This window comes from Gordonia rubripertincta (genome assembly GCF_038024875.1).
GTDB classification, from domain to species: domain Bacteria; phylum Actinomycetota; class Actinomycetes; order Mycobacteriales; family Mycobacteriaceae; genus Gordonia; species Gordonia rubripertincta.
Genome location: NZ_CP136136.1, coordinates 3,794,852 through 3,850,477, shown reverse-complemented (window position 1 = coordinate 3,850,477; position 55,626 = coordinate 3,794,852). Strand labels below are relative to the sequence as shown.

55 protein-coding genes and 2 pseudogenes (2 of these 57 only partly in view) are annotated in these 55,626 nt (G+C 65.0%); 33 read left to right on the top strand and 24 right to left on the bottom strand.

The genetic code is table 11. The annotated features are described in order from the left end of the window. On the top strand, positions 1-486 hold the 3' portion of the coding sequence (locus RVF83_RS17445; protein ID WP_005199513.1) for an SDR family NAD(P)-dependent oxidoreductase. 261 nt of this gene lie to the left of the window's left edge; only the last 486 of its 747 coding nucleotides appear in the window; its start codon lies off the left edge, out of view; its stop codon occupies positions 484-486. A 29-nt stretch (positions 487-515) separates the two neighbouring features. Here the strand turns inward: RVF83_RS17445 and RVF83_RS17440 are convergent, their stop codons facing one another. Next, positions 516-1,001 carry a TetR/AcrR family transcriptional regulator gene (locus RVF83_RS17440; RefSeq protein WP_247602469.1) on the bottom strand — a complete coding sequence of 162 codons (486 nt, stop codon included), beginning with the start codon at positions 999-1,001 and terminating at the stop codon, positions 516-518. 244 nt (positions 1,002-1,245) lie between these two features. Here RVF83_RS17440 and RVF83_RS17435 point away from each other — a divergent pair, with 244 nt between their 5' ends. Together RVF83_RS17435 and RVF83_RS17430 are read left to right on the top strand one after the other, a co-directional pair. Then, positions 1,246-2,742, top strand: coding sequence for an aldehyde dehydrogenase family protein (locus tag RVF83_RS17435; protein WP_039880729.1), 1,497 nt, complete (start codon positions 1,246-1,248; stop codon positions 2,740-2,742). 38 nt (positions 2,743-2,780) lie between these two features. Beyond that, positions 2,781-3,650 (top strand): mycofactocin-coupled SDR family oxidoreductase, encoded by an 870-nt coding sequence (locus tag RVF83_RS17430; RefSeq protein WP_005199510.1) that lies wholly within the window; start codon positions 2,781-2,783, stop codon positions 3,648-3,650. Positions 3,651-3,762: 112 nt separating this feature from the next. Here RVF83_RS17430 and RVF83_RS17425 read toward each other — a convergent pair whose 3' ends face one another. Further along, on the bottom strand, positions 3,763-4,539 hold the full coding sequence (locus RVF83_RS17425; protein WP_005199509.1) for an enoyl-CoA hydratase: 777 nt from the start codon (positions 4,537-4,539) through the stop codon (positions 3,763-3,765). A 236-nt stretch (positions 4,540-4,775) separates the two neighbouring features. On the opposite strand from RVF83_RS17425, the gene RVF83_RS17420 reads away from it, so the two are divergent. From RVF83_RS17420 to RVF83_RS17395, 7 genes and pseudogenes are all read left to right on the top strand, one after another. Next, positions 4,776-5,177: an acyl-CoA thioesterase gene (locus RVF83_RS17420; protein ID WP_039880727.1), complete on the top strand. Its 402-nt coding sequence runs from the start codon at positions 4,776-4,778 to the stop codon at positions 5,175-5,177. Positions 5,178-5,186: 9 nt separating this feature from the next. Continuing rightward, positions 5,187-6,089: an alpha/beta fold hydrolase gene (locus tag RVF83_RS17415; protein ID WP_005199507.1), complete on the top strand. Its 903-nt coding sequence runs from the start codon at positions 5,187-5,189 to the stop codon at positions 6,087-6,089. A gap of 98 nt (positions 6,090-6,187) precedes the next feature. Further along, on the top strand, positions 6,188-6,952 hold the full coding sequence (locus tag RVF83_RS17410) for an SDR family NAD(P)-dependent oxidoreductase (protein WP_005199506.1): 765 nt from the start codon (positions 6,188-6,190) through the stop codon (positions 6,950-6,952). Beyond that, positions 6,949-7,512, top strand: a complete 564-nt coding sequence (locus RVF83_RS17405) for a TetR/AcrR family transcriptional regulator (protein ID WP_005199505.1) — start codon at positions 6,949-6,951, stop codon at positions 7,510-7,512. Before RVF83_RS17410 ends, RVF83_RS17405 begins: the two co-directional genes overlap by 4 nt. Next, positions 7,509-7,748: pseudogene (locus tag RVF83_RS23755) on the top strand (acyl-CoA thioesterase domain-containing protein); the annotation flags it as partial. The gene RVF83_RS17405 and the pseudogene RVF83_RS23755, both read left to right, overlap by 4 nt. A gap of 30 nt (positions 7,749-7,778) precedes the next feature. Beyond that, complete coding sequence (locus RVF83_RS17400; RefSeq protein WP_051989315.1) at positions 7,779-8,369, top strand: acyl-CoA thioesterase domain-containing protein; 591 nt, start codon at positions 7,779-7,781, stop codon at positions 8,367-8,369. 64 nt (positions 8,370-8,433) lie between these two features. Further along, complete coding sequence (locus RVF83_RS17395; RefSeq protein WP_247602471.1) at positions 8,434-9,270, top strand: LLM class flavin-dependent oxidoreductase; 837 nt, start codon at positions 8,434-8,436, stop codon at positions 9,268-9,270. A gap of 21 nt (positions 9,271-9,291) precedes the next feature. On the opposite strand, the gene RVF83_RS17390 is transcribed toward RVF83_RS17395, so the two are convergent. Both RVF83_RS17390 and RVF83_RS17385 read right to left on the bottom strand, forming a co-directional pair. Continuing rightward, on the bottom strand, positions 9,292-10,095 hold the full coding sequence (locus RVF83_RS17390; protein WP_005199502.1) for an SDR family NAD(P)-dependent oxidoreductase: 804 nt from the start codon (positions 10,093-10,095) through the stop codon (positions 9,292-9,294). 172 nt (positions 10,096-10,267) lie between these two features. Continuing rightward, entirely contained in the window at positions 10,268-10,996 is a 729-nt protein-coding gene (locus tag RVF83_RS17385) for an enoyl-CoA hydratase-related protein (protein WP_005199501.1), read from the bottom strand. Between the two features lie 257 nt (positions 10,997-11,253). On the opposite strand from RVF83_RS17385, the gene RVF83_RS17380 reads away from it, so the two are divergent. The 3 genes from RVF83_RS17380 to RVF83_RS17370 all read left to right on the top strand — a co-directional run bounded on the left by RVF83_RS17380 (position 11,254) and on the right by RVF83_RS17370 (position 14,458). Next, positions 11,254-12,234, top strand: a complete 981-nt coding sequence (locus RVF83_RS17380) for an aldo/keto reductase (protein ID WP_005199500.1) — start codon at positions 11,254-11,256, stop codon at positions 12,232-12,234. Positions 12,235-12,302: 68 nt separating this feature from the next. Next, positions 12,303-13,142, top strand: coding sequence for an SDR family oxidoreductase (locus RVF83_RS17375; RefSeq protein WP_005199499.1), 840 nt, complete (start codon positions 12,303-12,305; stop codon positions 13,140-13,142). A gap of 134 nt (positions 13,143-13,276) precedes the next feature. Further along, a complete protein-coding gene (locus tag RVF83_RS17370; protein ID WP_005199498.1) occupies positions 13,277-14,458 on the top strand; it encodes a thiolase family protein in 1,182 nt (393 codons plus the stop codon). A gap of 70 nt (positions 14,459-14,528) precedes the next feature. Here the strand turns inward: RVF83_RS17370 and RVF83_RS17365 are convergent, their stop codons facing one another. Further along, positions 14,529-15,293 (bottom strand): FadR/GntR family transcriptional regulator, encoded by a 765-nt coding sequence (locus tag RVF83_RS17365; protein WP_255220728.1) that lies wholly within the window; start codon positions 15,291-15,293, stop codon positions 14,529-14,531. A gap of 210 nt (positions 15,294-15,503) precedes the next feature. Between RVF83_RS17365 and RVF83_RS17360 the strand changes: the two genes are divergently transcribed. Further along, on the top strand, positions 15,504-16,535 hold the full coding sequence (locus RVF83_RS17360; RefSeq protein ID WP_157226853.1) for a DUF2889 domain-containing protein: 1,032 nt from the start codon (positions 15,504-15,506) through the stop codon (positions 16,533-16,535). A gap of 1 nt (position 16,536) precedes the next feature. Here RVF83_RS17360 and RVF83_RS17355 read toward each other — a convergent pair whose 3' ends face one another. Then, positions 16,537-17,181: a TetR/AcrR family transcriptional regulator gene (locus tag RVF83_RS17355; RefSeq protein ID WP_005199495.1), complete on the bottom strand. Its 645-nt coding sequence runs from the start codon at positions 17,179-17,181 to the stop codon at positions 16,537-16,539. A gap of 185 nt (positions 17,182-17,366) precedes the next feature. On the opposite strand from RVF83_RS17355, the gene RVF83_RS17350 reads away from it, so the two are divergent. From RVF83_RS17350 to RVF83_RS17330, 5 genes are read left to right on the top strand one after another with little or no spacing between them, the layout of a single operon-like run. Next, positions 17,367-18,503, top strand: coding sequence for an amidohydrolase family protein (locus tag RVF83_RS17350; protein WP_005199494.1), 1,137 nt, complete (start codon positions 17,367-17,369; stop codon positions 18,501-18,503). Positions 18,504-18,508: 5 nt separating this feature from the next. Beyond that, entirely contained in the window at positions 18,509-19,723 is a 1,215-nt protein-coding gene (locus RVF83_RS17345; protein WP_005199493.1) for a thiolase C-terminal domain-containing protein, read from the top strand. Next, positions 19,723-20,154, top strand: coding sequence for a Zn-ribbon domain-containing OB-fold protein (locus RVF83_RS17340; RefSeq protein ID WP_005199492.1), 432 nt, complete (start codon positions 19,723-19,725; stop codon positions 20,152-20,154). Before RVF83_RS17345 ends, RVF83_RS17340 begins: the two co-directional genes overlap by 1 nt. Positions 20,155-20,165: 11 nt before the next feature. Continuing rightward, positions 20,166-20,390 (top strand): hypothetical protein, encoded by a 225-nt coding sequence (locus RVF83_RS17335; protein ID WP_005199491.1) that lies wholly within the window; start codon positions 20,166-20,168, stop codon positions 20,388-20,390. Next, positions 20,387-21,034 carry a PaaI family thioesterase gene (locus RVF83_RS17330; RefSeq protein ID WP_247602472.1) on the top strand — a complete coding sequence of 216 codons (648 nt, stop codon included), beginning with the start codon at positions 20,387-20,389 and terminating at the stop codon, positions 21,032-21,034. The genes RVF83_RS17335 and RVF83_RS17330 overlap by 4 nt, the downstream gene beginning before the upstream one ends. Before the next feature lie 286 nt (positions 21,035-21,320). On the opposite strand, the gene RVF83_RS17325 is transcribed toward RVF83_RS17330, so the two are convergent. The 8 genes from RVF83_RS17325 to RVF83_RS17290 form a co-directional block, all read right to left on the bottom strand. Next, a complete protein-coding gene (locus RVF83_RS17325) occupies positions 21,321-22,202 on the bottom strand; it encodes an alpha/beta fold hydrolase (RefSeq protein ID WP_005199488.1) in 882 nt (293 codons plus the stop codon). A 92-nt stretch (positions 22,203-22,294) separates the two neighbouring features. Beyond that, positions 22,295-23,995, bottom strand: a complete 1,701-nt coding sequence (locus RVF83_RS17320) for a thiolase C-terminal domain-containing protein (protein ID WP_005199487.1) — start codon at positions 23,993-23,995, stop codon at positions 22,295-22,297. Between the two features lie 13 nt (positions 23,996-24,008). Continuing rightward, the gene (locus tag RVF83_RS17315; RefSeq protein WP_005199486.1) at positions 24,009-24,431 is read right to left on the bottom strand and encodes a Zn-ribbon domain-containing OB-fold protein; all 423 of its coding nucleotides are present in this window, start codon (positions 24,429-24,431) and stop codon (positions 24,009-24,011) included. Then, positions 24,428-25,606, bottom strand: a complete 1,179-nt coding sequence (locus RVF83_RS17310; RefSeq protein WP_005199485.1) for a thiolase domain-containing protein — start codon at positions 25,604-25,606, stop codon at positions 24,428-24,430. Before RVF83_RS17310 ends, RVF83_RS17315 begins: the two co-directional genes overlap by 4 nt. Next, positions 25,603-26,826 carry a CaiB/BaiF CoA transferase family protein gene (locus tag RVF83_RS17305; protein WP_005199484.1) on the bottom strand — a complete coding sequence of 408 codons (1,224 nt, stop codon included), beginning with the start codon at positions 26,824-26,826 and terminating at the stop codon, positions 25,603-25,605. Before RVF83_RS17305 ends, RVF83_RS17310 begins: the two co-directional genes overlap by 4 nt. A 9-nt stretch (positions 26,827-26,835) precedes the next feature. Next, on the bottom strand, positions 26,836-27,759 hold the full coding sequence (locus RVF83_RS17300) for an SDR family NAD(P)-dependent oxidoreductase (protein ID WP_005199483.1): 924 nt from the start codon (positions 27,757-27,759) through the stop codon (positions 26,836-26,838). Then, on the bottom strand, positions 27,759-28,457 hold the full coding sequence (locus RVF83_RS17295) for an SDR family NAD(P)-dependent oxidoreductase (protein WP_005199482.1): 699 nt from the start codon (positions 28,455-28,457) through the stop codon (positions 27,759-27,761). Before RVF83_RS17295 ends, RVF83_RS17300 begins: the two co-directional genes overlap by 1 nt. Positions 28,458-28,538: 81 nt before the next feature. Continuing rightward, positions 28,539-29,291, bottom strand: coding sequence for an enoyl-CoA hydratase-related protein (locus tag RVF83_RS17290; RefSeq protein ID WP_005199481.1), 753 nt, complete (start codon positions 29,289-29,291; stop codon positions 28,539-28,541). A 265-nt stretch (positions 29,292-29,556) separates the two neighbouring features. Between RVF83_RS17290 and RVF83_RS17285 the strand changes: the two genes are divergently transcribed. The 5 genes from RVF83_RS17285 to RVF83_RS17265 all read left to right on the top strand — a co-directional run bounded on the left by RVF83_RS17285 (position 29,557) and on the right by RVF83_RS17265 (position 34,434). Beyond that, complete coding sequence (locus RVF83_RS17285) at positions 29,557-30,471, top strand: VOC family protein (RefSeq protein WP_005199480.1); 915 nt, start codon at positions 29,557-29,559, stop codon at positions 30,469-30,471. 38 nt (positions 30,472-30,509) lie between these two features. Next, a complete protein-coding gene (locus RVF83_RS17280) occupies positions 30,510-30,971 on the top strand; it encodes a Zn-ribbon domain-containing OB-fold protein (protein ID WP_005199479.1) in 462 nt (153 codons plus the stop codon). Beyond that, positions 30,968-32,119 carry a thiolase family protein gene (locus RVF83_RS17275; protein WP_005199478.1) on the top strand — a complete coding sequence of 384 codons (1,152 nt, stop codon included), beginning with the start codon at positions 30,968-30,970 and terminating at the stop codon, positions 32,117-32,119. The genes RVF83_RS17280 and RVF83_RS17275 overlap by 4 nt, the downstream gene beginning before the upstream one ends. Before the next feature lie 105 nt (positions 32,120-32,224). After that, entirely contained in the window at positions 32,225-33,379 is a 1,155-nt protein-coding gene (locus tag RVF83_RS17270) for an acyl-CoA dehydrogenase family protein (protein ID WP_005199477.1), read from the top strand. Next, complete coding sequence (locus RVF83_RS17265; RefSeq protein WP_005199476.1) at positions 33,379-34,434, top strand: acyl-CoA dehydrogenase family protein; 1,056 nt, start codon at positions 33,379-33,381, stop codon at positions 34,432-34,434. Before RVF83_RS17270 ends, RVF83_RS17265 begins: the two co-directional genes overlap by 1 nt. A gap of 46 nt (positions 34,435-34,480) precedes the next feature. On the opposite strand, the gene RVF83_RS17260 is transcribed toward RVF83_RS17265, so the two are convergent. Then, complete coding sequence (locus RVF83_RS17260) at positions 34,481-35,704, bottom strand: acyl-CoA dehydrogenase family protein (protein ID WP_005199475.1); 1,224 nt, start codon at positions 35,702-35,704, stop codon at positions 34,481-34,483. Between the two features lie 99 nt (positions 35,705-35,803). Between RVF83_RS17260 and RVF83_RS17255 the strand changes: the two genes are divergently transcribed. Next, the gene (locus RVF83_RS17255) at positions 35,804-36,937 is read left to right on the top strand and encodes an acyl-CoA dehydrogenase family protein (RefSeq protein ID WP_005199474.1); all 1,134 of its coding nucleotides are present in this window, start codon (positions 35,804-35,806) and stop codon (positions 36,935-36,937) included. Between the two features lie 413 nt (positions 36,938-37,350). On the opposite strand, the gene RVF83_RS17250 is transcribed toward RVF83_RS17255, so the two are convergent. The 5 genes from RVF83_RS17250 to RVF83_RS17230 are packed head-to-tail and all read right to left on the bottom strand — an operon-like array spanning position 37,351 to position 42,638. Continuing rightward, positions 37,351-38,475: an acyl-CoA dehydrogenase family protein gene (locus RVF83_RS17250; RefSeq protein WP_005199473.1), complete on the bottom strand. Its 1,125-nt coding sequence runs from the start codon at positions 38,473-38,475 to the stop codon at positions 37,351-37,353. Beyond that, the gene (locus RVF83_RS17245; RefSeq protein WP_005199472.1) at positions 38,472-39,719 is read right to left on the bottom strand and encodes an acyl-CoA dehydrogenase family protein; all 1,248 of its coding nucleotides are present in this window, start codon (positions 39,717-39,719) and stop codon (positions 38,472-38,474) included. Before RVF83_RS17245 ends, RVF83_RS17250 begins: the two co-directional genes overlap by 4 nt. Before the next feature lie 20 nt (positions 39,720-39,739). Continuing rightward, entirely contained in the window at positions 39,740-40,657 is a 918-nt protein-coding gene (locus RVF83_RS17240) for an acyl-CoA dehydrogenase family protein (RefSeq protein ID WP_005199471.1), read from the bottom strand. Then, entirely contained in the window at positions 40,654-41,844 is a 1,191-nt protein-coding gene (locus RVF83_RS17235) for an acyl-CoA dehydrogenase family protein (protein ID WP_005199470.1), read from the bottom strand. The genes RVF83_RS17240 and RVF83_RS17235 overlap by 4 nt, the downstream gene beginning before the upstream one ends. Beyond that, the gene (locus RVF83_RS17230; RefSeq protein WP_005199469.1) at positions 41,841-42,638 is read right to left on the bottom strand and encodes an enoyl-CoA hydratase/isomerase family protein; all 798 of its coding nucleotides are present in this window, start codon (positions 42,636-42,638) and stop codon (positions 41,841-41,843) included. The genes RVF83_RS17235 and RVF83_RS17230 overlap by 4 nt, the downstream gene beginning before the upstream one ends. 183 nt (positions 42,639-42,821) lie before the next feature. Between RVF83_RS17230 and RVF83_RS17225 the strand changes: the two genes are divergently transcribed. Together RVF83_RS17225 and RVF83_RS17220 are read left to right on the top strand one after the other, a co-directional pair. Next, a complete protein-coding gene (locus RVF83_RS17225) occupies positions 42,822-43,328 on the top strand; it encodes a MaoC family dehydratase (protein ID WP_005199468.1) in 507 nt (168 codons plus the stop codon). Further along, on the top strand, positions 43,325-44,881 hold the full coding sequence (locus tag RVF83_RS17220) for a class I adenylate-forming enzyme family protein (RefSeq protein WP_157226852.1): 1,557 nt from the start codon (positions 43,325-43,327) through the stop codon (positions 44,879-44,881). Before RVF83_RS17225 ends, RVF83_RS17220 begins: the two co-directional genes overlap by 4 nt. On the opposite strand, the gene RVF83_RS17215 is transcribed toward RVF83_RS17220, so the two are convergent. Then, on the bottom strand, positions 44,857-45,519 hold the full coding sequence (locus tag RVF83_RS17215) for a TetR/AcrR family transcriptional regulator (protein ID WP_005199466.1): 663 nt from the start codon (positions 45,517-45,519) through the stop codon (positions 44,857-44,859). The genes RVF83_RS17220 and RVF83_RS17215 overlap by 25 nt on opposite strands. A gap of 245 nt (positions 45,520-45,764) precedes the next feature. Between RVF83_RS17215 and RVF83_RS17210 the strand changes: the two are divergent. Both RVF83_RS17210 and RVF83_RS17205 read left to right on the top strand, forming a co-directional pair. Then, positions 45,765-46,977 (top strand): annotated as a pseudogene (locus tag RVF83_RS17210) (amidohydrolase family protein). Between the two features lie 35 nt (positions 46,978-47,012). Next, positions 47,013-47,162 (top strand): hypothetical protein, encoded by a 150-nt coding sequence (locus RVF83_RS17205; RefSeq protein ID WP_157226851.1) that lies wholly within the window; start codon positions 47,013-47,015, stop codon positions 47,160-47,162. Between the two features lie 8 nt (positions 47,163-47,170). Here the strand turns inward: RVF83_RS17205 and RVF83_RS17200 are convergent, their stop codons facing one another. After that, a complete protein-coding gene (locus RVF83_RS17200) occupies positions 47,171-48,247 on the bottom strand; it encodes a Rieske 2Fe-2S domain-containing protein (protein ID WP_005199464.1) in 1,077 nt (358 codons plus the stop codon). Between the two features lie 173 nt (positions 48,248-48,420). Between RVF83_RS17200 and RVF83_RS17195 the strand changes: the two genes are divergently transcribed. Both RVF83_RS17195 and RVF83_RS17190 read left to right on the top strand, forming a co-directional pair. Next, positions 48,421-49,389: a PDR/VanB family oxidoreductase gene (locus RVF83_RS17195; protein ID WP_039880717.1), complete on the top strand. Its 969-nt coding sequence runs from the start codon at positions 48,421-48,423 to the stop codon at positions 49,387-49,389. A 141-nt stretch (positions 49,390-49,530) separates the two neighbouring features. After that, positions 49,531-50,115, top strand: coding sequence for a TetR/AcrR family transcriptional regulator (locus RVF83_RS17190; RefSeq protein ID WP_005199462.1), 585 nt, complete (start codon positions 49,531-49,533; stop codon positions 50,113-50,115). 50 nt (positions 50,116-50,165) lie between these two features. Here the strand turns inward: RVF83_RS17190 and RVF83_RS17185 are convergent, their stop codons facing one another. Both RVF83_RS17185 and RVF83_RS17180 read right to left on the bottom strand, forming a co-directional pair. Next, positions 50,166-52,394 (bottom strand): CoA transferase, encoded by a 2,229-nt coding sequence (locus tag RVF83_RS17185; RefSeq protein ID WP_083877551.1) that lies wholly within the window; start codon positions 52,392-52,394, stop codon positions 50,166-50,168. 46 nt (positions 52,395-52,440) lie between these two features. Next, positions 52,441-53,664 carry a CaiB/BaiF CoA transferase family protein gene (locus tag RVF83_RS17180; protein ID WP_039880741.1) on the bottom strand — a complete coding sequence of 408 codons (1,224 nt, stop codon included), beginning with the start codon at positions 53,662-53,664 and terminating at the stop codon, positions 52,441-52,443. A gap of 253 nt (positions 53,665-53,917) precedes the next feature. Between RVF83_RS17180 and RVF83_RS17175 the strand changes: the two genes are divergently transcribed. Beyond that, on the top strand, positions 53,918-55,021 hold the full coding sequence (locus RVF83_RS17175; RefSeq protein ID WP_341261961.1) for an acyl-CoA dehydrogenase family protein: 1,104 nt from the start codon (positions 53,918-53,920) through the stop codon (positions 55,019-55,021). 4 nt (positions 55,022-55,025) lie between these two features. Beyond that, positions 55,026-55,626 carry the 5' portion of an acyl-CoA dehydrogenase family protein gene (locus RVF83_RS17170; protein WP_005199136.1) on the top strand. 479 nt of this gene lie beyond the right edge of the window, so the window shows 601 of its 1,080 coding nt (coding positions 1-601); it begins with the start codon at positions 55,026-55,028; the stop codon falls past the right edge of the window.

The window sequence follows — 55,626 nt, the reverse complement described above, 5'->3', positions numbered from 1 at the left end:
AACAACGCGGGAATCGCCCATACCCCCGGAGACCTCCATCAGCTGTCGATCGCCGAGTGGGATGCGGTGATGGGTGTGGATCTGCGCGGTACGTTCCTCTGTATGCGTGGAGAACTGGCCCACATGGTCCAGGCCGGACACGGCAAGATCGTGAACATGGCGTCGAATGCCGGAACCAAGAACGCGCCCGGCATGGCCGCCTACACCGCCGCCAAGCACGGTGTCGTGGGACTGACGAAGAATGCCGCGCTACAGTACGCGCGGCGAAACATACAGATCAACGCGGTCGGTCCCGGCACGATTCTGACCGAGGGAATCATCGCGTTCGGCGCCGACCAACAGGAGCAGTGGGCAGATCTGATCCCGGTGGGTCGGATGGGTCGGCCGGAGGAGGTTGCGGCGGCCGTCGCGTACCTGCTCTCCGACGAGGCGGGTTTCGTCACCGGACACACCCTGCTCATCGATGGTGGTCTGATGTGGGACTGAGCGCGACGATCTCGCGTTCGTCGCTCACATCAGGTGCTGGTGAAACCGCCGCGCACCAAGCCGAATGCCTCCTGCAGCAGCCGGTCCGGCCGCTGCTCATCGGATTCGGCCCAGACCGTGAGTGCCGTCCAGCCGGCATTGAAGAGGCTTTGCGTCAAGAGCTGTGTGAACAGATCGCCAGGCCGGTGATCGGTGCGGGACGTGATGAAGAGGGTCACCACGGATTCCCAGGAGCTGAACCTGGTCGACCCGAGGGGCCAACCGTTCGACGACTCCGCAATGATTCGCACTTGCGTACGCAGCAGATCCAATTCGGAATCGAGGTAGCCGAGCATCGCCGGCAGCTCCACGCACAGCACCCCAACCGGATCCGCGGACGTCGGCGCTGCCCGTAGCTTCTCGGCCAGCGCCGCCACTTCGTCGGCCGAGCGATCCCAGAGGATGTCGGCCTTCGCGGCGAAGTACCGCAGGAGGGTGCTGCGACCGATGCCGCATGCGTCGGCGATGTCTGCCATGGTGACCGAGTCGAAGCCGCGTTCGGCGAACAGTCGCAAACCGACCGCCGCGATGGCGGTCTTGTCCGTGACACGGGGCCGCCCCCCGCGATTCGTCTCCGTCTTGTGAAGCTCGGCCATATGCCCTCCCTCTGCACGAAACCCTACTACGTCAATGGGTTGTGGTTCTGAGGCCCAAAAGGTAGCGTCTGTGACACGGAACACAGCTTGCCCGCACACGCAGGTGCGGGATCGGAGGACGCAAATGTCAGCACCACAATCGGTTTCGGTCACACACGAGGAGCGGATTCTCCTCGATGGAGTTCTGCGACACGCGGGCGCAGGGGGGACATTCGACGTCGTGAATCCCGCGACCGGTGAGAAGGTGGGTGTTGCCGCCGATTCCACCGCCGCCGATATGGACGCGGCTATTGCGGCCGCCCGGAGCGCCTTTGACAACACGTCCTGGGCCACGGACCTCGAGTTCCGGCAACGCTGCCTCCATCAACTGCATGAGGCGATCAGTGCCGAGGCAGAGGACTTTCGACTGGAGTTGGTCATCGAAGCAGGTGCGCCACTGATGACAACCTATATGGCACAGCTTGATTGGCCATTGTCAGACGGTCTCCTCTGGCCGGCCGAAGCGGTCGCGGGCCTGCCGTGGCACCGCCGCCTTTCCGACAGCTCGTTGCTCGGTATCACCAACATGCGGCATGTGTTCAAGGAACCTGTCGGAGTCGTCGCCGGCATAATCCCGTGGAACTTTCCCTTTGAGATCTTGATCAACAAGCTCGGTCCGATTCTCGCGACCGGAAACACCGTGGTCATCAAGGCGGCATCGGAGACGCCGTGGAATGCGACCCGGGTCGGGCGACTGATCGCGGAGAAGACCGAGATCCCGGCCGGCGTCGTCAACATCATCACCACCAGTGACATCGCCGTCGCCGAGCGACTGGTGACGGACCCGCGCGTCGACATGATCTCGTTCACCGGGTCGACCAGGACGGGTCGGCTGATCACCGAGAAGTCGGCCCCCACGTTCAAGAAACTACTCCTCGAACTGGGCGGCAAGAGCGCTGGAATCGTGTTGGACGATGCGGATCTCGCATCGGCGCTACCCGCCGCGATGTCGGCGTGCATGCACGCAGGACAGGGCTGCGCGTTGCCGACCCGGCTGCTCGTCCATCGGTCAAAGTACGACCAAGCGGTAGCCGCGCTGGAAGAGATCTACGCGGCAATCCCTTATGGCGATCCGGCCGATCCCGGCGTCTTCTGTGGGCCGGTGATCACGGAGAAGCAGCGAACCAACATTCTTGAGCTGATCAGACGTGGCGAGGCCGAGGGTGGCCGATTGATCGTCGGTGGCAGGATTCCCGAGGACAGGCCCCAGGGCTACTTCGTGCAACCGACCCTCTTTGCCGACGTGGACAATGCGGCTGCGATCTCGCAGGCCGAGATCTTTGGGCCGGTGCTGTCGGTCACGCCGTTCGATGACGATGCGGACGCGATCAGGATCGCCAACGACAGCATCTATGGATTGTCGGGCAACGTCTTCACCACATCCCCGGAACGAGCACTGACGATTGCCCGTGGCGTCCGCACGGGTTCCTTCATGATCAACGGTGGCATGTTCTACGGGTCTGACTCGCCCTACGGCGGGTACAAGCACAGCGGCGTGGGCAGGCAAGGCGGCATCGAGGGACTCGAGACCTACCTCGAGACCAAGGCAGTCGCCACAACGTTGCCGCTCGATATCGCCTGACAACCATCCACACCGAACACAAACGAGGAGAATCAATCATGGCCGGAAGAGTCGAAGGCAAAGTCGCATTCATCACCGGTGCGGCACGCGGGCAGGGGAGAAGCCACGCGGTACGGCTTGCCGAAGAGGGTGCGGACATCATCGCGGTCGACATCTGCGAGCAGATCGAGTCGAACCCATATCCGCTTGCCACCGAGGAGGATCTGGCCGAGACCGCCAAGCTCGTCGAGAAGTTCGATCGTCGGATCGTCACGGTCAAGGCCGACGTGCGTGACCGGCAGCAGCTGAAGTCGGCGCTCGACGAGGGACTGGCAGCGCTTGGCCGTCTCGACGTCGTCGTGGCGAACGCCGGCATCCTGCCGATGGCCATGGGCGACCCGCACGCATCGGACTTCGTCGATGCGGTGGACGTCGATCTCGTCGGTGTGATGAACGCGGTCGCTGTGGCGATGCCGCACCTGGGTAAGCATGCTTCGGTGGTGATCACCGGATCGACGGCAGCGATGCTGCCGAACACGACGGACAATCCGGCGATGGGTCCCGGTTCTGCCGGATACGGCTGGGCGAAGAAGACGGTGATGGGTTACGCCGAGCAGCTCGCCTTGCATCTGGCACCAGAGTTCATCAGGGTCAATGTGATCCATCCGACCAACGTCAATACGCACCTCCTCCACAACGACGGCCTCTACTCGATGTTCCGTCCCGACCTGGAGAATCCCACGCGCGAAGACGTGGAGCCGGCCTTCACTATGTTCCAGGCGATGCCCATCCCGTATGTGGAACCCGTGGACATCTCGAATGCGGTGCTGTTCTTCGCCTCAGACGATTCCCGCTACGTCACCGGTCAACAACTGCGGGTCGATGCGGGATCGCTGCTCAAGATGCCGGGTGGTCCGGCGGGCTCTTAGTTCACCAGTGCGACAACTGTGGCGAGCTCCGCCCGGTGCCGAGACCGACGACGGGTCACGGCGCCGGGCGAGTGACAATCGGGTGGTATGACGGACACCTGGCGTGGCGGCCTCATCGACGGTCGGCGTTCTGAGCCCGGCCGTGATCCAGAACAGCTGCGGTGGATTCGGCCAACGAGCTCACGTGTGCGGTCCAGGTCCGGTTGATCTCGGTCTCACGGGCGAGGGGAACGGTGAGCCGATCCTCGGACTGCGAGTCGTACAGAGCCCACACCTGGTTCAGGGTGGCCGGATCGGCGGCGCAGAATGATTCGGCGATGGCCAGGCCGCGGTCGCGCAACTGTTCCGGCTCGACTACTTCGTTCACCAATCCCCAGTGCAGGGCGGTGGCTGCATCGACGTACTGCCCGGTGGCGCTGAGCTGCCGGGCCCGGCGAATCCCTACCGCCTCCGCCAATCGTGCGGTGAGCCCACCGCCCGGGACGATACCTACCCGAGAGTGGGTGTCGGCGAACCGAGCCGTCGCAGATGCGATGAGGAAATCGCACGCCAGCGCAAGCTCGAAGCCGCCGGTCACGGCCGGCCCGTCCACGAGTCCGACAACTGGTGTCGTGCAGGCGGCGACGCGATCGATGCAGTTCTCGGTCTTCTCGCTTCCGGTGAACCCCCTCTGCGCGAGTTCCTTCAAATCCACTCCGGAACAGAAAGACCCACCGGCACCGGTCAACAGGATGACCGCCACGGCCGGGTCTGCGTCCACGTCGTCAACGGCGGCCACGAGTTCATGGTTCAGCGCCTGCGACAGTGCATTGCGGGCCTCCGGGCGATTGAGGGTGATGGTGCACGTGGGCCCTGAATGCTCGACGATCACCAGTTCTGATTGGTTCATCTCTCTCCTGACATGGTCGGGCGGGCCGCGTCGGCTCGCGCGTGGACCAACTGTCCCGACTGCTCAATCCGACTCTTTCGACCTCTCGAGGAGCCCTGCACTCACGATCTCATGAGCTGGGCCGGTTCGGCCAGGCCTCGACTCGCACCGGTGCATTCCTTTGTCACGCATGGATATTTGAGTTGTGTTGTGCGAACAGCGCAGACATCGACCGGATATCGGGACATACTCAGACGGTGAAGTCGTATGCGGCCCCCATCTCACATCGCCCGGAGCGTGACGGCACGGTACCCGCGAGCGCCCATGTCCCGTTCTATCTTGCGATGGAGTACTCGTCCGACGCCTGGAACTCATTGCTCGTCGATACGTGTGGCGCTCCGTTGCCCGCCCGCGACCTGGGTGTCGTCGACGTGACCGCGCAGTTCAACCGGGAATTGTTCGTCGGCGATGTCTGCGCGGAAACCGGTCTGATCCGGCTCGGTGTGAGCAGCTTGGGTTTCCGGGTGGTGCTATACCAAGAAGATGTGGTCTGTGCGGTCATCACGATCGTGCTGGCCCGACTGGCTCCCGACCGCAAGCGGTCGACCCCGCTGACCGCGGAGCAGCGAACCGCGCTGGAGACGATTCTGGAAACCTGAAGGGCGCTCATGGCAACCGATGACACCTCACATGCCCGCGTCGCCCTTCCGGGCGCCGGACTCGAGCTGGCAGCCGACCGTTGGACGGGCCTGGCGACCGGCGGAATCGTGGTCCTGCTCCACGGTGGAGGTCAGACACGGCATTCCTGGCGCACGACCGGCGAGCGACTGGCGGCACTTGGCTGGATCACCTACGCGGTGGATCTGCGTGGGCACGGTGACAGCGGATGGGCACAGGATGCCGATTACGGGCTGTCCGGACACCTCGATGACCTACTGGCACTGATCGCCGAGGTCCGGCGTCGTGATCCTGGACTACCGCTGGCGCTGGTCGGGGCCTCTCTCGGCGGCATCATCTCGCTCTTGGCCGCCGGCGAGAACGAGGGACTCGCGCAGGCCGTGGTTCTGGTCGATGTCGCGGCCAGAATCGAAGAGTCCGGTAGCTCGCGGGTACGCGATTTCATGCGGAGTGCGCCCAATGGATTCGAGAGTCTCGAGCAGGCCTCCGAGGCGATCGCGGCCTACAACCCGCACCGACGTCGGACCGGCGGGCTGGAGGGCTTGAAGAAGAATCTCCGGCTGCGAGACGAGCGGTGGCACTGGCACTGGGATCCGCGCAGTCTCGACCTCGATGACGCGTCGGACAGTCCGGAGCATCCGAACAGTGCAGCGGCATACCAACGATCCCTCGCGGCCGCTCGCAGTGTCGGTTGTCCGTTCCTGCTCATACGAGGTCTGCGCTCAGACGTCGTCTCCGACGAGGGAGTCGCCGAGATGCGGGAGCTCATCCCGCAGATCGAGGTGGTCGATGTGCGCGCGGCCGGGCACATGGTCGCGGGAGACGACAACGACGTCTTCACCACTGGTCTCGCTGATTTCCTCACGCGTGCGCTGGTGAACGCCCATCCCTGAAGAGGGCAGCACCCTTGCGTGGCGTTGTGCCTGAGCTCTATGGTAAGAGATCAAACAGGAGTCAATAGCTCCGTTTAAGTGACGCGAAAGGCAACCGGATGGGCGCACAAGATCTCAACGGCCGTCGCGTCATCGTCACCGGTGGTGCCAGCGGCATGGGGGAGGGCCTCGTGCGTGCGTTTCCCGAACTCGGAGCGCGGGTGGTGTCGCTGGACCTCGTCGAGAGCGTAGGACGCACTGTCGCAGACGAGGTGGGCGCAACGTTCCAGCAGGTTGATGTCTCGGATCAGGCCTCGGTGGATCGAGCCATCGATGCGGCAGTGGAAACCCTTGGCGGACTGGATGTCTTGATCCATGCGGCGGGTATTGCGCCTTTTGCCCCGTCGGAATCGACCCCGCTGGACTTGTGGAACACGGTGATGGCGATCAACGCCACCGGCACGATGCTGACCAATCAAGCCGCATTCCGGCATCTGCGAGATCACGGCGGAGCTATCCTCAACTTTGCTTCCGCCGCAGGTCTCGACGGGTTGCCGCGCAAGGCGGCCTATTCGGCGAGTAAGGGCGCAGTCCTCGCCTGGACGCGCACCGTCGCCGCCGAATGGGGGCAATACGGCATCACGGTCAACGCGATCGCGCCGGCGATTTGGACACCGATGTACGACAAGACCCGGTCGGAGATGACCGAGGATCAATTGACTCAGCACGACGCGATCATGGCTCAACGCATCCCGATCGGTGGCCGACTAGGAGACATCGTCAACGACTTCGTGCCCGTGATGGCGTTCTATGCTTCCGAAGGTGCCGGATTCGTCACCGGGCAGACGATATCGATCGACGGCGGCACACTGAAGGTGCGATGAGCCGCCCACATGCGCCGGCGCGACGGCCCCGCACCGACGGACTTCGCAATCGCGAGAGGTTGCTGGAGATCGGTCGGGAGCAACTCTGGGACAGGGGGTTCGACTTGTCCGCCGCCGCGGTCGCCACAGCTGCCGGTGTGGGGATCGGGACGCTGTACCGACACTTTGCCACCCGCGACGATCTGATAGAGGCCGTGTTGGCAGATCTCCTGACCGAGGTCGAGAGCGAACTGGACGAGGTCGAGTCCATGAGTTCTGCGTTTGATGCCGTCCAACGATACTCATCGACATTGACGCTACTGGGGGGTCGTGGGCTGGTCGATGTGGTTCTGGGCAGTCCGGAGGACACGCCAGGTTTGGCGCAGCGCCGTAGCGAGATTCGACGACGTGGCCAGGGCCTCATCGACCGGGCGCACGAGGAGGGTTCGCTTCCTGCCGACTTTGCACTGGAGGACCTGCACGTCTTCCTGTGCGCTACGGCGCACTTGTGTGCCGATGATCGCGTCGACGCCGAATTGGTCGACCGATTCGTGCGTGACCACCTGAACGGGCTCGCATGACGACAGACAATCTGGCTGACATCTTGAACCCGGCACAGCTGGGTGACATGGTTTTTCGGGGCGCGCCACGTCTCGGGCTCCCTGGGAATGTCTTCGGCGGTCAGCTTCTCGGTCAATCGGTGACGGCCGCCGGCCGCACGGTCCCCCCGGGGTATCTCCCGCATTCACTACACGCGTATTTTGAGCGCCCAGGTGACTGGGCGCGTCCGATCGACTACCGAGTAGACGCCACGCGTGATGGGCGGTCCAGTGCTAGGCGACGCGTTGTGGCTGTCCAGGGGGCCGATCTGCTGGCAACCGTGGAACTCTCGCTACGTCCCGTCAGTGACGCGCATCCCGAAGCCGACCATCCGGCCGTCGATGCGGGTCAGGCGTCATGGACACCTGAGCCCGCCGATGACGACCACGCTCGCCAGTTGCGGTCGTGGCTGGCGGCGTTGACGAGCATGCTTCGACTCGACGTCCGATTCTTCGAAGAGCCGGCGCGCTCGCGTGTGCTGCGGACCGGCTCGGCGCCGCCGCGGCAGCGGTTTCTGGTGCGGCCGGCTGACCCACTGCCGAAGGAGCCGTTGCTGCACGCGGCGGCGGTTGCCTACCTCTCCGACATGTTCTTGCTCAGCGCGTCACTTGGGCCACTGGGTGTGGTCATGGGTGATCGACGCCTGCGTGCAGTCAGTCTCGACCATTCCCTGTGGTTTTCGCCCCGACCCGATGCGCAGACGTGGCTGCTGCACGAGACGACCACGGTCCGATCGTGGACAGACCGCGCACTGTGCCGGGGCCAGATCTACGATCTGGCCGGGAGAGCCGTCGCCGATTCGACTCAAGAAGGGTTGGTTCGACTGACACATGACTGAACATCGTCGCCCTGGGCTCCGGTTCGGTCTGTTCCTACCGCAACTGGGAATCGACGCTGCAGCAATGATCGCCGCTGCGCGCAGTGCGGAAGCTGCCGGATTCGACTCCTTCTGGGTCATGGACCACCTCTATGCCCCCGGTGCACCGCAGTTCGATGCCCTGGAGAGCTGGACGCTGTTGTCTGCGATCGCCTCGTCGACAACGACGATCCGCTTGGGGCACCTGGTGGGATGCAATCCCTTTCGCCACCCGTCACTGATTGCCAAGATGGCAGCCACGCTGGATCAGATCTCCGGCGGCCGACTCGAATTGGGCCTCGGGTGGGGTTCGGTGGATGACGAGTTCGCGATGTTCGGCTTCGACGTCGGCACCCGGCAGGAACGGGCCGAGCAACTCGGTGAGACGATCGACATACTTCGGCTGATGTTCTCCGGTGAACCGTTCGACTACCCCGGGAAGCACTTCCAGCTGTCTGGCGCCTACGGCCGGCCGACTCCGCTACAGGAGACGATTCCCATCCATATCGGTGGAGGTGGAAAACGACTGACGATGCCACTGGTCGCCAAGCATGCGGACTGGTGGAATTGTGTCGCATCCGCGCGGCCGAGATTCAACGAACTCGCACCGCTGAGCGGAGCTGCGAAGATCTCGGTGCAGTATCCCGTCGGCGTTGTGACCGACGAAGCGACTCGGGCGAAGGTCGCGGAACGATCGGCTCGCAGAATGCCTGAATCAGGTTGGGGTCCTGCGCTGATCGGCACGACTGACGAGCTGACGGCACGGTTCGCGTCCGAGGCGGATCGAGGTGTGGAGCTCGCGATCGTCCGATTCCATGACCGCGCCGATCCCGATACGATCGACCTGTTCGGGCGGGATGTCATCTCTGCCCTGCGCGAATGACAGCCGACGCACGACCTCAGGTCACGGACGTTGGGTCAGATCACGAAGAACCGAGTCGAGCCGTGTTCGCGCACCCACCGCCGCACCCGCGCCGGCGACGATGTGCACCGTGCCCGCCTCGATAGCGGCGATGGTCAGCTCCGCAAGCTCGGCCGGATCGAGGACTGATTCTGCGGAATCCTGCGGATTGCCGATTGCCGCGACACCCGCCGCCGGTTGGAGAGCTTCTGAGTTGGTGCCGAGCCCGGTCGCGACGCGGCCCGGGCACAACACCGAAGCACCGACACCAGCTGCAGCCCCGCGTAATTCGATGTTCAAGGTTTCGGTGAGACCGACCACGGCGTGCATCGTCGCGTTATAGGGTGTCATCGTGGGCAGTGGCATCAAACCGCCGGCGGACGCCGTGTTGAGGATGTGGCCGGTGCCCTGCTCGAGTAGGAGCGGCGCGAACGTCGTGACCCCATGCACCACACCCATCAGCTTGATGTTGATGAGCCACTGCCACGTCTGACGTTGCTGCTCCCACATCGGTGCCTGTGCGCCAACGACTCCGGCGTTGTTGCAGACGATGTCCACCCGGCCGAAGTGCCGGATCGTGGCATCGGCGAGCTGCTGGACCGAGTCGGGATCGCTGACATCGTTCACAACGGCGAGGACGTCGATCCCCCGGTCCGTCAGGCTTGTTTTCGCCTGGGCCAGTCCGGGTTCGCGGATGTCGGCGAGCACGATCTTGACTCCGCGGGATCCGAGCCCGGCCGCGAGTCCGTACCCGATTCCACTGGCCCCTCCGGTGACGACAGCAACCTGGCCAGGTTCAACCCTCACGATGATCCTCCCGGAGTTCGGTCGACGTGAATCGTCAACCGGCTGACGGTTCTTGGGGTGAATGTACCGCAGTGCGCAGTGGTGGGAACGGTGGCCTTGCACCGGAATGATCGCGACACCCCTCTCCTCACGATCGCGACCTCGACCCGACGGTCGAGCGCTCAGCAGGACGTCACTTTCCAGTCCATTCCGGTGCCCGGCGTTCGAAGAAGGCGCGAACCCCCTCCTGCATGTCCTCTGATGCCGTGACCACGTCGATCGCCCGACCGGTGGCGGCCCAACCTATCTTGTCGGCGTCCTCGTCCTGCTCGGCCATCGCGGCCAGGGTTTGGCGTACCGCGATCGGAGAGGACTGGCAGATGTCCTCCGCGAGCGCGCGTGCTTCGGTGAGGGCCTTGCCGGGCGCGGCGAGGGTATTGATCACACCGAAGTGGTGGGCCCGCTCAGCGGACAGGCCGGCGCCGGTGATGAGGAGTTGCTTGGCGATCGCCGGCGGCAGGGCACGGGTCGCCCGGAACAGGGCGCCGGAGCTCGCGATGACGCCACGGCGCGTCTCGGGCAGCGCGAACCGTGCAGAGGTGGATGCGACGATGAGATCGCACGCGAGCGTGATCTCGAATCCTCCGCCCAAAGCCGGCCCCTCGACGGCCGCGATCAGCGGTTTTGTGCGTCGACGTCGGATCAGACCGTACTCGCCACCACGATCGGTTTTCGCATCCCGGCCGGCGGCCAGGTCGGTGCCTGCCGAGAACACGGTGTCGGTGCCGGTGATGACGCCGACCCACAGCTGGTCGTCGTCGTCGAGTCGGTCGAGGGCGGCACCTGATGCTCTGCGCCATCTGGCGGTCGATCGCGTTGCGTTTGGCTGGGCGGTCCATGTGCACGACCAGGGTTCGGGCATGGACGGATTCGTAGACGCTCATCGTCTCGGCTCTTCGTCGTGGTGGGTGGGCCACCGGTCGGGTTGGCCTTGATTGTCGGCCACCATCGACTATTGTACAACTAAATGCACTGTTTTTGCGCCATATCGGTCGCCTCAGCGGGCGACGACCGCCACCATGGGCGCCGCGGCAGCGGGGCACGAAGGAATCGAAATCATGCAGATGCGCCACCTGGGTCAGACCTGGTATCCAGGTATCCAAACTGTGTTTGGGTGCGATGTCGTTCGGTGCAGTCGGTGACACAGACGCCGAGCAATGCCGGACGATCATCGATGCCGCGTTGGACGGCGGCATCAATTTCGTGGACACGGCCGACGTGTATTCGGCGGGGCAGTCCGAGGAGATCGTCGGTACGGCGCTGCAGGGGCGGCGCGACAAGATCATCCTCGCGACCAAGTTCTTCAACCCGATGAGCCGCGATCGCAATCATCGTGGCGCGTCGCGGCGGTGGATAGTCCAAGCCTGCGAGGACAGCCTCCGTCGGCTCAAGACGGATTACATCGACCTGTATCAGGTCCATCGTCAGGATGAGTACACCGATCTCGACGAAACGCTGGGCGCCCTGTCCGACCTCGTTCGGGACGGCAAAGTGCGGATGGTCGGCACCTCTACCTTCGCCGCGGAGGCGATCGTCGAGGCGCAGTGGACGGCCGAGCGTCGCGGTCACGTCCGGTTTCGGTGCGAGCAGCCGCCGTACTCGATCTTCGTACGCGGTGCCGAGCGCGACGTCTTTCCCACCTGCCTGCGCTACGGCATGGGTGCGATCGTCTGGAGTCCGCTCAACGGTGGATGGCTGACCGGCAAATACCGCGCCGACACCGCGATGGCATCGGATTCACGGTTCGCACGCGTGGGACGCGGCACGTGGACTGCCGACGGTCCGGGTGCCGACACGAAGCATGAACTGCTCACCCGCCTCGACTCAGTCGCCGCAGATGCGGGACTGGACCTGATCACGCTGTCGCTCGCATTCACTCTCGCTCATCCCGCCGTGACATCGACGATCATCGGTCCACGCACGTTGGCACAACTCGAGAGCCAACTGCCGTCGGCACAGGTCCACCTCGACGACGATATCCTGGACCGGATCGACGAGATCGTGGCTCCGGGCGAGACGATCAGTCGCGCGGATGTGGCGTTCGAGCCCCAGGCCATCCGACGAAAAGACCTGCGCCGCCTTCCCATCGGCGCGCGGTGACAGCGGCCTCGGATCCCACCGTCGCGGTCGAGGACCGCCGGGACATTTTCACAACGAAGGAGTACATAGTGCCGTCACTGGCCGGAAAAACCATCATCATGTCGGGCGGTAGCCGTGGGATCGGTGAAGCCATCGCCGTTCGCGCAGCGCGAGACGGCGCCAACATCGCACTGCTCGCCAAGACCGCCGAACCCCACCCGAAGCTACCCGGCACCATCTATACGGCCGCCAAGGCCATCGAGGAGGCCGGTGGGCACGCGCTGCCCATCGTCGGTGACGTACGTGACGACGACAACGTCGACGCCGCCGTGGCGGCCGCCGCCGAACAGTTCGGGGGCATCGACATCGTCGTGAACAACGCCAGTGCGCTGAATCTGGCTCCCACCGAGCAGATGAGCATGAAGGCTTACGACCTCATGCAGGACATCAATGCCCGTGGTGCCTTCTCGTTGTCGCGAAGCGCGATCCCGTATCTGAAGAAGTCGGACAATGCACACATCCTGACCTTGTCGCCGCCGATCTCTCTGGACCCCAAATGGATCGACCAGGTTCATCTCGCCTATACGATCTCGAAGTTCTCGATGTCACTGGTCACCATCGGGTTGGCCCGCGAGTTGGCGGACTACGGGATCGCGGCCAACTCTCTCTGGCCGCGTACGACGATCGACACGGCAGCCGTTCGCAATGTCCTTGGCGCGGAACTCGTCTCGCGCAGCCGCACCACCGACATCGTGCGCGATGCCGCTTACGTCATTCTCACCACGCCGAGTGGTGAGAGAACCGGGCAATGTCTCATCGACGACGAGGTCCTTGCCGAAGCCGGTGTCACTGATATGTCGGTCTACCGGTCATGCGCCAGAGAGGAAGAACTCGAACTCGACTTCTGGATGGAACGGGCAGGCTCGTGAGCTGACGGCGAAACCGGTTGTTTCCGCAGACGTGGGCCCCCGCATCGCCGGTGCCGTGTTCGGCTCGCACGTTGCCCCAAACATGGCACTAATGGTTAAATAAATAAACTGTAATGCAAGCGTGAGGAACAATCATGACCGAAGCAGTCATCGTCGACATCGTCCGGACCGGGTCCGGCAAGGGCAAGCCCGGCGGCGCGCTGTCCGACGTACATCCCGTCGTCCTGCTCTCACAGACACTGCGCGCGCTGGTCGAGCGCAATGACCTCGATCCGGCACTCGTCGACGACGTGATCGCCGGCTGCGTGGGCCAAGCCGGCGATCAGGCGCTCAACATCGCCCGGACCGCATTGCTGCACGCCGGTTTCCCGGAAGCGGTGCCGGGTACGAGCATCGACCGGCAGTGCGGGTCGAGCCAGCAGGCCGCACACTTTGCCGCGCAGGCCGTCCTGTCCGGTGCTCAGGACATCGTCATCGCCTGTGGCGTGGAGTCGATGAGCCGTGTTCCGATGGGCGCAGCGGCGCTGCCGGGAACCAATCCTTATGGGCCGCTGGCCGAGCGGTATCCTGCCGGCCTCGCGCACCAGGGCATCGGCGCAGAGCTGATCGCGGCGCGGTGGAAGCTGGATCGCGAAGAGCTGGACGCCTTCTCGGCGAGGTCACACGCGCGTGCCGCGGAGTTCGCCGCGAATGGCGGATTCGCCAACGAGATGATCCCGGTCGCACTGCCGGACGGATCGACCCATGTCGCCGACGAAACGGTCCGTTCCACCACCACCGCCGAAGGACTCGCGCAATTGAAGTCGGCCTTCGCCGACGAGAAGTTCGCACAGCGCTTCCCGGAGATCAACTGGGTGATCACGCCGGGCAACTCGTCACCGCTCACCGATGGCGCATCCGCAGCGTTGATCATGAGCGCCGAGAAGGCCGATGAACTCGGTCTCAAGCCCCGCGCCCGTTTCCACACCTTCGCCGTCACGGGTTCGGACCCGCTGGTGATGCTCGACGGTGTCATCCCCGCGACGCACAAGGCGTTGGCCAAGTCGGGGCTTTCGATCGACGAGATCGATGCCTACGAGGTGAACGAAGCGTTCGCGCCGGTGCCGCTGGCATGGGCGCGCGAGTTCAATGCCGATCAGGACAAGCTCAATCCGCGGGGCGGCGCGATCGCGCTCGGCCATCCGCTCGGCGGCTCGGGAACCCGTATCTTGGGCACCCTGCTCAACCACCTGGAATCCACCGGCGGACGATACGGTCTGCAGACGATGTGTGAGGGTGGCGGCATGGCCAACGCGACGATTATCGAGCGGATCTGATTCTGCGGCAATCACTCTGAACACGCGCAGGGCCCGCGATCAACGTCGATCGCGGGCCCTGCGCAGCTCATCACTTGACGATGTCGACCAATGGGAGATTGCTGGGGTCGAACCGAAATATGTAACCGGCGGCGATCTCCATATGCGACCGCCAGTGCAGCTCGGCGCCTGCACCGTCGTGCGTTTCGAGTAACCGGATCATCTTTCGGTACGAACGGAGCGTCTTCTCGAAGCGGGCAGGCTGTAGATTCTCCTCTTCCAGCATGCCTTGGGAGATCGCCTGCACCAAATGGGTCTCCACGATATCTGCCAACACCGCGCCCTGGATGGCCAGCGTCGTGTTGCCGCATCGCTGCAGGATCAACTCGTGAAAACGGTAGGTGTTGTGGCTCCATTGGGACATGTCGGGCGCTGCGCTGGGTCCCGACTCGACCAGCGCGCTGAGGTCGGCAACCACCAGGCGCAGGTCGTCGAGATCCTGATCGGTGCGGATCGCGGCGAGCATGCGTGCGCAGACCGGCTCGTTGACCATGCGGGCCTGGTACACGTCCTGGATCGTGGTCCCTTGCAGCTGTAGCAACAGGCCGACGTGTCGGGCTGCGACAATCGGATCGGGTTCGAGCACCTGAGCGCCTCCGCGTGCTCCACGGCGCACTCCGATCAGGCTCTCCGCCTCCAGAATCCGATACGCCTCGCGGAGCGTGGGTCGTGACACGCCGAACTGATCCATCAGCGTCATTTCCGGCGGTAGGGTCTCGCCGGGCTCCAACTCACCCTGCACGATCTGGCGGCGTAGGTGTCCGGCGATCAGTTCGGCCGTCTTCGGTGCGCGCATGACCGTGCCCACGCGAGCGGCGCCGGAATTCGATCGGGAGTGGGTGGTCATAACGCTCAAACTGCCTTTCCGCGGCGGCATGCCGAGGCACGTAGGGTGACGCTGGACTCCAGCGCCGCTAACATCCATAATAGTAAAATAATTGCACTGAAAATGGAATAACGCCATGCGCGTCTCCGACGACACCGAGGGGTGAGGAGCGAACAGCTGATGAGTCTGATCGACGTCGAGGGCATCGGGCCCGTGGACCCAGCAGATCCGCGCGCCAGAGTGCGGGGGCCGGCCGTATCGGCGCCTCCGCGCCGACCGGGTTCGGTGCGAAGGACCACCACGATCGATATGCGCTGGGCCGACGGGTGGGGAAGTCGGCTGACCCTCGACGGACGTGGGCGTGACCTGGTCACCACAGGACGCGACGGTGTCGCAATCGCCCGCAGTTCGATGCGTGTCACTGTGGCGACCGATCGTCGAGTCGAGGCGATCACGATTGCGACGGCGCCGGACCGGCCGGGCATCGGCGATCTGGTCGGGGAGCGTGCCGGCAGTGGATTCCGCCGCGCACTATCGGCGAAGGTAGGCGGAGTCACGGGGGCCGACCCGGTCGACCTGATGCTCGACGACATCCCGGGGGCCACGTTGATCTCGGGATTCGCGTTTGCTCAGTGGTACCCGAGCGAGAGTCTGCTCGCTCCGGGGGCGGCCGGGACCGCTCGGCAGCGCGACATGACCGGCATTTGTACCGGATTCATGCCGGGATCGAGTGGTCTCGCGCCCGACGGCACCTCCCGATGGACGCATCGGACCCGCCAGGTCGAGCCTCTCGAAGCCAACGACGACCCCCTTGCCTGGCACGACATCGAGCAGATCTCCGAGCTGTCGATGCGCCGCGCGAGGCGCATCGACGTCTGGCGGGATGGCCGTGACGTGTGGGTCGACTCGATGTTCCAGGACTCATCGACTCGACCGGTTGGGGGTCGGATCGCGGTGCACGAGTACGGACTGACCGCACGCATCGATGCCGAGTCGATGACCCTCGTGGAGGTCACTCCCGAACCGCACGTCCTGCCGTATGCCGAGTGTCCCCTCGCCGTGTTCGGGGTGGATGGATTGATCGGCTCGCCGATCGCGAACTTGCGCACGACAGTCCTCGAACGGTTGCAGGGCGTGGCCGGCTGCACTCACCTCAACGACGCACTGCGTGCCCTGGCCGACGTCGGGCACCTCGTGTCCCAGATCCGCTGACCTATCCCCCGGCGAGTAGGGCGCGGGTGTCCTCAGAGGCCGGCGCGGTGAGCATCCCGACCCAGGCGTCGACGTAGTTGTGCAACTGCACCTCACTGATGGGATGCGCGGCCCGGGCCTGCTCGCCCAGCAGGTTCAGCACGCTGTTGTAGAGCTGAAACGCCCGGCCCCGGCGTAACCGATCGGGCATGTCCGCGATCGCCCCGCCGACGAGCTTCTCCATGAGGTCGGTCGAACCGTCATCGATGTCGGCCGGCCAGTAGTCGAGCGTCGCCCGTGGATTCTCGCTGAGTCGAGCAAGGAACGGAACGAACATTTCACCGGCGGCGATCGACTCCGCCAGCGGGCGGACCACCAGCCACACAACGGACCTGGGGTCGTGTTCCCGGTCGGCTTCGCGCGCGTGATCGAGCAGCTCGGAACGTCGTCGGTCGAGCTCGGTGTGGCGCCATCGGATCAGGGCCTGGACCAAGCCGGTCTTGGACCCGAAATGGTAGGCGATGACCGACGCGTTTGATTGACCCGCGCGCTCCTGGATTTCCCGCATCGTCACGCCTTCGACGCCGCGCTCGGCGAAGAGTCGCTCCGCGGCGACCATCAGCGCGGTACGCGTCGCCTCGCCGGTGACATGTCGGCGTTTGGTCATGGGTTACCCCTTGTCTCGGGATTGCGTACAGCTCCGCTGAGGGCGTGGACAGTGTGCCACGAGAATATCTAATGATCTACTCTTAGAAAAGCTTGACAGCCTAATTGTTTAGATGAATACTCTGATTAGCCCTTGAGGATGTCGGTCCCGGCGTTCTCACAGACAATCGTTGGAGGCGATGATCGATGCCCAAGATGTGGACCAACTCCGGTGACTCCCACTTCCTCGAACCCGATGACGTGTGGGATGCCCGCCTGCCGAAGGCGCTGGCCGAACTGACCCCGAAGTCGCAGAAGGATCCCGACGGCGAGTGGGAGACGGTCTCGGTGGACGGCCAGACCTTCCGGCGCAAGCTGCCGACGTCGGCAGCGGTCCAGTTCATCGAGGAGAGCCACAAGCCGCAGGGCGTGCGTGACCCAGTGGCACGCCTGGCCGACCTCGACAAGGAGGGTGTCTGGGGCGAGGTGATCTTCCCGAGTCTGGGCATGTGGGCATCGACGTTCCGTACGCCGGAGCTTCTCAAGGCCTGCATGCGGGCGAGCAACGAATATGCGCGCGACGAACTGGCACCGGTGTCGAAGCGCTACGTGGTCACCGGACAGGTCTCCACCCTCGACGTCGACGACGCCGTTTCGGAGATCGAGTGGCTGGCCGAGAACGGCTTCAAGTCGGTGTTCCTGCCGACCACCCCCCATCCGTCGGCGCCGGATTGGCACCGCAAGGAGTGGGAGCCCTTCTGGGAGATCTGCGAGAAGTCGGGCATCGTCCCGGCCTTCCACATCGGTACCGACCCGGTCGACATGACCTCCGGCGGGGCCGGGCAGGTGTTTCGCGGACCGGGCGGCGCGGTCATGAACTACACCGAGACGACCTTCTCCGGTCAGCGTGCAGCGATGAAATTGGTCGCGTCGGGCGCGCTGGATCGTCACCCCGACCTCAAGATCCTCATCTCCGAGGGTGGAGCCACATGGATTCCGTTCCTCGGCGACCGCCTGCTCGAGGGATACCGCCAGCACCACATGGCCGTGCGACCCAAGCTCGCCCGGGATCCGAAGGAGATCCTGATGTCGCAGGTCTACGCGTCCTTCCAGCACGATGAGACCGCCGTCGCGGCCAACGAGGCGATGGGCTACAAGAACGTCATGTTCGGCTCGGACTATCCACACATGGAGGGGACGTTCGGACACACCCAGAAGACCCTCGAGGGGTTGTTCGCTCACGCCAAGCCGGAAACGGTCGAGCGGATCACCCAGGGTGTCTTCTATGAGCTGTTCCCCGACGTTCCGCCGGTGCCGGAGAGCACCGACGCGATCCAGGGATGAGCGCGATGGCGGACGCCAACGGATTGCGCGACGTCGCGATCGTCGGAGTCGGGGCCACGCCCTACTACCGACGCGGCGAGTCGTGGCCGCAGACCACCACCCAGCTGGCCTGCGAGGCCATCCTGGCCGCCTGCGAGGACGCGGCCTTGTCGGTCAAGGACATCGACGGATTCGCCTACTACTCCGGCGCAGGAGCCGGTTACGGCGACAAGATGGACACGGCTGACTTCATGGAGACGCTCGGGATCCCCGAGGTGACCTTCACCGCCTCGCTCACCTCGGGCGGCGGTGGTTCGGCAGGTTCGATCGGTCTCGCCCGAGCCGCGATCGTCGCCGGCGACGCGACCGTCGTCGTGACGGTGATGGCGCTGCAGCAGGCGAAACAACGTCTGGGCACGGTGTTCTCCGCAGTTGCTCCGGACCCGATCAACTCCTTCCTGCAGCCCAGCGGCCTGGCCGGACCGGGGCATCTGATGTCGGTGCTGGCGCGGCGTCACATGCACCTCTACGGAACGCGCCGCGACGCGTTCTGCGAGATCGCGCTCACCGAGCGGGAGAACGCGCAGAACCGTCCCAAGGCTCGCTTCCAAGGCGTGCCGCTCACCAAGGAGGACTATTTCAACGCGCGGATGATCGCCGAGCCGTTGTGTCTCTACGACTTCTGTCAGGAGACCGACGGAGCGGTGGCGGTGATCACGACCAGCATGGATCGGGCGCGGGATCTGAAGCAGAAGCCGGTGCCGGTCGTCGCGGCCGCACACGGGGGCTCCAAGGACTGGGGTCGCGCGTTCGCGTGGATGGGGATGCCCGACGAGTACTTCGCGTCGGCCGGGAACAAGCCGATCGCCGATCGCCTCTACAAGCAATCAGGTCTCGGTCCGTCCGACATCGATGTCGCACTGCTGTACGACCACTTCAGCCCCATGGTTCTCATGCAGTTGGAGGATTACGGGTTCTGTGATCGCGGTGAGGGTGGTGCATTCGTGGAGTCCGGAGCCATCCGCTACTCGCCGGAACGCAAGGACGGTCACATCTCGGTGAACACCCACGGCGGCCAGTTGTCCGAGGCGTACATCATCGGTATGACCCATATCGTGGAAGGTGTGGAGCAGATGCGCGGGACCGCGATCAACCAGGTCACCGACGCAGAACACGCTCTCATCACCGGCGGACCGGCGTCGCTGCCGGTCTCCGGACTCATCTTGGGAAAGGCCAGCTGATGGCGACCGCAACCGCGCTACCGAGTGATTATGTTCAGATCACCACGAATCCGGTGACCGAGCCCTTCTGGACCGCAGCCCGGGAAGGCCGGCTCGTCGCGCCGAAATGCTCTGCGTGCGGGCACTTCCGGCTTCCGCCGACGCCTTACTGTCCCGAGTGTCAGTCCACGGATGTGGACTGGGTCGAATTGTCGGGAGCGGCAACGGTGTACAGCTTCGCCGTGGTGCACGGTTTTCCGGGATTGCCCGACGTCACCCTGGTACCGGTGGTCGTGGACCTTCCGGATGCCCCGGGGGCACGGCTGGTCTCCAACATCGTCGACGTTGATCCGGAGGACGTGGAGATCGGTCAGGCCCTGACCGTGGACTTTCACCCGATCACCGACGGCTGGATGCTGCCGGTCTTCCGTCTGGCACCCGACGAGAATTGAGGAGTGAACACATGAGCGATCACGACGAAGACAATTCGCTGTACGAGAAGCCGTTGGAGTTCATGCAGTCGATCGCCAACACCGGCGGATACTGCGACGGGCAGGCGATCATTCCGTCGGCCGACGGAGATCACTACGACTGCTGGTGCTCGTGTGGTGAGTGGCGGATCGAGGCGCCGAGCACCGAGGAGGGTCTGCGTGCGGCCCGGATTCACACCGGGAGTGTGCCCGCTTGAGTGGGCAACATCCACCCGGCGCCGCGGGGTTCTCCGATGGCGGAGAACGCCCGTGGCGTTCCTCGGAGCTCTCCGGCGGAGCGGAATACAGCGCCGTGTACGGCGAGATGATCGAGAACCTCGGGGATTTCCTGGACCGCCTCGCCGAGGCGAAGCCCGACCCCGAACTCCTGGAGTCATTGTCCGCCGTTCTCGGTAGCTGGGCGCGAAAACTCGAACCACTCGGCGTGCGCGAACGCGATCGGGTCTTCGGACGACGAACCGACATCCCAGGCCGCGGTCAGACGATGTCGCCGACCATAGTCGTCACCGAATCCGACGGCGACAATGTGAGCGGGACGGTCCGTTTCGGCCCTTACTTTCTCGGTGGCAACAACGCCGCCCATGGCGGCACCATCCCGCTGATGTTCGACGAGATACTTGGTCGCCTGGCGAACTCGGGGGGTCGGCCGCCCCAACGGACTGCGTACCTGCACACCGATTTTCGTTCCATCACACCGATCGCTCGGACCTTGCAGTTGCGCGCCTGGCTGGTCAGCGAAGAAGGCCGCAAGCGCATTCTCAAGGCGACACTGCACGACGGGGACATATTGTGTGCGGAGGCGGAGGGCCTGTTCGTGGCGTTGCGGCCCGATCAGCCCTAGCTAGGTGCTCAAGCGGGTCGCAAGGCGCTGATCATCAAAAACCCCGGTCTCTCGGTGTATCTGATTGCGAACCCGGACACGGTCATGCACAGGTCGACCGCAGAGTTGGTCGCCAAGCATTTTCCGGTCACACGGTCATTGGAACGGAACGAGGCGTTGCTCACCATCGAGAAGGCCCGCCGCGAACTGGGGTTCGAGCCCAGGCATTCCTGGCGCTCGCACCCCGAACACGGCTGACCCGGGTAACGCCCACTGTTGCCCGGCCGCAGGGGCTGGTCCGGTGAAATCAGCTCTGTCCCAGCACATGCGCGATCAGCGTCGCGAGCTCTCGCGGGGCATCGCTCTGCACCGAATGACCGGCGCCGTCGATCGTCACCACGTCGGTGTGTGCCCGGCGGTCGCGGAATCGCACGACGTCCTCGTCGGAAGTGAAGGCGGATCGACCACCGCGGACGAGAGTCATCGGGGCCGTGGCTGCTCGCAGATCGTCCCAGAGCGGTTGCGCCCGGGGCGCTTCGCGGAGCCGATCGTAGCGCCACTCCCGGCGGCCGTCTGAGCGCCGCCGGGTGTTGTGGATGACGCCGCGGCGGATCGATGTCAACGATCGGTGTGGTGCCGCAGCGTGGGTGCGGTCGATGATCTCGGCGAGATCGGCGAAGTCGTGGGGCCCGTCGATCAATGCGACGGTTCCGCGGGCCTGCCGTTCGAGTTCGGCTGCGCGGCTGGGTGATTCCGGTGTGACATCAACGATGACGGCGCGTGGCACGAGGTTCGGGACTGTCGCCGCGAGGCGGATGGCGGTGAGTCCGCCGAGTGACATGCCCACCACCAGCTCGACTTGGGGAGCCAGCTCCTCGACCACCGGGGTGATGGCTTGTGCATTGGGTGCCGGCGAGTAGTCGCTGTCGGCGCGCCAGGACGAGTGGCCGTGTCCGGGGAGGTCGATCGCCAGCGCCGGTATTCCCAGGGTCAGTAGGACGCTGTCCCACGTGTGTGCGTTCTGCCCACCCCCGTGGAGAAACACCGCCCGCGGACTCGGGGCACCCCATGCCAAAGCGCTGACCTGATGGCCCTCAACGGTGGTGTCGATGCGTCGGACGGTCGGAACCGGGATTTCCAGACCGAGTTCGTCAGCGGTTTCGCGCAACAGGCTGAACTCGTCATTCACGGGTTCACTGTATCGACTCACGTCGTCGAGAGCGATTCGCGACGATTGTCGGTCTGGTACGGAACGTTCGCGGTTTCCACAACAGTGGTTTGTCACTCGGCGCGGAGCAGGATGGCTCCGGATGGCACTCCGCCACCTGCGGTGACGACCGCGACGTGTGCGTCATCGACCTGCCGGCCGGGTGCCTGCCCTCGCAATTGCAGCACCGCCTCCCTGAAGTGCCCGTAGCCATGCGTACGTCCAGCGGAGAGTTGCCCGCCATGCGGATTCACCGGTAGCGGTCCGTCGATGGCGATACCTCGTCCGCGATCGATGAAATCCTCGGCGCCCCCGAACTCACAGAAGCCGAGTCCTTCGAGCCAGGACAGGGCGTTGAAGGTGAATCCGTCATAGAGCATCGCGACGTCGACGTCGTCGGTGGTGAGGTCGGTTCGAGTCCACAGGTGGGCGGCCGGGCCCAGCGATTGGGGCAGGTGCGTGAGCGTGCCTTGATCCCAGGAGATTCGCTCGGTGATCTGGGTGCCCACCGCCTCGACGCGGACCGCAGTGCCGGGGAGGTCTTTGGTGGTCTCGATCGCGGACACGACTACCGCGACCGCTCCATCACAGGGAACATCGCAGTCGTACAGGCCGAATGGTGACGACACCATTCGGGCACCGAGATAGTCGTCGATTGTCATCGGCTCGCGATAGACGGCTTCAGGGTTCGCGGATGCGTTGTTTCGCCCATTGACCGCGATCCAGCCGAGGACCTCACGGTCGACGTGGTAGCGATGCAGATACTGCGAAGCATGGCAGGCGATCCAATTCGCCGGCGACATCGCCCCGTAGGGTGCGCGTTCTTCGAGCATTCCGGTTGCGCGCTGCTCGGGGATGTGCCATTGCCCGGTTCGTGACAGCTCTGAATATGTTGACTCCCAGACTGTCCGGAAGCACAGCACATGCCGGCACAATCCCGATGCGACCGCGAGCATGGCTGCGACGATGGACCCGTTCTGGCCGGGAAGTTCTCCACCACCGTTGACCCACGTGGGATGGATGCCCAGGGCGTCTTCCAGGGCCATGATGCCTCCCTCCGACATGCCGGCCGGTGCTGCGCCCGGGTACGTGGAGAGACCGTCGATGTCGGCGAAGCGCAGTCCCGCGTCCTGTACCGCCTGCCGGCAGGCGGTGATGGTCAGGGAGAGCGGGTCAACCATCAGTCGTCGTCCGATCTGCGACTGGCCCACTCCGGTGATTGCGACCTTGTCCTCGAACTTCGTCGTGGATGCCCTCGGCCGTAGGTTGGTGTGTGTCGATGAGGGGTCGGGGACATCGAGGACGGCGTCGTCGCGGTCCGGGTCGGGCTCGAACAGCGGGAGCCAGATGTCGTCGGCGGCGTGCTCGAACGTGACCCGCACCGGCATGCCGATGCGGAGCGTCTCCGGCGCGCAGTGGACGATATTGGTGGTCAGGCGGACATCCGGGTCGTCCTGCAGCGCAACGATGGCGACGACATACGGAGGAGGGAACCGTGGCAGCCACTGCTGGGTGTTGACAGTGAATCCGACAACCGTCGCGAGGCCGCTGGTACCAGTCATCGGCACATCTTCGTGCCCGCAGTGGCGGCAGACGGGCGGCTTCGGATGTGTGCGCCGGCCGCAGGAGCTGCATTGGGCGATCCGGAGGATGCCGTCGGCGCCGGAGGCCCAGAACTCCGCACTTGTCAGGGTCGGTTGCGGAAGCACCCGCCCGGTGTCGACGATCGGAGTCTCGGTGGCCGCGTCGACCGCGGAACCGGTGTGTTGCGACATCGGACAGGTCCCTTCAGGCAGGAGTGAAGCGCAGTGCCGGTAGATCAGCGTCAGAGCCCGACTCGAACACTGCCTCGACGGGCATGCCAACGGCGAGTTGGTCTTCGGAGCAGCCAATGATGTTGGTCAGCACCGTGACCCCCTCATCGAGGGTAACCCAGGCGATCACGAACGGCGTGTACTCCGCCCACTCTCCGAAGGCGCGTCTGACGACCGAATAGCTGTACACCTCGCCGCGGCCGGTCGCCTCAGGCCACGCAAGCGAATCGCCGGCGCAGCGGGGGCAGAATCCTCGTGGGTACCAGAAGAACTGCTGACAGGCCTCGCAGAACGGCAGCACGAGGTGTCCCACCCGTGCGGCATCCCAATACGGTGCGGTCTCGGGGTCGAAGGCCGGTTGATCGGTGGGCAGTCCGGGCTCGAAGTAGGTGGTCATGGGTATTGCTCCAATACGGCTGCGGCACTGTAATGCCGTTGAGAGAGTCGGAATCCGGTTCCCGCCACGAGTGCGAACTCGAGGTCGGGGACCTGTACGGCAGGGGTGGCCTCGCCGCGGAGTTGCCGGACCGCTTCGATCGTCTTGGTCATTCCGCCGCGATTTCCCGGGTGGTTGTTCATCAACCCGCCACCGTCGGTGTTCACGGGCACTCGCCCGCCCGCCGCGGTGAGACCGAGGTTCTCGACATATCGCCCGCCCCGGCCCCGTTCGGCGAAGCCGAGATCTTCGAGCGCGAGCAGCACGGTGATGGTGAACGAGTCGTACAGGGACAGGTAGCCGATGTCTTGTGGCCCGAGCCCGGACTCCGCGTAGGCCTGCTCCCCGGCGCGCCGGTTGGCCGAGTAGGTCAGGTCGATCTGCCCGAGCATCGAATCCTTGTGCGCCTCACCGTAACCCCGCAGGATGGCTCCGCGCCTTCCGAGGTCCCGTGCGATGTCAGGGTGGACCACGACCAGCGCACCACCGCCGTCAGTCATCACGCAGCAGTCCATGACGTGCAGTGGATCGGCTACGAGGGGGGAGGCCAGCACCTGCTCGACGGTGACCGGCTCCTGGAGTTTCGCATTCGGGTTGTGTTTGGCGTGCTCGGACGCCGCCACCTTGATCCAGGCGAGTTGTTCGGACGTGGTGCCGAACTCGTGCATATGGCGTCGCGCCACCAGTGCGTAGTCGGCGACCGGACCGTAGCCGCCCCGAAATCCGTTGTTCTCGAAGCTCGCCACGGGGCCCGGAGGCAACGCCAGGGCTGCGCTCTTGGTACTTGCCTGACTGGGCAGTCCGGCCAGGCTGATCACCGCGACTCGGCAATGACCGGCAGCGATGGCGGCGGCAGCCTGTCCGATATAGGCGACATAGGTTGCGCCGCCGAGTTCGCCGGAGGCGGTCACGCGAGCTTCGATGCCGAGGTACTCCATCATGTCGACCGGGCCCAGGCCGGGAGTCGTTGCATCGCAGAAGAAGCCATCGACATCGGCGAGCGCCAGCCCCGCATCGGCGAGCGCACCGAGGATCACCTCGCGGTGGACCTGCGCGATGGTGTGGTCGGGGAGCTTTCGACCCGGATGCTCGTAGGCGCCGACGATGACTGCCGAACCGTTGAGTGAAGGGATCATGAGTGGACTCCGATCGGGGTCTCGACCAGGACGCCGTCATCGATCAGCGATTGGATGGTCGCGCGCGGTAGGGAGAGTTCGGCCGCCACCTGGCGGCTGTGCTGACCGAGGGTGGGCGCCGGTCGCACGCCGGCGCCGGTGCCGGCTGAGAAGCTGGCGGGGTACGGCGCGAGGCGCAGCGGCCCGGCCACGGGATGGTCGACTGATTCGAAGAAGTCGACGTCGGTCAGGTGCGGGTCGTCGAGCAGATCGTCGAGGGACCGGACCGGGATGACCGGGATGTCGGCACCGGCGAGTGCCTTTTCCCAATACGCCGACGGATGTTTCCGCAGTTCGTGATCGACGAGTGAGTAGAGCTCGTCGATGTGCTGCGTGCGGCCCGTGATCGTCCGGTAGCGGGGGTCGTCGGTGAGCTCTGGACGGCCGATGAGATCGAAGAAGGACAGCCACATCCGGTCGGTGTAGACGACCACGCCGAGGTAGCCGTCGCTGGTGGCGTATGGGCGCCGGAACGGTGACATGAGGCGCGGATAGCCCGTGTCGCCACGGGGTGGATCGTAGGTCCGGGCCCCCTGGTGGTCGAGAAGGTTGAACGCGGCCATCGTCTCGAACATCGGTACCGTGATGGCACACCCGCGACCCGTGCGTTCGCGACTGAACAGAGCGGCGAGAATCGAGTTCGCCGCCACCAACCCGACAGTCTTGTCGGCGATCGCCGACTTCACGTAGGTGGGCGGCCCCTCTGGTCCGCCCTGCACCGCGGCCATGCCGCTGACCGCTTGGATGACGTCGTCATAGGCGGCTGTTCCGTCATATCGCCCGCCCGCGCCGAAGCCGACGAGATTGGCGACGATACACCGCGGATTCCGGTCGAGAATCGCCTCGGTGCTGATCCCGAGGCGTTCCAGCGCACGGGGCCGCATGTTGGAGACGAAGACGTCGGCGGCCGCGACGAGTTCGAACAACAGGTCGCACCCGCGCTCTTTCTTCAGATCCACGGCAAGACTGCGTTTGCCATGGTTGGCGCTCAGGAAGATCGGCCCGAGGCCCGTCCCGTCGTGATCGAGGATGCCGCGAACCACATCCCCTTTGGGATCCTCCACCTTGACCACGTCGGCCCCCAGACGTGCGAGCTGCATGGTGCAGTACGGGCCCATGAACGTGGTCGTCAAGTCCACGATGCGCACGCCGGTGAGTAGGTCGGCAGAATGCGTAGCCACAGCGTGCTCCTATTCGTTGTCCTGCAGGCGTCGGTCGCCGAGCCCGAGCGGAATCGCGCCATACAGCGAGCGCAGCGCGACATCCATCTCGTCGGTGCGCAGCGCGCGCTCCTCCGACAGCGAGAACGCTTGTGTACCAAGGCTCCATCGTTCGTAGATGCGGAGTCGGTTGCCGTCCACGCGGATGATCTGGCCGGTGATCCAGCCGGCCTGCTCACTGGCCAGGTACGCCACCACGGGCGAACAGTTCTCGGGCGCGAACGTGTCGAATGCCCCTGGCTCGACCTCGGCGAGAAGCCCGCCGACCGCTTCGGTCATCCTGGTGCGCGCCACCGGCGACACTGCATTCACCGAGACGCCGTAACGTTGCAGCTCCATGGCCGCGACGACAGTGGCGCTGGCGATCGCGGACTTGGCTGCGCCATAAGCAAGCTGCCCGATGTTGCCGCGCATGCCGGAGCCGCTGGTGGTGTTGATGACTCGACCGGTGACCCGGTCGCCGGCTTTCGCACGCTCGCGCCAGTGACCGGCGGCGTGCCGCATGAGGTTGAAGGTGCCCTTCAGGTGGACGGCGATGACATCGTCGAAGTCGCGTTCTTCCATCGAGGTGATCATCTTGTCGCGGGTGATGCCGGCGTTGTTGATCACGGCGTGCACATCGCCGTGTGCAGCGACCACTGTTCGAACGAGGTCTCCGATGGCGTCGTAGTCGGTGACCGACAGTTCGGCGACCTCTGCCTTGCCGCCGATCTCGGCGATCTCACGAACAACAGAGTGTGCGGGTGTCTCGGCGTCTCGTGCCCCATCGAGTCCGACACCGGGGTCGACGATGACGACTGTTGCTCCCTGTGCGGCGAGCTCGAGAGAATGTGCGCGGCCCAGACCGCGGCCGCCGCCGGTCACGATCGCCACGCGGTCGTCGAGTAGTCCCATCAGATTCCTCCGGTGTACGAGTGTGTGGTGCGCGACGACGGGTCGATGGTGACGACCGCGCCGGGGTTGTCGAGCGGGTTCTCGACCACTTGGACGAGGTGCTCGGCGACCTCGGTGGCGGTCAGGGAGCCCTCGCGTGCATCGTTCGGGCCGTGTCCCCGCACCATCGCGGCGATCAACAGCTCGCGGATGTGAATACCGGACGTCTTTCCCTCCTTGTGCCAGGACCGCAGCAACGCTCGCTGTGCCGCCTGCGTCATCGACATGGGCCCCATGCCGGGGAACGTGAAGTCGGCCATGCCGCCGCCGGTGGCGAGGTAGACGGCACCGGGCGAGAGTCGGGGGATGAAGGTTCGTGCCGCGTTCACGTGCAGTCGCAGGTCACGTTCGAAGACATCGTTGATGATGTCGAAATCCAGCTCGGCGATTGGGCGCGGGTTCCAGGAGGCTGCGGTGGTCACCACCACGGCGTCCAGGGACGCTGCGGTGCACCGGTCTGCGAGAGCGTCTGTCTCGGTAGTGGATTCAACGCTGCAGGGTTGCGTGGTGACCTGTCCGGACGGGAGTGAGGCCGACAAGTCGTCGAGACGCTGCCCAGTGCGGGCGCTGAGGACGACGTCCCAGTTTCGTGAACAGAGGACTTCAGCGACGGCGCGCCCGACAGTTCCTGTGGCACCGATGAGTAGCGCTCTGGGCATTCGGATCGGATCCTCTTCTGTTGGTGGGCTGTAGCGATGTGAGAGCTGTAGGTGCGCGATCCCCGGACGGTCGGCGCGCGGTCAGGTTCGGGCGGCGAACTCCACGAGGAAGTTGCGGAAGGTCTCGTTGGTGGTGGATTCGGCTTGTGCCAAGGCCTCGACGTCGATGGAGTCGGCGAATCCCGCGTGGGTTGCCGTATCGACCGAGCGCTTGATGGCACTGCTGAGTTCGGCGCGCCGCGCGTATCGGGAGGCCAGCCGGAATGCTTCGGCGAGCGGGTCGTCGGCCCGGAGGTCCGACAGTCCGATCTCGTGAGCGTGGTCGGCCGCGATGATCGCTCCCTCGAGCAAGGCCGCCATCGCGCGGGACCGGCCGATGCGTTCGACCAACATCCAGGAGCACCCTCCACCGGGGTGCAGGCCGATCTCGGCGAAGGTGGGTCCGTAGCGAGCGCGCGGGCCGCCGACGATGATGTCGCAGGCGAGCGCGATGTTCAGACCTGCGCCGATCGCCGGCCCATGAACTGCCGCCATCGTGGGCACGGTCAGATCCCGGAGGCCGAGAAAGGACGCGTAGACGCCTTTGAGGTGGTCGCGGATCTCCTCTGTGGGTCGGGTGAGATCACCGAACATGCCGGTCAGGTCTGCGCCGGAGCAGAAACTGCGGCCGGCGCCGGTCACGACGACAGCGCCGACCGTCGACGCGTTGGCCGTGTCGTCGATCGCCTCTCGCAATTCGGCCAGGACGTCGAGGTCGAGCGCGTTGAGTCGCTCGGGTGCGTTCAGTGTGATGGTGCGGACTGGTCCGTCGTCGGCGACGAGTACAAGGGGCATGAGTCTCTTCCGTGGGCGCGGCGAATCCTGGCTGTAGTGTACTTGACTAAAGTGTCAAATGCCATCATATTGGAGCTATCAGCGACCCGCTTCGCCGGGAGGGTGCTGCACCGTTCTCGACGAATCTGGGCTATGTCAAGGGGCTGGCTCGCTGTAGCGGCATGGCGTCGCACACAGTTGTCACAAGTGTCAAGTTATTCTAGGCTGCTGAACCAGCGGCGTTGCGAGGACGTCGAGGTTTGGACGCGAGTAGGAGATGACCGCGATGACCATCAGTGACCACGAACTCGAGACGACCGCCCTCGACCGACGTGTGCATGCAGTTCTGCACTGCAACGTCAACACTCCGGTACTGGCCGAATCCGCCGACTTTCTGACCCGCCTCGGCCTGGTCGAGCGCATGCGGTCGGTCTCCGACGACACGGACGGCAGACCCCTCGGACTCGGCGAGCACACGTCGAGCATCACCGCATTTCACTACGACGGTCGCGGGCCGCGCTCCGCGCCGGCAATCGAGCTCGTCGGCTGGAGGGAGCCCCCCGTGGCCGCGCGGGAGGTCGCAATGAAGTCCCACACACTCGGGTTCGAGGCCATCGGTCTGCGTACGCCCCAGCCCGCAGCGTTGTCGCCGGGCGACACCGACATGACCGAGGTTGTGGTCCGGGGCCGACGAGTGGCCGCATGGATGGCGTCGGATCCCGCCGGTGGCCCCGTCGAGCTGATCCACGTCGATCCCAGTGCGGTCGTCGATGAGCCCGAGGGTGCCAAGTTCTCTCACGTCCGGCTGGTCAGCAGCGATCTCGAGCGCACTGCCGCATGGTGGCAGCAGCTCGGTTTCGAACCCGTCCCGAATGCACCGGCGGGGGCGCTGAGTCTCGTCGCGGCCGAGGATCCCACTTTCTCGATCGAATTCCGTCATGATCCCGGCGCGGTGAGGCCCGATTGGCATGCGAACACCGCCGGCCTCTATCGCATCGCGCTCGCGGTCGAGGATGTCGTGCGGGCCCACCACGCCCTTCTCGATCTGGGCGCGGACATCCCGGAACCGGTGTTCATCCCGATGGTCGATACGCCGACCGGTGGCTTCACCGTGCTGTTCCTGGCTGATCCCGACGGCGCGGTCGTCGAGCTCGTTTCCCGTCCGCGTAGCGAGGTGCGTAGACCCGCCCAACCCTGCTGACCCCCTTGTTGTTCCACGTTTGACCAGAGGAGACCCCGATGACCCAGACCAGTGCCGAGGCGACCGTGCCGGTGGCGCCCGACCTGTTCACCTGGCCGGCCGAGCGGCCCGCACTCATCGCCGCGAAAGGATCGGACGGAAAGCTGACGTTCCCCTACCGGAGTCACCGACTGGTGAACGGGGTCCGCGAGGAGCAGGAGCGTGTGGAGTTGCCGCGTCGAGGAACGCTCTGGACGTTCACCACTCAGGCATTCCGGCCCACCTCACCCCCGTACGCCGGCGATGACGATGCAAAGACCTTCCAGCCCTTCACCGTTGGCTACATCGAACTGCCCGGCGCCCTGCGCGTCCAAGCCCGGCTGACCGAGCCGGACCCGGAGAAACTCATGATCGGGCAGGAGATGGAATTGGTGATTCTCCCGTTCGCCAGGAATGCCCAGGGCACGCCGACCATGATGTACGCCTTCGCCCCTGTGACAAGTGAGGAAACCTCGGTATGAGCACTCCATCAGATATCGCGATCATCGGCGTCGGACTCCATCCGTTCGGCCGCTACCCCTCGAAGTCCGCACTCGAGATGGGCGAGGACGCCGTCATCGACGCGCTCGGCGACGCGGGTGCGAAATGGGAAGACGTCGACGTACTCTGGGCATCGAGCATGGAGGTCAAGAACCCGGAGGCCATCACCGGCCTGCTGGGAATGACCGGAATACCGGCACGTTCCACCTTCACCGGATGTGCATCGGGCGGCAACACTCTCGCGCAGGCGGCGAATGCGCTCCGTCTCGGCGATGCCAACCTCGCTGTGGCCGTCGGGCTCGACAAACATCCCCGCGGCGCGTTCTCCGACCACCCCTCGGTATCCGGGCTTCCGGAATGGTACGGCGAACTCGGTCTGTTCCTCACCACCCACTTCTTCGGTATGAAAGCCACGCGCTACCTGCACGACCACGACATCTCGGAGACAACCCTGGCCAAGGTGGCAGCGAAAGCGTTCGCCAATGGTTCGGTCAACCCGGTCGCGTGGCGTAACAAGAAGCTCGGCGTCGAGGAAATACTGGCCAGCCCGGTACTGAACTATCCACTGCGCCAATACATGTACTGCGGGCCCGACGAGGGTGCGGCGGCAGCGGTGCTCTGCCGCGCGGAGGATGCGCACAAATACACCGATACGCCGGTGTATTTGCGTGCGAGCACGTTGTTCTCGCGCCGTGACGGGGCGTTCGAACTGCTGATGCCATCGCTGCCGCTCGAATCCGAGGATTCTCCGACGGTGTACGCGTCCCGTGCCGCCTACGAGCAAGCGGGGATAGAGCCGGGGGATGTCGATGTGATTCAGCTGCAGGACACCGATGCGGCTTCCGAGATCATTCACATGGCGGAGAACGGGTTCTGCGCCGACGGAGATCAGGAGAAGCTGATCGCGGAAGGCGCCACCGAGATCGGCGGTCCGCTGCCGATCAACACCGACGGGGGCCTGCTCGCCAACGGCGAACCGGTGGGGGCTTCGGGTCTGCGCCAGATCTGGGAGCTCACGAACCAGCTGCGCGGACGGTGCGGGGACCGGCAGGTCGACGGCGCGACTGTCGCTTACGCCCAGCTGTACGGAGCCCCGGGTACCGCGGCCGTGACGATTCTGTCGACCTGACATGGGTGCGTGCAGCGTCAGGGCGGCGCGACAGCAGCTGTCGGCCGACCCCTGGCACACCCGCAGCGGCGAAGACTGGGCGGTAGCGGCCGCGGGGGTCGTCGGATGAATCGTCCCGCGATGCCGTCGGCGGTCGACGAGGACCAGGCGATGGGCGATCTCCGACGAGAGGTACGCGAGTTCATCTCGCAGGAGACCGCGGCCGGGCGGTTCGTCGGCCAGGTCGACAGTTGGCTCACCGGTTGGGACGAGGACTTCAGTCGTTCGCTGGCCGAGCGTGGCTGGTTGGGAATGACCATCCCGGTACACTACGGTGGCCGAGGTCAGAGCTTCCTCGAGCGGTTCGTGGTGACCGAGGAACTGCTCGCCGCCGGAGCCCCCCTCGCCGCCCACTGGATCGCGGACCGGCAGATCGCGCCGTCGCTGCTCAAGTACGGCACCGAGTTCCAGAAACACGCGTTGCTCCCCGGAATTGCTTCCGGTGAAACCTATTTCGCGATCGGAATGAGTGAGCCCGACTCCGGTTCCGACCTGGCCTCGGTCCGGACCCGTGCCACCCGTTGCGATGATGGTTGGCTGCTCCAAGGAGCGAAGGTCTGGACGTCCGGCGCGCACCGGGCGCACTACTTCATCGTCCTCGCGCGCACGGCTGCGGTGGACCCGGGGGACCGACACGGCGGGCTCAGCCAATTCATCGTTGATCTCCGCGCGCCGGGGGTGCGGATCCGGCCGATTCTCTCCCTCGACGGCAGGCACCACTTCAACGAGGTCTATCTCGACGAGGTTCACGTTCCCGACGAGTGGGTGTTCGGCACCATCGGCGCCGGTTGGGAGCAGGTGACATCGGAACTGGGCTACGAACGCAGTGGACCGGAGCGCTTTCTGAGTACGTTCCCGTTGCTGGCCGCCATGGCGCGAGCCGTCGCCGACAGGACGTTGGAAACGACTGCGCAACTGGGGCGTTCACTGGCACGAACGGCAGCGCTACACGAGTTCTCCGCTGCCATCGCCGATGGTCTCACACGCGGCGAGTCGGTGGACCTCGCCGCGGCCATCACGAAGATCCTTGGCACCACGCACGAGGGTGATATCGCTGAACTGGCCGGGTCGTACGGACTTGACGCTGGTTCGTCTCCACTCGGCGAGCCGGTGCGTGAGCTGACCGCCGACGCCCTTGCCCAGCGTTCGGGATTCACTCTGCGGGGCGGCACAAACGAAATCCTGCGGGGCGTGGTTGCCCGCGGTTGGGGGATGCGCTGATGACCTCGCTTCATCCGACGTCGAGACATACCGGCCGGGTCGACCCGGATGTGGCCGACCTCTTCGACAACGTGTTCGCCGACTGGCACTCGAGGCGTCCCGCGCCGGGCGTGGTTCTCGAACTCGACCGCGACCTGTGGGCGAGTTTGGATGAGCTCGGCTTGACCGACCTCGCCTCGGCGGACGACGCAGACGTGTGGACAGTCGCGGAACTGCTGCGAGCGGCTGCTCGATACGCGGTGCCGCTGCCTATCGCAGAGCATGACGCGTTGGCTGGGCTGCTCGCCACAAGGGCGGGAATCAGCTGTGGATCCGGGATAAGAACCATAGCGCGCCTTGATGTTTACGGCACCGACCGTGCCGTGCCGTGGGCGAGCCAGGTGGATCGGATACTGGTGCTGAGGCCTTCGGGTGACGCGGCCTTCGATGCGTGGCAGATCGCCGACATCCCGGTGTCCTCATGTCGGCTCGAGTCCGCCTCCGATCTGGCCGGCCGGCCGCGGGATCGGTTGACGATGACAGCATCGGCAGGCGTGGGGACGCTCATCGGTGCCGATCTGGCCAGGGAGTTCTTTCTTCGTGCCGCTTTGATGCGCGCGGTACAGGCCACCGGAGCGTTGGACCGGATCATCGACCTGTGCGTCCGGCACGTCACCGAGCGACGCCAGTTCGGCCGGCCGCTCGCGCGTTTCCAGGCCGTCCAACATCTGGTCGCCGACGCTGCGGCAGAGTCGGCCCTCGCCCACATCGCCACGGATGCCGCCCTCACCTCACTTGCCTCACTCGGCCGATCGGGCGCGAGCCTGGACGAACTGGAGCGTGCGGTTGCGATCGCCCGCTCTGTTCTCGGCACAGCGTCGGGCGTCGTTGTTCGTAATGCGCATCAGGTACATGGTGCGATCGGTACGACACTCGAGCATCCGCTCCGTGGATTGACCCAACCGGTGCTGTCGTGGCGCAACGACTACGGCACAACGCGTGATTGGGACCTACGGGTCTGCCAACTCGTCCCGGGTGAAGGCGATGGTGCCTGGGCGGCTCTGGTCGGCAAGTGACTCCGGCCGGCCACCCCTGAGGGGAGGCCGGCCCGGCCGAACCGCCTCAGGACTGTCGCGACTCGCGAGGGAGGCCGAGAGCACGTTCGGCGATGATGTTGCGTTGGATCTCCGACGTGCCCGCATACACGGTGCCCGCCAACGAATTCTGCAGGTGAATCGACAACCAGGACGCAGAGGTGTTCGGCGCTCCCGGATCGTCGGCGCGGAACCAGCGCATGGGCGGGTCGCCAACCCAGTACAGGGCGTCCTGTCCGAGAACGTCGACCGCGATCGAGGACAGCCGTTGATGGTATTCACTCCAGTACAGCTTGGAGACCGACGCCGCGGGCCCCAGGGATCCGTCCCGGATGTAGGCATCGAGTATCCGGTCACCCATCGCCTTCATCGCGCTCAGTTCGGTGTACGAGCGGGTGATCCGCGCGCGAATGGCCGGGTCGCGATCGGCGCCGCGCTCGCGGACCAGCGCCAGGACACGCGCGAACTCGTGCGCAAACAGGACCGGATTCACCGCGGCCTCTTCGCCCCGCTCATGTGTCAGAAGGGAATTGGCCACGGCCCAGCCATCGTTGACAGATCCGACCACGTTCGCCGCCGGGGTCACCGCGTCGGTGAAGAACACCTCGCAGAAGTCGCTGGCGCCGGACAGCATGGTGATCGGACGCACCTCTACACCCGGCTGTGTCATGGGCATGATGAGCATGGTGATGCCCTTGGTCCGCGCGGCAGCGGGATCCGTACGCGCGAGCAAGAACATCCAGTTGGCGTTGGCGGCATTGGACGTCCAGATCTTCTGGCCGTCGATATGCCACTCGTCGCCGCGCAGCGCCGCGCGGGTGCGCAGACTCGAGAGGTCCGATCCGGACTCCGGCTCGGAGTATCCCTGGCACCAGACATCGTCGCCGGAGATGATCCGTGGGAGGATCTGTGCCTTCTGCGTGTCGGTGCCCCACTTGTTGATGGTGTTGCCCAGCATCTTGATCGAGACCGTGTCGCCGGGTGTGCCGACCGGAACCTTCGCGCGGGAGAACTCCTCGACCACGACAAGATGGTCGACCTTGCCGAGCCCGCGACCGCCGTATTCCTCTGGCCAGGTGACTGCCAGGTATCCGCGGGACCCGGCGAGTTTGCGCCACGAAGCGACAAAGCCTTCACGTTCGCCGGCCGGAAGCGCGCCGACGCCCTGCCAATCGGTGGGGAGTTCGTCACGCAGGAACTCGATCACCTCATCACGGAAGCCTGGTGTCTCCCCGGGACGGGTAGTCGTCATCGATTATCTCCTAGCGGTTCGAGCTGATCTTTTCACGCTGTCAGTCAGATGAAATCAATGATATAAGTCAATTGTAGAAATAAGAAGAGGTGACCATAAATGGAACTGATGTCGGACCAAGAGCAGGTGGAGTTCCGCACGATGATTCGCGATGGGCTCGCGCGCGTCGCCCCGGTCGAGACCACCCGACACCTGGTGACCGAAGGTCGTCGTGGCGATGAGCAGTTGCGCGACCGGCTTGTCGAATTGGGATTGCCGGGGCTCGTGATCGCCGAGGAACGTGGGGGGGCCGGTGCCGGTGCGACGGCGTTGGGAATCCTCCTGGAGGAGGCTGGGCGAGTACTGTTGCCCACTGCGTACCTGTCGTCGGCGACAGTCGCTCCGTTTCTGTTGCGGCACGACGACTCCGGGCGGGCTGCCGATGTCATCGCCGGCGTGGCCGCGGGAGTCGATCGGGTGGCCTTTGCTGACGTCGACGTGCGCGGCGCGGCGCGCACCGAGCTCGAGGACGGTCCGGGGGGTCCCACGGTGACCGGAAGCAAGGCTGCCGTCATCGACGGGGACCTCGCGACAGATCTTCTCGTCACGGCCACCCGAGGCGGTGAGTCGGTCGTCGTCCTGGTTGATGCTCATTCGCCGGGACTGGTGATCGAGGAACTTCCTTGCCTCGATGAGACGCGACCGGTGGTACAGATGCGGTTCGACCACGTGTCGGGGGAACCACTGAAGATCGCCGAGGTGGATCGGGTGCTCGACGACGCCCGAGCGCTGCTCCGACTCTCGCTGGCTGCGGAGGCTTCGGGGCAGATCGCCGCCTGCCTCGACCTTTCGGTGGAGTACGCCAAGAGCCGCAGGCAATTCGGCCGTGCCATCGGCGGCTTCCAGGCGATCAAGCATCGTTGCGCCGACATGTTCGTGGCAGCTCAGGCCGCCTCCGCCTCGGTGGCAGCGGCTTTCGCAGCGTGGGACGAGCAGCCCGAGCAACGCGGGCTGATCGCCGAGGCGGCGACGGCCTACTGTCTGCAAGCGGGCTTCGACGCGGCGGCGTCGACCATGCAGATCCACGGCGGCGTCGCGTTCACCGCGGAGGCGTTGCCGCAGCTCTTCCTCAAGAGGGCGAAAGCCACGCAGCTGCTGGCGGGCGGGATGGATGCCGAGGTCGCGCGGCTGGCCGACCTCGTCTTCGACGAGGGCCGCGACCCGCTCGAGCCGATCCTCGGTGCGGCTTCCTGACATCGAATCCGGCCGGCGCACATGGACGCCGTGGCGACCACCGCATCATCTCCACAACGCGTGGGAGTTTGGTGCGGTGGTCGTTTCTCGCTGGCGGCGACCGGCGGTCAGCGACACGGCGAATCCGAGATCGGGAGACCCGGGCACCATGAGAACGCTGTGACCGAGCGAGCTTCACTGCGAAATCGACATTGCCACGTCGAATCAACCCGATCGGATCCTCTCGATAAAGAATGGGTCGAGTCGATTTGGGAAAATCAATAACCGCACACTTTTGGCTATTTATGGGACGTGAATACTCTCACCGGGAAATGGATCTGCGTCCGCGATTGATATGTGTGATCGCATTCAACCCGCGCTGTTCGATAATTGTTCGGTGAGAATGTCACGGCCGCGAGATCCTTCGAAGAATGTTACACACCGATCTGATCGAGTAGTCGCTCGTGATAAACCGACGGGCCCCCGAACATCAACTGGTCAGCCTTGGCTCGCCGGAAGTAGAGGTGTGCCGGGTGCTCCCAGGTGAATCCGATCCCTCCGTGCACTTGAATGGTCTCCGCGGCCACGAACATGAACGCGTCCGAACACACCGAATGCGCCACGGCAGCTGCCTCGGCCGGTAGCGGCGCGTCGTCGTGACCATCGGCCGCACGTAGCGCCTCGGTCGCGGCGGCGTCGGCAAGAGCGACCCGCGCGAACATGTCCGCGAGTTTGTGTTTCACCGCTTGGAACGAACCGATCTTGCGGCCGAACTGCTCACGCTCCTTGGCGTAGGCCACACTCATCGTCAGACACGTCCTGGCGGCGCCGACCTGCTCAGCGGCGAGGGCAGCAGTGGACCGGTCGAGTACTGCGGCCAGGATTCGCGATGCATCGCCCTGTGCACCGACGAGGACCGCGGGTGTTCGGTCGAAGGACAATCGCGAGATCGGCCGGGTGATGTCGAGAGTTCGAAGCGGTGTCTGCGAGAATCCGGCTGCCCCTGCCTCGACGGCGAACAGCGACGGCCCGGCTGGCGTCGTCGCGGCGACCAGGATGAGGTCGGCGTCCCCATCGGGCACCAAGGCCTTCTGGCCGGTGATGACCCAACCCGAACCGTCCGCCTCACCGGCTACAGCGAAACCCTCTGTGCGCCATAAGCCGTCGCACTCGACCACGGCCAGAGTGGCGATGGTGGATCCGTCCGCGATGCGCGGTAGGTGCGTGGCCTGGGCCGCGCTGTCACCCGATGCCAGTAGAGCGCTACCGGCGACGACGACAGATGACAGGAAAGGACCGGGCATCAGTGCGGCGCCCATCTCCGCCAGGACCACGCCGAGTTCGGTCAGCCCGAAACCGTCTCCGCCGAACTCTTTCGGCATCGCCAGCGCGTGTACTCCGATGTCGCTCGCCAACAGCCGCCAGAGCGAATCATCGAAGCCCCGCTCGGTCTGCACCGCAGCCCGGACCGCCGAGTCGTCACAGCGTTCGGCGAGGATGTCGCGCACCGTTGAACGCAGATCCTGGAGTTCCTCGGCACTGATGCTGTGCTCGCTCATGACGGTTCCTTCGGTAGCCCCAGGACCCGCTCGCCCAGGATGTTCTTCATGATCTCCTCGGTGCCGCCGAGGATGCGGAATGCCGGGGTGGAGAGCAGGAGTTCGTTCCATGAGAACGTTCCCCACTCACCGGTATCGGCGGTCAGCTTCGGTCCGACGAGCTCGGCAGCAAAATGTGCTACGCGCGTGAGGTTCTGGGCCCACAGCATTTTGGAGACGGATGCCTCCGGGCCTGGCTCGGCACCTGCACGGAGCTTGCGAAGCGTCTGGCGGTTGAGATACTCCGCAGCGGTGAGATCGGCGGTGATCTCCGCAAGCCGACGGCGTGCGGCGCCGTCGGTGCGGTGTCCGGTCGCGCGGAGCAGGGAAGCCAGGAAGCCGTCGGACAGGACCCTGGCCACACCGGTCGACGAACTCTCGCCACCGACGCTGGCACGTTCGTTCATCAGGGTGGTCAACGCGACCCGCCATCCGCCGTTGACCTCGCCGAGACGATGACTGTCGGGGACGCGGACATCGGTCAGGAAGACCTCGTTGAACTCGGCGCCGCCACTCATCTGGCGCAGCGGACGCACCTCGACGCCCGGTGACGACATGTCGACCAGAAACGCCGTGATTCCTTTGTGTTTGGGAGCATCAGAATCGGTGCGGCACAGAGCCATCCCGAGTTGGGCGTGGTGGGCGACCGACGTCCAGACTTTCTGTCCCCGCAGTACCCAGCCGTCGTCGATGCGCTCGGCTCTGGTGCGCACGCCGGCCAGATCGGAACCGGCGCCGGGCTCACTGAACAGTTGGCACGCGATCGCATCGCCGCGATACATCGCCGGGAGGTAGCGCTCCTTGATGTCATCGCGGGCGTGGGTCAGGATGGTCGGACCGATCATGCCGAGGCCGATGAGCGAGAGCACGCCGGTGTCGGCCACCGCGTATCCGGCTTCGATCTGGTCATAGATGAGTTCGTGGACGGGAGTGAGCGCGCGGCCGCCGTATGTGAGTGGCCCCGTGATCCATCCGAAGCCGTTCTCGTAGCGCGTTCGTTGCCACCGGCGGGCCGCGTCGACGTTCATGCGTTCTACTTCCGGGGGATCGTCGGAGAAGTAGCCGGTGTGGTCGTCGCCCTCACCCCAGGACAGCGCGGTGGGGGAGCGTCGATCGGCGTGACGGTCCAGGAAGGTGCGTGCCTCATCAACGAACTGAGTGAGAGATTCGGGTGTCACGTCCGCAGGCGCGCTCATGGTGGTCATGTGTCCTCCCGGTTCACTGGTCAGATTTCGACGATCGGCAGCGGAAGCTGCGCTCCGGACACGAGGTCGTGGCCGAGTTGTCGGGCGAGATGGTGATGGGAACCCATCAGCGAGTCGAGTGCGGCGGCACGTGTGACAGCGCGGTGCACGTCGCTCTCGAGGGTGAGACCCATCGCACCGTGCACTTGGATGGCGTGCCGCATCACGAGTGCGTGGGTCGCGCCGGCCCGGTGTTTGGCGACGCGCGCTGCCAGCGGTGCGAGCGCGGGGTCGGCGTCTTGAGCCCCGGTCAGAGTGGCCCGGGTGAGTTCCACTGCCGCATGCGATTCGGCGAGTGCATGTCGCACGACCTGGAAGGTGGCGAGCGGCCTTCCGTACTGTTCGCGCGCAGTCGTGTGCCGGACGCACATCTCGAGCGCGGTCTCACATGCGCCGATGATCTCTGCGGTGAGCGCCAGTCGCACCGCGGCCACAGCCGCTGCGACAGCGTCCGGTTCGAGTTCGAGGGGTACAGATGGGACTTCGGCGCGATCGAGAACCTGCCAGCTCCCACCAGGGTCGAATCCCGACGAGCTCCGCACGTGCGTGCCGGCGTCGGCCGCCGTCGCCACAGCGGCGCGGTCGACGTCGAGGAGCACGATGGTGTCGACGTCTTCCACGGCACCGAGGAGGATGTCACCGTAGGCCACGGCGGTTCTGTCAACGGTGAACCCCTCATCGAGGGCTGCGAGGGCGACCTCATCGAGCAACCTGCTGGCCGCCAGGGCCCGGCCCTGTGCGCCGAAGAGCAGTGTTTGCGCGGTTACCGGGTCGGCCTCGACGACCTCCGACCAGCCCAGCTCGCCGAGTGCGTCGGTGATGGCGGAGGGTTCGCCGACAAAGACCTGTTCCAACGATGCGCGAATGGTCGCCGTGGTCTCGGCGTCGAGAACACTCATCCGACAGTCTCTTTCGGTAGTCCGAGCACGTGGTCAGCGAGGATGGTGCGCTGCACCTCCGCCGACCCACCGAGAATCGTGGCCGATCGGCTGTACCACCATTCGTCGCGCCATTCGTTCATCTCGGCCGAATCGCCGAACAGGAAGTCGGTGCCGTGGAGGTCGGCGGCGAGGTCGTACAGTCCGATCTCCACGCGCGCGAGTGCGATCTTGTCGATGCTCGCCTCCGGACCGACGGGAGCTCCGTCGGCGAGCCTGCGCAGAGTCGCTGCGCTGCGGGCACGCAACGTGACCAGGTCGGCGTACAGGGCTCCGATCCGCGAGACGAGGCCGTCGGCCTGCGAGTTCTGCTTGGCAGCGTCGACAAGTGCGCGGAACCGTCCGAAAGCGGCCGCGGCCGACTGCCATGCGTAGACCGACCTCTCGAACTGCAGCAGGTAGGTTGCCACAGCCCAACCACCGTTCTCCGTGCCCACCAGGCGATCAACGCCGACGCGTACCTCGTCGAAGTACACCTCGGCCAGTTTGTTGCGACCACTCGCGATGGCGATCGGGCGGACCGTGACGCCGGGGAGGTCACGGTCGATCACGATCATCGACAACCCGCGGTGGCGAGACTCGGGGGTGCCGGTCCGCACCAGGCAGACGTATCGGGAGGCGGTGTCGCCGTGACTTGTCCAGAGCTTCTGCCCCGAGACGACATAGTGGTCGCCGTCGCGGACGGCACGGGTGCGCAGTGACGCGAGGTCGCTACCCGCTTCGGGCTCGGAGAACCCTTGGCCCCACCATTCGGCACCCGCGAGCGCGCGAGGGAGCAGATCGGCAGCGAGCGCCGGTGCGAACTTCACCAACGGTGGTCCGAGGGTTTCGAGCAGCAGCGTGGGTTGCGGGATCGCGAGGCCGGCCGCTGCCAGCTCCTCGTAGAGCACCGCGCGATGACGCACGTCGCCGCCGAGGCCGCCGACCTCCGCGGGCCAGCCGAAACGATTCCAGCCCGATCCGTTGAGCTCTGCCATCAGCTGGGCGTCGGCGGCGATCTGTTCTTCTTCGGTCGCGTAGCGGGTGTTGCGCCATCGCGCGTATCGGTCGGACTCGTCGGGTGATGTGGGCACTGCGAGCTCGGCGTGCAACTGCTTCGCGAACTCGCGATGATCCGCAGCCTGTCCCGCGACGTTCGACGGGTTCATGAGGATGCGGCCGCACGCGACCGGCTGCGCGCGAGGAACTTGTTGACGATCTCGTGATGTTCGGGTGTATCGAACGAGGCGTACTCCTCGGCGAGTGCATATTCGATGACCCCGGCGACGGCCCGCTTCATGTGGATGTTCAGCGCGCGCTTCGTGCTCTGGACGGCATGTGCCGGCTGTGCCGCGATCCTCTCCGCGAGGGCGATGGCCTCGGTCAGCACGTCGCCGTCGGCCACGACCCGGTTCGCGAGGCCGATCTCAACTGCCTGCTGTGCCGGGATTCGTGCGCTGGTCAACAGGTATTCTTTTGCGCGCAGCATACTCATCAGCAACGGCCATGTCGGGGCACCGCCGTCGGCTGCCGTGAGACCCACCCCGACGTGCGGGTCGGACAGGTATGCCGACTCGGCGATGAGGACGATGTCGCTGCAGGCCGCCAGACTGGCGCCGAGACCCACCGCCGGGCCGTTGATCGCCGCCACGATCGGCAGGGGGCATTCCAACATCTCCCGAACCAGCTTGCCCGCACTGTCGATCTCTCTGCGCCGCATGGATTTGTCGTCCCACAGTTCGACGAAGTGATCGAAGTCGCCGCCGGCGCTGAACGCCTTTCCGGCACCCGTCAGCACCACTGCGCGAGCGTCCGGATCTTCTGCCAGGTACTGCCATACGGCGACGAGTGCGTCGTGCAGGGTCTCGCTGGTGGCGTTCATCGCTTCCGGACGGTTGAGGGTCACGATGCGCAGGGCGCCCCGTGACTCGATCAGAAGTTCGGAGCAAGCAGGATTCTGCATCGTTCTCTCCTCGGTTGCCCATTGCGTTGGGACGTCGGTGCCGGCGTGAGACGGCGGTGGTCGCTCCATTCGACAGCTAGTTGACGAACTTGTCAAGAAAAGCCTATCGTTCCTGCAGTCGATGGTGGGCTGGTTCGGACCGTCTGATCTGAGTGCCCCCGCACGCCGAGTGAAGGAGAACGCATGTCCAATCTGCTCGATCCCGGGAACGAACCGGCGCATGCGATCGTCTACCGCGGCGTATCCGCGCTCAAGGCGTCAGTGGGGCAGAAGCTGGGACCGACCGACTGGTTGCTCGTCGACCAGTCGCGGATCGACTCGTTCGCCGATGACACCGAGGATCATCAGTGGATCCACGTCGACCCGGACCGCGCAGCAGACGGACCTTTCGGGGGCACCATCGCCCACGGGTTCTTGACACTTTCGTTGGTGCCCCATTTCATCAATCAGCTCCGACGAGTCGAGGGCGTGGCGATGGGTGTCAACTACGGCCTCGATCGCGTTCGGTTCCCGTCGCCCCTGCGCGCGGGGAGCCGTATCCGGGCAACGACGGAGACGATCACGGTCGACGAGGTGGGGCCGGGGATCGTACAGGTCGTCACGCGGACGGTCATCGAGGCCGAGGGGGCGCCCAAGCCGGTGTGTGTGGCCGATCTGGTCGCGCGGTATCACGGGGAGGACGTCGAATGAACCACAGTTGGCCTTGGATGCTCGACACCGACTCGATCGACGAGTTGGTCGCAAAACGGTCGGCGGCGACTCCCGCGGCGGCGGCGTTCCTCGATGAGCATGGCGCGACGGTGACGTTCGGCGAACTCGACGTCGTGGTCGGAAGGGTTGCGGCAGCCCTGAGTGACCGGGGCATCGGTTCCGGGACACGAGTCGCGTGGCAGCTGCCCACCCGGATCTCGACCGCGGTCACGATGCTCGCGCTGCGGCGCCTGGGTGCCGTTCAGGCGCCGATCATCACTCAGTATCGCGACAAGGAGGTCACCGCGGCCCTGCGCACGTTCGGCGCGGACGTTGTGCTGGTGCCGGGCACGTGGGGTGGCCATGACTACAGCGCGATGGTCCGTCGCCTGGACCTCGTCACGGCTCCGGAGCTGATCGAAGTCGGACATGCGCCGATGGAGGCGGAACCGGTCGACGTCGCGCCTTCCCGCGACGCCGACGATGTCGTCTGGGTCTACTTCACCTCGGGATCGACAGGCGCACCGAAGGGGGCACGGCACAGTGATGCGACCCTGTTGGCAACCGGATTGGCCTTCGGCGGGCAGGGTCGGCTCGGGGAGCGCCCCGGCGAGGTCGCCGCGATGGGCTTCCCGATAGCGCATGTCGGTGGCATCGAATACATCATCGCCTCGCTGGCCGGGGGATACCCCTTGCTACTGCTCGAGACGTTTGTGCCCGACCGTGCGGTCGAGTTGTTCGGAAAGTACTCCGTGACGACCACCGGCGGCGCGCCGCCCTTCTACCAAGCGCTGGTCGCACAGGCCCGCGCCGCGGCGCCGGAGAAACTGCTGCCGGCGCTACGGAGCCTGAAGGGCGGAGGCGCGCCCTGTTCGGTCGAGCTCTTCGACGAGGTTACCGACATCCTCGGTGTGGCCCTGGCCCACGACTACGGGATGACCGAGGTGCCCATGCTCGCCGTCGCCGACCCACAGGATCTGCCGCAGATCCGTGCCCGGACCGACGGACGGCCGATCCCGGGCAACGAGGTCAGAATCGTCGACCTGGAGGGCAATCTGTGCGCGTCGCTCACGCAGGGTGAGGTTCAGGTGTCGGGACGGGGGGTCTGCCACGGTTACACCGATGCCGACGAGACCGCGAAGGCATTCACCGCCGATGGTTGGTTCCGCACCGGCGACATCGGCGTGATGCACCCGACAGGCCACATCGAGGTCGTCGGCCGGCTCAAGGACATGATCATCCGCAAGGGCGAGAACATTGCGCCGGTCGAGGTCGAGACGGCGCTCATGACGCACCCGGCGGTTGCAGAGGTGGCGGTCATCGGCTTGCCCGACCCGGAACGTGGCGAAATCGTCTGTGCGGTCATCAGCATCGCTGCGGGGGCCGAGGCTCCATCCCGCGCCCAATTGCGGGACCACCTACTCGGCTGGGGCCTGATGCCGCAGAAGATCCCGGAGCGCGTCGAGATCGTGGCGCAACTGCCTCGCACCGGGCTCGCCAAGGTCGCCAAGGCCGAGCTCAAGCTGCGCTACACACCAACCGAAGCGCTCTGAGGTTCGGTGATCGTGCCCATGATCATGTGGGCGATCGCCGCGACGACCTCCTGACTGTCGATGGGCAGGTGGCGGACATGGATCTGATTCCATGTCCGCTCCACCATCGACACGATGCTCAGTCCGAGCGCCTCCGGTGCGTCGGTCGGTGTCATCTGACGGCTTCGTAACGCGATACCCACCAGGAACGCTGTGCGCATCTGCAATCTGTTGGCAGTGGCGCGGAACTCTTCGTCGGTCGGGCCGGACTCGCTGAGCGCGTTCATGAACGCGCCGTGTTGATCCATGAAATCGAAGTAGGACTGCACCCATCCGCGGACATCGTCGTAGCGGGTGGGACGGGGAAGTTCATCCAGTGCACTGACAACTGCCAGACAGTCCCGATAGGTGGTGCGGCCGAGGACCTCAACCACGTCCATCTTGCTCTTGAAGTAGGTGTAGAACCCTGCCCGCGATGCACCGCACTCGTCGGTGATGTTGTTGATCCGTGTGCCGGCGTAGCCCCGCTCGAGGAACAGTTTGCGGGCGGCATCGAGAATGGCCTCGCGCGCCTTCAACGCGCGAGGGCCGAGGTCGGCCAGTTCCTCGTCCGCAGTGGGCGTCGACGACTCGTTGCTCGCGCTTGTTTCCAAGGTCATCGGTGGTCCTCCTTGTGTCTTGGGATCGTCGCCGTCCGCGCAAGTGTCGCGCCGCGAGTCCATGGTAGCCAGCTACTTGACATCTCGTTCCGGCCATCTCATGCCCGTGTTATGTGTACCTGAACGGGTACTTTCCCCTCAAGTCCGAGACCCTAGCACGCAATAGTTGACACTTGTGTCAAACTAGCGTTATGTTCTGTCCAGCAGCTCATCAACTCTGCGCTCGCTTCTGAAAGGGGAACCCCATGACCCAGTTCACCGACGCACCGATCTTCGATGCGGATCAGCACATGTACGAGACGCCGGACGCACTCACGAAGTACCTGCCTGACAAGTACAAGTCGGCAGTGAGTTTTGTGCAGGTCGGCCATCAGACACGGATCTCCATCCTCGGGAAGATCCGTGATTACATCCCGAACCCGACATTCGACAAGGTGGCGGCGCCGGGCGCCTGGGAAGCCTTCTTCGCGGCCGAGAATCACGAAGGCAAGACCCTGACGCAGATGGCCAGGGAGCGTGTCATGGAGTCGATCCCGGCGTTCCGGGCACCGGAGCCGCGTATTGCGGCGCTGGACAACCAGTCTGTGCAAGAAGCGCTCATCTACCCGACGTTGGCCAACCTCGTCGAGCACTCGGCGTCAGAGGATCCCGAGCTGTGCTCCGCGATGATCCACGCACTCAATCGGTGGATGCTCGAAACATGGGGGTTCACCCACGAGAACCGCCTTTTCATGACTCCGGTCATCAACCTCGGCCTCCTCGACGAAGGCATGCGTGAGCTCGAGTACGTGTTGGAGAACGGCGCCAAGGCCATCTTGATCAAGCCGGCTCCCGTCCGGAACTGGAAGGAGTGGCGCAGTCCCTCGCTCCCCGAGTTCGACCCGTTCTGGCGTGAGGTCGAGGCCGCCGGGCTGCCGGTCGTTCTGCACGCGAGCCAGCCTCCGCTCGACGACTACATCAACAAGTGGGAGCCGCCCAACTCGCAGGTGTTCACGGAGATGAGTGCGTTTCGGTGGATTGCGCTCGGTCACCGCGAGATCACCGACATGATCACCGCGCTGATCACGCACGGGACATTCACGCGATTTCCCAAGTTGCGCGTTGCCAGCATCGAGAACGGATCTGCTTGGCTGCACCCGTTGTTCCACGATTACGAGGACTTCTACAAGAAGATGCCGCAGGCGTTCCCGGAGCACCCCAATCGATGTGTTCCGGCGCAACATCTGGGTGAGCCCGTTCTGGGAGGGCTCTGTCGCCGACGTGGTCGAGACCGTCGGCTGGGATCGGGTGATGTTCGGTTCGGACTTCCCGCATCCCGAGGGGCTCCAAGAGCCCACCGGTTACTGGCGGTACGCCGAGGGAATGGACGAGAAGCGCACGTATGATTTCATGGGCGACAACGCGCGTCGCTTCCTAGGCCTGCCGGTTCGTAACCCAGCTGAACTCGCCGCCGTGTGAGTCGCCACGCGTGATCCCGGCACTGTGTGGGACCGATGCAGCGTCCCGGGAAGCGGATCGCCGTCAGGGCGATGAGCTTCCCGGGACGCTGCATCTGGCCGGGTCTGTGGGTTCAGCCCACCTGTCGTGTCTGTGTTCCCGGTATGTTTCACATCGGCATCGGCATCGGCATCGGCATCGGCTGAGCCTGCCGTCATGCCTCGCTGCCGGCCGCGGTCATCTCCGCGCCCGGCGCGCGTGTGTCAGCGGTACCCGTTGGGTGATTGCTGACCTGCGACGGTGGGTAGAACTGCTTGGCCCAGCGGCGCATGCGCCGGAAACCGCGCCCTTCTACGCCGGCCAGGGTGGGCGGGTCCAGAAAGATCTGGTTGTCCCAGATGTTGATGTCATCGGGTAATGCGCGTTGTGCCTCGTCGAGTCGGCGTCGGTAGGAGCCGTCCTCGATGTCGTTGTCTTTGCGCTCGATCCAGTACGTGGCAAACAGTTCGGTCTTCCCGTCCTCGACGGGAGTGGGGTTGATGGTGATGATGCGTACGCCTGCCGCGGTTTGTTCGATGTTGGTGCTGCTGCCCATCCCGGCCCAATACAGGACCAGGGTGTTGTGGCTGTCGTCGCGCAGATTGCCGTCTGCATCGTTGGGGTGCTTTATCCAGCCGCTGCCGAAACCGACCCGGGCCCACCAGGTGGGTCCCTGGACACGTTCTTCGAGGACGACCGGGGCGACGGGGGTGCTGTGTACGAAACGAAAGTGCTGGGGGTCCACCGCGTTCTCGGTGACCATCTGTGGATGTGCGCGCAGATTCGGATAGTGTGCGCGGCCGGCGGGCCACGCGGGGTGGAAGTCCATGCCTTTGGTGTGATCTGCCAGGGAGAAGACGTCGGGAACGTCGAAAAACGGTTCACGGCCCGCGTGATCGTTCCAGACGTAGATGGATTCGTTTCGTTCGATCACCGGCCAGGTGCCCAGCCGGCGAGCCCTACTCGGTCGATCCTGATAGGGGATCGAGGCATTCTCGCCGTCGACGTTCCACACCCATCCGTGAAATGGGCACTGTATCCCGTCGTCGACCACCTTGCCGCCATGGGCAAGGCTGCCTCCCAGGTGTCGGCAGTGCCGGTCATTGACGCGCACAACGCCATCACGGCCACGGTAGGCGACCAGGTCTCGGCCGAAGTATCTCAGCGGCACCACGTGCTCGGGCCCGATATCCCCCGACCACGCAACCTGAAACCATCCGGTGATGTCCAGGCTCAATCCGTGTAACTCCATGGAATCCTCCTTTGCCTCGGCCGATTCGACCGAGCACTGCGTGGTGCCTTCGGGCGAGTCCGCGGGCTGGTGGCCATCATTCGGTGGCGAACGCCCGTCGGTCCGGTTGCAGTTGACCGTAACAATATTTTGACGGTACTGTCAAAAAAATTGGCTCGGTGAGAAGGATTGCCATGCATGCTCATTCGCCCAGCGAACACGATCTGCCGATGGTCGTGGCCGACAAGGAGACGATCGCGGACGGTATCGTTCGTCTGGAACTTCGCGCGTGTGACGGCCACGATCTGCCGTCGTGGACCCCGGGATCGCACATCGACGTCACCGTGGGGGCCGATGTGATCCGGCAATACTCGCTCTGCGGCGATCCCGGCGATCGGACGACATATGAGATCGCGGTGCTGAAGAAACACCAGGGTCGCGGTGGCTCCGCCTACGTTCACGACCGACTGGAGGTGGGTGAACGGCTGCGCGTGAAGGGACCGCGAAATCACTTCGCACTCGTGGCGGCGCCATCATATGTGTTCATCGCCGGCGGCATCGGGATCACCCCGATCCGTGCGATGATCCGCTCCGTCGGGTCCGGGAGTGCGCGGTGGAGTTTGACCTATGGCGGCCGCAGCAGGTCGTCGATGGCATTCCGTGAGGAACTCGTGGCGGTTCACGGCGACCGGGTGCGTCTTCGGCCCCAGGACGAGTTCGGCCCGATCGACATCGGGGAGGTTCTCGCCGAACTCGATGACCCGCAGGCATCGGTCGTCTACTGTTGCGGACCGGCGCCGCTGCTGGAAGCCGTGACGGTCGCCTGCGGCGCCCGGGGGATCGGCGTCCACGTCGAGAGGTTCATGCCGAGGGCCGCGCCGAAGGGCTCGGAGGATGAGGCATTCGAGCTCGAACTCGCGCGGTCGGGCCGTACCATCAACGTGCCCGCGGATCGCACCATCGTCGCAGCATTGGAAGCGGTCGGCGTTACGATTCCCACGTCGTGCGAGGAGGGCATCTGCGGTACGTGCGAGACCGCGGTGCTCGGGGGTCTGCCCGAACACCGCGACTCCCTGCTCACTGATGAGGAACGAGTCCTCAATGACACCATGATGCCGTGCGTTTCGCGTTCGCGTTCCTCACGCCTCGTTCTCGACCTGTAGCCTGCGGAGAAAGTCGGCGGCCGTTCCGTGGCCGCGGGTGTGTTCCACGCGATCTCGAGATCCCGGTCCGAGCCGTCTCGGTAGGCTGAGGGTACCGACGCTGTGGTCGGGACGGACAGCGGTGAACCGAGGAAGGGTGGCGTGGCCGAGAAGACCCCCAAAGCTGATCGAACAAGACTTGCCATCCTCGATGCGGCGCGAACAGTTTTCACGCGAAAAGGCTTCTCCGGGACAACTATCGGTGACATCACCGAGCAGGCGCACGTCACGCGAGCGAATTTCTATTACTATTTCGCGAACAAGACCGCGCTGTTCATCGAACTCGGCACGTCCACCCGCCACGAGGCGATGGCTCTGGTGAGTGCATTTCGCGACGAGGGTGGTCAGCCATCACGCGAGGCAGTCCGGTCCTGGGTGCTTCGCTACTTCGCGTACCTCGATCGAAGCGGCGCTTTTGTCCTACGCGCGGAAGGGGATCTACCGCCGGACGCCGGGTTCAGACAATCGGTTGCACGTTCGCAACGCCGCGTCGTGACCGCATTGGGACAAGCGGTTCTCGATGCGTCGGCGACTGCATCGGAGGCGGACCCACAGGCGGTGGGCACCGCGGTGATGGCGATGCTGGAGCGCTCCTGGTCCGTCGTCGATCACCAGCGTCTGCCGTCACCGGATCGTGAGCACGTTGTCGAGGCCATTGTGGAACTTGTGTGCCGGTTCCTCGCCTGACCGGACCCGACGTCACCCCGGCTTCGCCGAGGCGAGAGATATTCAGACGCTCATGTCTGCAGGCGTTCGACGATACCCAATTCCGCGAGAACCTCCGCGGTGTGCGTACCGGGCTCGGTCGATGCAGCGAGCCGCGGGGTACCGGAGTCCCACCTGACGAACCCGGCAACCACCGCCATCCGGCCGTGGATGTGGTGGTCGATGATCTGGGTGAAATCGTTGGCACTCAGGAACTCATCGAACATCTCGCGTTCGCGATCGAGCACCGGGCAGGCGGCGACGCCGGCGTCGGTGGCGCAGCGGATCGCGTCGTCCACCGTGCGGTCGGAGATGTCTGCAGTCACTGCGTCGGAAGGCGTGGCGATGCCGAGGGCATGGGCAAGGGGCGCATCGCTGCGGCGATCCGCCGCTGCGAACGCCACCCAGCCGTCGGCGCAGCGCTGCAGACTGCGAGCGAAGAACGGTCCGACGAAGTTCGCGCCGCCCACCACGGCGTTGGGGCTGCCGGCATAACTGGTGAACTCGTCGAACTGCGCGAAACTTGTTGTCTGCGCGAGTGACGACTCGATCCGCGACCCGCGTCCGGTACGGCTGAACCGGGCGTATAGGGCCGCTGTGATCGCCAATGCGCTCAATACACCTGTTGCGGTGTCGTGCACTGAGATGTTGCTGACGACCGGTGGCCCGTCGCCACCCTGCGCCAGCGCCAGCCCGCTCATCGACTGGATTATCGGATCGAACCCCGGTAGACGCGCGCCGGCCTGGGTCGTGCCGAATGCGGTCACCGAACAATGGGTGATGGTCGCGTTGGCCCGCGCGACGTCCTGTGGCTCGAGTCCCAGTGCGGCACCCGAAACGGGGCGTAGGTTGTCGAGGAGGACGTCGGACTTTCGGAGCAGCTCGATGAAGTGGTCGTGGTCGTCGGACTGGTGCAGGTCGAGTGACATGCACCTCTTGCGCTGATTCAAGGCGAGGTAAGCGATCGAAAAGGCGCGATAGGGATCTCCGGTTTCCTGCTCCACTTTGACCACGTCGGCGCCCATCTCGGCGAGAACGGCCGTAGCCGTCGGGCCGGCCAGGTACGACGCCAGGTCCACGACTCGCAGACCGTCGAGAGGCAGGTCGTCCCGGTGTTCAGCGCTGCGAGCCCCCCGCTTGTCCCAGCCGAGCGTTGCCAGGGCGGCCTCGTCGTCGAAACCGCCTGCAATCCAGGTATTCCCGTCCATGGTGAGTGGGATGGTAGGCATCTCGATCCGGCCGACAACCGGATGCTCGGCGGTGGTGAACGATCTGAGTTCGGTGACCAACTCACTCTCTCGCCACTCCTGTCGGGTGCCCGTCGGCGCGCACGGGACGCCGGCCTCGTGCAGAGTCTGCAGCCACTGATCGCGGCTGGCGGTGGCGAAGTGGTGTTCGAGGGCGGAGCCGGCAGCGGTGGCGGCGGCGGGCGAGATCCGGATCGAATCCGGATCTCCATCCACTCCCGGCAGAGTGAGGATGTCGAGGCGATCCAACGCGTCGAGGGCGCGGATGAACAAGGGTGACGTCAGTGCGGCGAGGAAGAGCCATTCTCCGTCGGCACATTGGTATCCACGCCAACTCGGTACCGGGCCGCGCGCACTGCCGGGATTGAACACCTCGCTGTCGAGTCCATCGACCATCATGGTGAGCATCAAGACGGATACGGCGTGCAGACCGGTCACCACAGCCGCGCCCCCGTGTCGTCCGAGAGCCCGCCCGACCAGCGCGCTGACTGCGGCGGTGGCACCGAGTGCGGCGTGCACGGGAGCGATCAGATCAACTGTGGTGGCCACCGGACTGCCGTCGGCCGACGGTCCATGCGTCGCCACACCGCCGAGCGCGGCCAGCAAGAAGTTGTCGGGCGGCAACTGATCGACCCAACGGCCCGTCGTACCGTAGGTGGGCATCCACACGTGGGTGCATCCCGGGGCCCGATCGGCGATAGCGGCCGCAGAGCACCCATGGTCGTGCAGATCGCCAGGCGGCCGATCAGTGAGATAAATGTCCGCGCTCTCCGCCAGACCCGGTATCTCAGTGGCGGATACGTTCACCCGGCGCTTTCCGCGGTGGTGGACCGGATTCCCACCGCAACAGGTGCACGGGCTCGCCGAATCGTCGTGAATCACCACCCGTACGACATCGGCCCCCAGGTCCGCGAGCAGGAGGCCTGCGAGACGCGCCTGCGGGGTGTGCGAATCCTCGAGTACGCGCACACCTGACAGCGGGGGAACGTTGGTCGTGTGTGAGGCGTGTGGCATCAAGACCTCCTGGGCGGTGACAAACGCGACGGGATCGTGCGCGGACTCAGGTGACTATCGAATCGACCTTCAACGCGATGACAGCGTCCCAGTCGAGGCCCAGTTCCTCCTGCAGAATGGCGTCGGTGTGTTCCCCGGCCGACGGCGCACGGGTGAGATCGGGAGGCGTCTCGTCGTACTGGACGGGGTTCGCGACCAGACCATAGGTGGCCGAGCCATCGGCAGTGGTGACCGGGCGGATGTAGCCGTTGGCGATCACCTGTGGATCCTCGAGGACCTCACCGGGCGTCTGTACGACGGCCCATGCGCCCTTGAGCTTGTCCATCCGCTCGCGCCACTCCGCCAGCGGTCGGGCCTCGAAGGCCTTGCGCAGTTCGTTCACACACTCGACGCGGTTCTGGAATCGGGCACCCGCATCGGCAAAGCGCTCGTCGGCAATCAGTTCGGGGCGTTCGATGAGCTCGCACACCTCCGGCCAGAACCGGTCGGCCTGCAGCATCATCAGCTGGACGAAGCGTCCGTCGGAAGTCTTGTAGTAGTTGACGATCGGGTTCGGCATGTCGTCGGTGGTGAAGCGTGGCAGGTTCTCCTCGCCCAGGAGGCCGGTGGCCACCAGATCCGGGGAGATGTGCCAGGCCGCCGCACCGAGAAGTGAGACGTCGACGATCGACGTCTCGCCGGTCCGTTCACGTTTGAACAAGGCGCCTGCAATACCAGAGGCGATCATGAACCCGCCCATGATGTCGCCGAAGGCGGGGCGTTGCATGGGGGGCCACGGTGCGTCGGGTTCCTTGATCATGTGGGCGACTCCGCCTCGTGACAGGTATGCCGTGCCATCGAAGCCCGGCTTGTTGGCCTCGGCACCCTTCACGCCGAAACCGGTGCCGCGCGCGATGATGATCTGCGGATTCGCGGCGCGGAGGTCCTCGACGGTGAGGCGCAGCTTCTCCAATCGTTCCGCCAACATGCTGGTCAGGAAGACATCCGATTTCGCGACGAGCTCGAGTAACAACTCGCGCCCCCGTTCGGTCGTCACATCCAGTCCGAGACTGCGCTTTCCGCGGTTGGGCTGCTCGATGATGAAACTGACACCATTGGCGCCCTTCGCGCCCACCGCACCGACCGACAGTCCGCGTTGCGGATCGCCGGTCACCGGATCTTCCACCTTGATGACGTCGGCGCCCCAATCGGCGAGCACCGCGCCCGCTGTCGGCACAAATGTCCAGCCCGCCAATTCGACGACCTTGACGCCGTCCATTACTCCGGTCACCACATGTCCTTTCGGTTACTGTCTCGACGAGCAATCTGTTCACGGGGTTGGCGGTGTGGAATGCCGACAGAAGATCTGACGCCGGTGTCGCATGGTCTTCGAGCCACTCGCACTCGGCTTGGTGGAGTGTTCACATACTCTGCGAGCGTCGGACTTCTGTCACCGGAACTGCTCTACATGAAGCATCGTAGCGAGGTTCTAACGGTGTTGTCACCAATTTGGTGATATCAATGATCTCGAGCTGAGAGGAACAATGATGTCGGTTGCAGAAGAGTTCGGCGCATTCCTCGCGTCGGAGGTGCCAGGTTTCCGGGAGCGATGGGACGACATCTCGGAATGGGCTGCCCGTGTCGACTGGCAGCGCACGCTGAACACCGGTCGATGGGCGGCGCCCGCCTGGCCTGAGGAACACGGTGGCCGGGGACTCGAGCCGCATGAGGTGGTGGTGGTCGAGGAGATGCTCGCCGCGGAGGGGTTCCCGATCATCGCCGGTGTCCTCGGCATCAACAATGTCGGCCCGACGCTCATCGCATGGGGCAACGAGGAGCAACAGAGCCACCTGCCGGCGATCCTCAGCGGAGATGAGATGTGGTGTCAGGGGTTCAGCGAGCCGAACGCCGGTTCGGATCTCGCATCGCTGCGCACCAAGGCTGTGCGCGACGGCGCTCATTTCGTGGTGAACGGTCAGAAGATCTGGACCTCGAACGGTACCCATGCCACGCATATGGAGTTGCTCGTGCGGACCGATCCGCAGGCGGCCAAGCACAAGGGCATCTCGGCGTTGACGGTTGACCTGTCGACACCCGGGATAGACATCCGCCCGATCAGACAGATCAACGGCGAGGAGGAGTTCGCCGAGGTGTTCTTCACCGATGTTCTTGTGCCGGTGGAGAACCTGCTCGGCCCGGAGAATCAAGGGTGGCGTGTCACCATGACCACGCTGGGCCACGAGCGCTCGGCGATCGCCGCTCTCGCCCGTCGACAACACGGCGACGTTGTCGCGCTTGTGCACGATCGCCTGGCAACGACAACTGCTCCGTCGTTGCGCGACGAACTCGTGCGGCGCTACATCGAGACTTTCGTCGCGGCCAACATGGGCGAACAGATGCTGGCCCGGGTGGCTGAGGGGGAACAACCGGGAGCCGAACAAACAGTGATCAAGCTGCTGTGGAGTGAGACCGGTCAACGGGTGGACGAGACCCGTCTCGCGCTGGCGGGGGTCAACGGGGTTCTCGGTCGCGACCCTGATCCCGTGAAGCAGTATCTGACCGGGCGCGCGTTGACCATTGCCGGTGGCACCACGCAGGTCCTCAAGAACATCATGGCCGAGCGCGTGCTCGGTTTGCCGAAGGAGTGAGTCGATGCCCGTGACAACGCAGGCCGAAAGGCGCGAGCTGCGCTCGGCAGTACGCGATTTCCTCGAATCCGTGTACCCGCCGCTCTCGTCCGAGACTCGTGTGGGTGCCGGCGACAAGCTCGACGACGCGACGTGGGCGCGGGTGTCGGGCGAGATCGGTCTACCCGGGCTGGTCGTACCCGTGTCGGAGGGCGGACAAGACCTCGGCGTGACCGAGGCCGCCGTCGTTCTCGAGGAGACCGCACGGGTCTTGTTCGCCCAGCCGTTCCTGAGTAGCTCCGTGCTGGCGACCATCGCGATCAAGGAATCAGGTGAGGGCGCAGCGTTCTTGTCCCGGCTGGCGTCGGGTTCGCTGATCGCGACGCTGTGTCTCGACGATGACCCGGACATGCCGGTGACGGCCACGCGCGTCGATACCCGTTGGCAGCTCAACGGCGCCAAGGAGCTTGTGCTCGATGCGACGCTGGCGGGGTCGTTTGTGGTGAGCGTCGCGCTGGACGGGGAGACCGCACTTCTCCTGGTGGACGCCGACCAGGTCACGATCGAGCCGTATGAGGGAATCGACCTGACCCGCACCATCGCTCGCGTGCGGTTCGACGCCGCCC

Bases quoted from the DNA above. Each gene is read 5' to 3' on its own strand.
- RVF83_RS17440 (WP_247602469.1), bottom strand. From the start codon at position 1,001: ATGGCAGACATCGCCGACGCATGCGGCATCGGTCGCAGCACCCTCCTG.
- RVF83_RS17435 (WP_039880729.1), top strand. From the start codon at position 1,246: ATGTCAGCACCACAATCGGTTTCGGTCACACACGAGGAGCGGATTCTC.
- RVF83_RS17430 (WP_005199510.1), top strand. From the start codon at position 2,781: ATGGCCGGAAGAGTCGAAGGCAAAGTCGCATTCATCACCGGTGCGGCA.
- RVF83_RS17425 (WP_005199509.1), bottom strand. From the start codon at position 4,539: ATGAACCAATCAGAACTGGTGATCGTCGAGCATTCAGGGCCCACGTGC.
- RVF83_RS17415 (WP_005199507.1), top strand. From the start codon at position 5,187: ATGGCAACCGATGACACCTCACATGCCCGCGTCGCCCTTCCGGGCGCC.
- RVF83_RS17410 (WP_005199506.1), top strand. From the start codon at position 6,188: ATGGGCGCACAAGATCTCAACGGCCGTCGCGTCATCGTCACCGGTGGT.
- RVF83_RS17405 (WP_005199505.1), top strand. From the start codon at position 6,949: ATGAGCCGCCCACATGCGCCGGCGCGACGGCCCCGCACCGACGGACTT.
- RVF83_RS17395 (WP_247602471.1), top strand. From the start codon at position 8,434: ATGATCGCCGCTGCGCGCAGTGCGGAAGCTGCCGGATTCGACTCCTTC.
- RVF83_RS17385 (WP_005199501.1), bottom strand. From the start codon at position 10,996: ATGCCCGAACCCTGGTCGTGCACATGGACCGCCCAGCCAAACGCAACG.
- RVF83_RS17380 (WP_005199500.1), top strand. From the start codon at position 11,254: ATGTCGTTCGGTGCAGTCGGTGACACAGACGCCGAGCAATGCCGGACG.
- RVF83_RS17370 (WP_005199498.1), top strand. From the start codon at position 13,277: ATGACCGAAGCAGTCATCGTCGACATCGTCCGGACCGGGTCCGGCAAG.
- RVF83_RS17365 (WP_255220728.1), bottom strand. From the start codon at position 15,293: ATGCGCGCACCGAAGACGGCCGAACTGATCGCCGGACACCTACGCCGC.
- RVF83_RS17360 (WP_157226853.1), top strand. From the start codon at position 15,504: ATGAGTCTGATCGACGTCGAGGGCATCGGGCCCGTGGACCCAGCAGAT.
- RVF83_RS17355 (WP_005199495.1), bottom strand. From the start codon at position 17,181: ATGACCAAACGCCGACATGTCACCGGCGAGGCGACGCGTACCGCGCTG.
- RVF83_RS17350 (WP_005199494.1), top strand. From the start codon at position 17,367: ATGCCCAAGATGTGGACCAACTCCGGTGACTCCCACTTCCTCGAACCC.
- RVF83_RS17345 (WP_005199493.1), top strand. From the start codon at position 18,509: ATGGCGGACGCCAACGGATTGCGCGACGTCGCGATCGTCGGAGTCGGG.
- RVF83_RS17340 (WP_005199492.1), top strand. From the start codon at position 19,723: ATGGCGACCGCAACCGCGCTACCGAGTGATTATGTTCAGATCACCACG.
- RVF83_RS17335 (WP_005199491.1), top strand. From the start codon at position 20,166: ATGAGCGATCACGACGAAGACAATTCGCTGTACGAGAAGCCGTTGGAG.
- RVF83_RS17320 (WP_005199487.1), bottom strand. From the start codon at position 23,995: ATGTCGCAACACACCGGTTCCGCGGTCGACGCGGCCACCGAGACTCCG.
- RVF83_RS17315 (WP_005199486.1), bottom strand. From the start codon at position 24,431: ATGACCACCTACTTCGAGCCCGGACTGCCCACCGATCAACCGGCCTTC.
- RVF83_RS17310 (WP_005199485.1), bottom strand. From the start codon at position 25,606: ATGATCCCTTCACTCAACGGTTCGGCAGTCATCGTCGGCGCCTACGAG.
- RVF83_RS17300 (WP_005199483.1), bottom strand. From the start codon at position 27,759: ATGGGACTACTCGACGACCGCGTGGCGATCGTGACCGGCGGCGGCCGC.
- RVF83_RS17295 (WP_005199482.1), bottom strand. From the start codon at position 28,457: ATGCCCAGAGCGCTACTCATCGGTGCCACAGGAACTGTCGGGCGCGCC.
- RVF83_RS17290 (WP_005199481.1), bottom strand. From the start codon at position 29,291: ATGCCCCTTGTACTCGTCGCCGACGACGGACCAGTCCGCACCATCACA.
- RVF83_RS17285 (WP_005199480.1), top strand. From the start codon at position 29,557: ATGACCATCAGTGACCACGAACTCGAGACGACCGCCCTCGACCGACGT.
- RVF83_RS17280 (WP_005199479.1), top strand. From the start codon at position 30,510: ATGACCCAGACCAGTGCCGAGGCGACCGTGCCGGTGGCGCCCGACCTG.
- RVF83_RS17275 (WP_005199478.1), top strand. From the start codon at position 30,968: ATGAGCACTCCATCAGATATCGCGATCATCGGCGTCGGACTCCATCCG.
- RVF83_RS17270 (WP_005199477.1), top strand. From the start codon at position 32,225: ATGAATCGTCCCGCGATGCCGTCGGCGGTCGACGAGGACCAGGCGATG.
- RVF83_RS17265 (WP_005199476.1), top strand. From the start codon at position 33,379: ATGACCTCGCTTCATCCGACGTCGAGACATACCGGCCGGGTCGACCCG.
- RVF83_RS17260 (WP_005199475.1), bottom strand. From the start codon at position 35,704: ATGACGACTACCCGTCCCGGGGAGACACCAGGCTTCCGTGATGAGGTG.
- RVF83_RS17255 (WP_005199474.1), top strand. From the start codon at position 35,804: ATGGAACTGATGTCGGACCAAGAGCAGGTGGAGTTCCGCACGATGATT.
- RVF83_RS17250 (WP_005199473.1), bottom strand. From the start codon at position 38,475: ATGAGCGAGCACAGCATCAGTGCCGAGGAACTCCAGGATCTGCGTTCA.
- RVF83_RS17245 (WP_005199472.1), bottom strand. From the start codon at position 39,719: ATGACCACCATGAGCGCGCCTGCGGACGTGACACCCGAATCTCTCACT.
- RVF83_RS17240 (WP_005199471.1), bottom strand. From the start codon at position 40,657: ATGAGTGTTCTCGACGCCGAGACCACGGCGACCATTCGCGCATCGTTG.
- RVF83_RS17235 (WP_005199470.1), bottom strand. From the start codon at position 41,844: ATGAACCCGTCGAACGTCGCGGGACAGGCTGCGGATCATCGCGAGTTC.
- RVF83_RS17230 (WP_005199469.1), bottom strand. From the start codon at position 42,638: ATGCAGAATCCTGCTTGCTCCGAACTTCTGATCGAGTCACGGGGCGCC.
- RVF83_RS17225 (WP_005199468.1), top strand. From the start codon at position 42,822: ATGTCCAATCTGCTCGATCCCGGGAACGAACCGGCGCATGCGATCGTC.
- RVF83_RS17220 (WP_157226852.1), top strand. From the start codon at position 43,325: ATGAACCACAGTTGGCCTTGGATGCTCGACACCGACTCGATCGACGAG.
- RVF83_RS17215 (WP_005199466.1), bottom strand. From the start codon at position 45,519: ATGACCTTGGAAACAAGCGCGAGCAACGAGTCGTCGACGCCCACTGCG.
- RVF83_RS17205 (WP_157226851.1), top strand. From the start codon at position 47,013: ATGCAGCGTCCCGGGAAGCGGATCGCCGTCAGGGCGATGAGCTTCCCG.
- RVF83_RS17200 (WP_005199464.1), bottom strand. From the start codon at position 48,247: ATGGAGTTACACGGATTGAGCCTGGACATCACCGGATGGTTTCAGGTT.
- RVF83_RS17195 (WP_039880717.1), top strand. From the start codon at position 48,421: ATGCATGCTCATTCGCCCAGCGAACACGATCTGCCGATGGTCGTGGCC.
- RVF83_RS17185 (WP_083877551.1), bottom strand. From the start codon at position 52,394: ATGCCACACGCCTCACACACGACCAACGTTCCCCCGCTGTCAGGTGTG.
- RVF83_RS17175 (WP_341261961.1), top strand. From the start codon at position 53,918: ATGATGTCGGTTGCAGAAGAGTTCGGCGCATTCCTCGCGTCGGAGGTG.